The organism is Nonomuraea sp. NPDC001684 (genome assembly GCF_053596515.1).
The window spans coordinates 1-44,782 of sequence record NZ_JBSFGJ010000030.1 but is presented as its reverse complement, the minus strand read 5'-3'; the positions used below and the strand labels follow the sequence as shown (position 1 = coordinate 44,782).

Here is a 44,782-nt window from a genome sequence, read left to right as displayed (position 1 = left end):
GGCGCATCCAGTCGGACGTGGCGTTCGCGGCGGCCGGCGTCCACCGCGAGGTCGCCTTCGAGGTCACCTCCGCCGAGTTCATGGTCGACCTGGTCCGGCACGGCCTCGGCGTGGGCCTGCTCCCCGCCGCCTACGCCCCCCGCTTCCCGAACCTCGGCCTCGTCCGCCTCCGCGACGCCCCGGCCCGGGTGGAGCACCTGATCTGGGGCGCCCACCCGTCCGCGGCGGCCACGGCGTTCCTCGGCCTGATCGGCCCGCCGTCCGGCGGCGGCGGGAGCGGGGTCAGCCGCGCAGCAGCGGCTGGCCCGGGAGCTTGACCTTGGTCTTCATCAGGCTGGGCGCGCCGTTGCCGCCGATGTTGACGAAGTAGAGCGCCTTGCCGTCGAAGGCCAGGCTGGCGGGGCTGTCCAGCTTGTCGGCCAGCACCTCCACGCCGCCGCCGGTGCGGACGACGCTGAGGGTGTTGCCCGTGTAGCTCGGCACGTAGAGCTGCCCGCGCACGTCGAAGGCCACGCCGTCGGCCCCGGCCAGCTTGGCGTCCTTGACGTACACGGTCGGCACGCCCGCCTTGCCGCCCTTGCCGTACGGGACGCGGACGATCTGTCCTTCGTCGGACACGGCCACGTAGAACGCGCCCGAACGCCAGGCGATGCCGTTCGCCCCGGTGCCGTCCGAGCCGACGAACAGGGACGACTTCGCCCAGACCGCCGCCTTGCCGTCGGTCACGCGGTAGACGACGCTGTTCGTGGTGTCGGTGACGTAGAGCGCGTGGTCGGGGCCGAAGGCCAGGCCGTTGGCGAAGCCGATCGGCAGCGCGGCGTAGAGCTTGGCCTCGCCGTAGGAGGTGATCCGCCAGATGCCGTTGGTGGCGGCCTCACCGGAGTTGAGCGCGGCGTAGACGTTGCCCTGGCGGTCGGTGGCCAGGCCGTTCAGCTTGCCCTCGCCGATGGGCAGGGCGGCCAGCAGGCTGTCGGTGCCGGTGCTGTCGACCTTCCTGATCTCGCCCTTGGTCAGCAGGCCGACGTAGATCGTGCCGTCCGGGGCGACGGTGACGCCCTCGGTGAGGTCGCTGTACGGCTGCACGACGATCGGGCGCAGTGCGGCGGCCTGGGCCGGCGTGGCGACCAGCGTCAGCAGCGCGGCGGTGGAGAGGAAGAGGGGGATGCGCTTCATGGCTGTGATCCTGACGCCGCAAGATCGCCATGACGTCACCGCCACTTCCGCGAATCATCATGTGATCGGCACACCATGCGCGCCGGAGCTCTCCTCGCTCCCCTGATGGTCGGTGAGGTCGCGCAGGCGCCGGATCGGCGAGGCCAGCAGGACCAGCGGCACGCAGACGGCCGCGACGACGAAGATCAACAGGGTCGCCCGCGCGCCGAGCAGCCCGGCGATCACCCCCGCGACCAGCCCGCCGACCGGGATCGCGCCCCAGGAGACGAAGCGGACCGTGGCCATCACCCGGGACAGCAGCTCGGGCGGGCTGGCGAGCTGCCGGTACGTCCGGGTCACCACGCTGAGCACCACGACCCCGGCGGCGAACACCACGTTGCCGACGGCGAACGCGGCGAAGCCCGGCCAGCCGTCGCCGAGCGGGATGACGAGCGCCCCGGCCACCACGACGAAGCCCGCGCCGACCAGCGTACGGGCGGTGCCGAACCGGGCCGTGAGCCGGCTGGTCGCCGCCGCGCCGATCAGCGTGCCGACGCCCTCCACCGCCAGCAGCAGGCCGACGAGGCCGGGCTCGGCGTGCAGCTCGCGTACCAGGTAGAGCGCGTAGAGCGCGTGCTGCGCCCCGCAGACCGTGTTCACCGCGGTGGCGGCCCACATGCACGGCCCCATGACCGGGTGACGCGCGACGAACCGCCGGCCTTCGCGGATCATCTCGCGCATCGGCGGGTGGCGATCGGGGGTCTCGGGACGGCGTTCGGGCAGGGTCCGCAGCAGCAGGGCCGAGACGAGGTAGCTGACGGCGTCCACGAGCAGGGTGGGCACCGCCCCGAGCACCTGGACGACGAGCCCCCCGACCGACGGCCCGCCGAGCTGGGTGGTGGCGTGGGTGCCGGAGATCAGGCTGTTGCGGGACTGCAACTGCTCCTTGCTCACGATCGACGGCAGGAAGGTCGCGTTGGCGACGTCGAAGAGCACGTTCGCGAAGCTGGTCACCAGGGCCACGATGACCAGCTGGGCGATGGTCAGCTCGTCCAGCCACCAGGCCACCGGGATGGACACGATGGCCGCCGCGCGCGCCAGGTCGGCGGCGACCTGCACCGTCCGCATCGGGAGCCGCTGCACGATCACCCCGGCGGGCAGGCCGATCACGATCCAGGCGACGTAGGCGGCGGCGGCGATCACGCCCATCTCGAACGCGGAGGCGTCGAGCACGGTCAGGGCCGTCAGCGGTAACGCCACCGCGCCGACCGCCGAGCCGACCGCGCTGGTCGTGCCGGCCGTCCACCACCGCCAGAAGACGGCCGCGCCACCTCCGCCGTCGATCCCCATCCCGCACCTCCGCCAAGTAAGTTCCAGAATGGAACGCACTATACTGGAGCCCGTGAAGCGCGCCGATCTCCCCGACTCCGACTGCGGCATCGCGCAGGCCCTCGGCGTGATCGGCGACTGGTGGACGTTCCTGGTCGTACGTGACATCGCTGGCGGCACCACCCGCTTCGACGGCCTGCAGCGCGAGCTCGGCGTCAGCCGCCGGGCCCTGGCCGAACGCCTGGCCAAGCTGGTCGAACACGGCGTGCTCGAACGGCGGCCCTACTCGACCCGCCCGCCGCGCCACGACTACGTGCTGACGGCGAAGGGCGAAGGTCTGCTGCCGGCGCTCATCGCCCTCCAGGACTGGGGCGTGCGGCACGTGATGGGCGACGGCGCCCTGACCGCCACCAGCGAGAACGGCTCCGCCGAGAGCCGTCGCGTGCACGAGCTGGTCGACCGGAAGATCCCCGGCGTCCTGCTGGAACGCCACGACGGCGAGCTGACCGCGCCCAATGAGCCCGGCGTCTGGACGGTGCTCTACTTCTTCCCCGGCGCGTTCGCCCCGGACGCCCAGGACTACCCGCCCGGCTGGGCCGACATCCCCGGGACGAAGGGCTGCACCCTGGAGGCTCTCACCTACGCGTCACGGTTCGCCGACTTCGAGGCGGCGGGCGCCACGATCCGCGGCGTGAGCACCCAGCGCCCCGACCAGCTGGCCGCGTTCGTCACGCACGCGAAACTGCCCTTTCCCCTGCTGTCCGACCAGAACGACAGGCTCGCCGCCGGGTTGCTGCTGCCGACCTTCCGGACGGCCGGCGTCGACCGCTTCAAGCGCCTCACCCTGCTGGTCGACCCCGACGCGGTCGTCCGGGCCGTGCAGTTCCCGATCACCGATCCGGCCGGTTCGGTGGACGAGATGCTCGCCCTCGTCCGCGACCGCTGACCGCCGGCCTACGGCAGGATGGCGCCATGCTGGAGATCGACTTCCTGACCGAACCCGACCGCGCCCGCTGGGAAGTGCTGGCCCGCGGACAGGACGCCTACTTCGACACCGAACGCGACGACGACGCCTACGAACGGACCTGGCGACGCCTGATCGACGACGAGCAGACCCGCGGGATCACCGCCCGCCTGGACGGCGAAATGGTGGGCATCGCGCACTACCTGTTCCACGCCAGCGTCTGGTACGCCGGGAGGTGCTACATGGCGGACCTGTTCGTGGACGCCGCGTTCCGGCGGCGGGGCATCGCGACGGCGGTGATCGAGTGGGTGGCCCGCGACGCCAAGGACCACGGCTACCCCAGCCTCTACTGGAACACCCTCGAAGACGCCCAGGCCCGCGCCCTTTACGACAAGATCGGCAGGTTCCACGAGGGCCTCATCCTCTACACCTACCGCCGCGACACCGCCCGGTAGGGGCCGTCAGCCGCCGCCGTACAGCGTTGTGAGCTGCGCGGCCAGCTTCGTCAGCTCCCGCTGGACGGACTCCGGGCCCTCCACGACGACGAGGTCGCCCCAGCCCGCGAGCTGGCGGGCGATGTCCAGCGCGGTCGGCGCGGTGAGCGTGACGCGCACCCGCTCCCCGTGGGAGATCACCTCGCAGTGGCGGCCGAAGCGGTCGCGCAGGACGCGCAGGTAGCGGGGCTCGATGGTCGCGGTGGCCGTGGTCGTCGCGCGGCGGGCCTCCATCGCGGTGACGACCTCGTCCCAGGCCGTCGCGAGGTCGAAGTCCGCCGGGCGTTCGGCCGGGTCGTCGGTGACCTCGGCGTCGGTGACCCGGTCGACGCGGAAGGTCCGCTGCCCGTCGGGAGTGCCGGCGATCAGGTACCAGGTGTCGTCCTTGTCGACGAGGCCGTACGGCGCGACGACGCGCTCCCGTCCAGAGTAGGTGAGGCGGACCTTCCGGCGCCGGACCACCGCGTCCTCCAGCAGGTTGACGAGCGCGGGCCGGGCGCGGCGGTGCTCGCCCCAGCGGGCCGGATCGACCACGACGGCGTCCGCCGCCGCCTCGGCCTCCTGCCGGAACGTCGAGGGCAGGGCGCGTACGAGCTTGCGCAGCGCCGCCTTGGCCTCGGGCGCGATGGCCGCGGCCGGGCCGAGCAGCAGGAACAGCGCCCTGGCCTCGGAGGCCTTGAGCCCGGACAGGTCGGTGCGGGCGCCGCCGAGCAGGGCCCACCCGCCGCCGCGCCCGGCCTGCGGGTAGACGGGGATGCCCGCCGCCGACAGGGCCTCCAGGTCACGGCGCGCCGTGGCCACCGAGACCTCCATCTCGGCGGCGATGTCCGCCGCCGTCACCCGTCCGCGCGACTGCATCAGCAGCAGGACGGCCACCAGTCGATCCGCTCTCACGTCTTCGACGATGCCAGAAAAAGTGCTCATTCGATGAGCACTTTGCCTGGCAGCATCGATCTCACAAGCCACCGCAACGAAAGGCGCGAGGACATGCTCCGCGGACTCACCACCATCAGCTTCTACGCCCACGACGTCGCCGCCGCCCGCGACTGGTACGCCGACCTCCTCGGCATCCCCGCCTACTTCCAGCGCCCCGAACAGGGCGACCCCGTCTACGTGGAGTTCCGCGTCGGCGACTACCAGCACGAACTCGGCATCATCGACGCCCGCTTCGCCCCGCAGAGCTGGAGCGCCCAAGACGGCGGCGCCATCGTCTACTGGGCCGTCGACGACCTGGAAGCCACCTGGCAGCGACTCCTCGACATGGGCGCCACCCCCTACGACAAGCCCACCGAACGCGGCCCCGGCTTCACCACCGCCTCGGTCCGCGACCCCTTCGGCAACATCCTCGGCATCATGATCAACCACCACTACCTCAACGTCCTCGCGAGCCGGAAGGGCTGACCACGATGACCGACGACGCCCTGCGCCTGGACGACGCCGCCGCCTGGAGGTCCTGGCTCACCGAGCACCACGGGACGGCCGCCGACGTCTGGCTGCTGATCGCCAAGAAGAACAGCGCCGCGACCACCGTCACCCTCGACGAGGCCCTGGACGAAGCGCTGTGCCACGGCTGGATCGACAGCCACCGCAGGGCCTTCGACGGCGACTTCTACCTCCAGCGCTACTCGCCGCGCGCCCGCCGGAGCCCCTGGTCCGCCATCAACGTCGCCAAGGCCGAGGCGCTGACGGCCGCCGGCCGGATGCGCCCGGCGGGCCACGCCGCGATCGAGGCCGCCAAGGCCACCGGCCGCTGGCCCGCCTGACGCCTTCCCGCTCGGCAGGGGCGCTCCGGCCCCTCGTGACGTGCGCCTTTCACGCGGCTCGAAGCCGTGTCAGAACGATGTCAGGGCCGTGTCGGGTCGCCCGGCCACGATTGCCGGCATGGACACAGCAACGCGGCCCCCGGCCGGCTCCCACCCGACAGGCTTCGTCGCGAAGCTCCTCGCGGACCGTCACTCCGTCCCGCTCTCCATCGCACTGCACCTGGTGCCCGGCGCGGCCATCGTGGCCGTGTACGCGTTCGTCGCCGCCCCGCTGGTGCGGGCGATGGGCGCGCCGATCTTCGCGGCCTGGGCCATGGCCCTCGCGATCGTGCTCTTCCCGCTCCAGCTGTTCCTGCTGTGGCTGGGCAGGAAGCAGACCGGCCGCTTCACGATGAAGGGCGTCGTCCGCTACCGCGACAAGCCGCTCACGCGCCGCACGGTCATGTGGCTCGGGGGCGCGTGCCTGGTGTGGATGACCGTCGTCTCGCTCGCGCTGACCCCGCTGGACAACCTCGTCTACGACTGGTTCTTCACCTGGGTCGACTACCAGGGCGCCGGCCCCGACGGCACCACCTACCTCCAGGGCTACCCGCAGGCGGTCGTGCTCACCACGCTGCTCGTCTGCGGGCCGTTCACCGGCTTCACCCTGCCGCTGATCGAGGAGTACTACTTCCGCGGCTTCCTGCTGCCCCGCCTGCCGCAGCTCGGCAAGTGGGCCCCGATCTTCAACACCCTCCTGTTCTCCGTGTACCACTTCTGGGCCCCCTGGACCGTCCTGTCGAAGCTCGTCTTCCTCTACCCCGGCGTCTGGCTGGCCTGGAAGAAGCAGGACATCCGCATCTCGATCACCATGCACCCCGGCACGACGCTCCTGATGACCGTCGTCGGCATCGTCGCCCTCGCCTCCGGCGCCGCCTCGATGTGAGCCACCCCCTCCCCCGGAACGACGAAGGCCACGACCCCGCACAACGCCGCGGGGCCGTGGCCGGACGATTTTCCCTACCGGATGAGCACGCTGGTGCCGAATATCTCCTGGCCTTCGTTCGGCTGTACCGCCCCGGTCACCGGCCCCTGGCAGCCCGGCCGGAGGAACACGATGGCCACCTCGTCGGTCCGGTTGTAGACGAAGGGGTTCGCGCTGTCGGAGGTGTAGCAGCCGCTGGGGTCGTCGTACTGCGCCCGGTTGATGTAGAGGGTGCCGGTCGCGGCCGAGGCGGGGGTCGCCAGGCTCAGGACGAGTGCGGCGGCGGTGGCGAGGCCGGTCAGGCTGGTCGTGGTACGGAGCATGAGCGCGTTCCTGTCCCTTGAGGTACGGCGCCGTGGCGCCGGCGTCCTCGCCATCATTCACTTATCGCAGTCGCACAACTACTGTCCGTGACGACAGGGATCGGTTTTACGCCGGACGGGCGGCTACTCGGGGCGCAGCAGCTGCTCGCGCCTGGTCAGCAGCCGCGACTGCTCGGCCAGCAGCTGGCCGCGCCGCCCCTTCAGCTGCGCCCTGGTCTCGCGCACCCACTGCGCCAGCCGCTGCACCTCGGCCCTGGTCTTCTCGATGCGCTGATGCTTGAGCACGTCGCTGACGATGTTGTCGAAGAAGGCGTCCACGAACCATCGCGTGTCCACCTTGGGCATCACCGGCCGGGACGCGATCCCGGTGTCGGCCAGCTCGCGGGAGAAGACGTCCAGGGCCCGCTGGGCGTGCCAGGCGGCCTTGTCGGCGCTGGTCAGCCTGTCGTGCTCGAAGGCGTCGGCGATCAGGCCGCCGCCGAACACGTCGAAGGTGGAGGCCGTCCTGGCGGAGTCGAGCAGGCGCAGCACGACGGCCAGCGCCTCGTGCGCGCCCTGCCCCGCCTGGTGGGCCTCGTCGCACTCGCGCACCTCGGCGCTCAGCCGGTCGAGCGCGGCGCCGAGGTCGGCCAGCTCCCGCGCCCGCGGATCGCCGCTCCGGACGATCTGCTGCTCCTTCTCGACCAGCAGCCGCGCGTACTCGCGGGAGGCGGGGTCGAGCACGGCCAGCTCGGCGTCGGCCGCCGCCACGTCGGCTTCGAGCTGCGCGAGCCGGGCGCGGTGACCGTCCACGCGTTCCCTGGCCACCACCACCTCGGCGCGCTCGCGTGCCAGCCGCTCCTCCCGGTTGCCCAGCAGGCGGGACAGGACGGCGGACAGGCCGCCCTCCAGCCGGGCGACGTCGCGCTCCTCGCCGGCCAGCTCGGACTCCAGGCCCTTCAGGATGTCGCGGACGTCCGCGATCTGCCGCGCGGCGTTCCCGCGCAGACGCCGGACGTGTTCGGCGCGGTGCATCCTGGCGAACGCCTCGCGCAGCCGTTCGTCAAGTTCCGGGGAGAGGGTCACACAATAACGACGAACGACCCGAACCAGACGTTCCTGGTTGCTGCAAGGCTGCCGCGACCATGAAGGTAAAGGTCGAACAGCGGCTCCAGCCGGTTGGCGACCCGATGTGGCTCGTCGGCGGGCCGTCCGCTCATCCCGCGCCTGATCCCCCACTCGTCACATTTGCCGAAAAAGGCGATCCAAAGCGCAGCGAAAGCGGATCCATATCGGCTGTCGTTAGGTTCGTTCCAGTGATCGCCCCAAGCTGATCAGCGCACAGGATGATCGCACTCTTGTCCCACTGGTTCACGGAGATCGAGACGGAATTGCGTCGCGTCTCCCACGACAACGAGAGGAGCATCAATGGAAACGCCGTCGCGTAACGACTCGCCCATGGCCGTGGTCGACATCTCGGACATCATCGTGTTCGAGGACTCGACTTCCACCGCTCAGGGCCGTCAGCTGTGGATGCGGCCCGAGCAGGATGTCGGCCACTGACGGTGAGCCGCGACCGGGATCGGCCCGATCCGGGCCGTTCCCGGCATCTCCTGAACGGAGACGACGTCCCCCAGGACGTCATCCGAATGTAGCGACGGGCGCCTTCCAGGCGTCCTGAGCCGACGGCGCAAGACCTCCTTCCGTCCGTCGCGAGGGAACGGGGTCTTGCGCCCACCGGCCGCAGAAATCTTCCGGAGGTCTGAAACGTGCTGGACGAGGGGAAGTGGCGGGAGCTCTGCGAGCGCAACGCGCCCGGATTCACCGAGCGCGTGCACGTCCCCGGCCTGATCACCAGGCCGGAGGCCCTCACCGACCTGCTGCTGAACGCCGTCGCGGCGGCCACCACCCGGGTGGACGAGGACGACGCGGACCTGCCCACGATGCGGGCCTTCCGCGGGGCCGCCCTCGACTACGACGCCTCGGAGCGGCTGATGTCGGGCGCCTTCTCCCGTGCGCACGACATCCACTCCTGGCTTTTCGAGCAGGGCGGCAAGACCGACATCTGCCTCGCCGCCAACGGCATGGAATCGTGGGACGCGGAATTCGGCGAACTGCTCTACTCGCATTTCGTCGTCCCGCTCGCGGAGGCGGGCGTCCCGCTGACGCGAGGAATCGACTGGTACTGCTTCGTCGCCAGCGCCGGTCCCACTCCTTTCGGGGTGCACACCGACCCCGAGCCCTCCTTCATCTTCAATCTCGGCCCGGCGAGCAAAACGGCCTGGACGTGGTCGCGGTCGAGCCTTTCCGCGCTCGGCAACGGGCGGCCGAGAACGCTCGACGCGGAGCCGCTTCTTCCGGCGGCGGAAAGCGTCCGTCTCGCGCCGGGCGATTTCCTCTTGATTCCCGCGGGGATGTTTCACATCTTCCGCAATGACGGCCCATCGACATTGCTGGGGCTCACGGTCTATCCGGAGGACCCCGCGCAGACCGCGACGGAGGCGCTGCTCCACCAGATGCGCCGCCGCCACGAGCCCGATCCGCTGGACGCCTTCCGCGCCGCCCTCGCGGGCGACGGCGTCGAACGGGCCGCGGAACGCCTGGCGCGACTGCTCCGCTCCAGCGGGTACGGCACGCCGCCGCGTTTCCCCCGCAGAGCCGTCGATCTGGGCCCGCCGTACAAAGTCACCCGCTTACCGATCATCACCACAGGCAGGAGCGTCTTCGCCATGGGACGGGAACTCACCGTCGACCTGGGCGATCTGGCCGGCCTCCTACAGCCGGGAGCCCTCGTCGGCGAGGACGAGCTCGGCGACGCGGCCGCCACGCCCGAGCTGAGAGCCGCCGTGCGGGCGTTGATCCAGGTAGGCGTCCTTCGGAGCGTTGGGACACCACAATGACACTGTCCTGGGACATCATCGTCGAGGCGCTGGGCGGGGAGACCGTCTGGCGCAAGTCGTTCGGTCACGAACTGCTGAAGGGCCGGGTCTCGCGGGAGCACTCCTGGGAGTCCTCGCTCGGCTGGAGCGTCGTCGACCACCTCATGAAGACGACCACGATCGAGCCGCTGATGATCCGGTTGTCCGCGGACCCGATCGCCTATCCGGGCAGCTACATCAGCACCCGCATCGACGGCGGCGACATCGTGCACCGCAACTGGCGCTACGGCCCGATGATCGAGTACCTGCGGTCGGGCGCGACGCTCATCGCGAACCGGGCCGATCGTCTGCACGTGGGGCCCGCCCGCCTGCGCGAGCAGTTCGAGTACTTCGCCGACGACCCCGCCTGGGTGAACGGCTACGCCTGCTGGACCGAGAAGTCGGCGTTCGGCCGCCACTGCGACGGTCACTCCACGGTGATCTTCCAGGCCGAGGGCAGCAAACGCTGGCGGATCTGGGAGGGCACCGGGCCCGACGCGAAGCTGATCGAGGAGGCGGACATGCACCCCGGCGACGTCTGGCACATCCCGCGCCGCTGGGATCATGAGGCCACCGGCATCGGGCCGAGCCTGCACTGGACGTTCGGCGTGCACCTGTCCACTCCCGAGGACCTGACCAGGACCGCGATGGACGCGTGGACCAACCGCCATGGCGAGCGCAGACCTGACGACGCCGTGGCGCTCGACTCCCTGATGACCTCGCTGTCCACGGACGTGCACCAGGCGCGCGAACTGCGTTCCGCGCAGTCACTCGAACGGCGTGAGGGGCTGTCGCTGCCCTGGTCGGTGCAGAGCGCCTCCTTCGCGGGCACCGGCCTGCGGTGGGCGGCCCGCTTCCCGCCGCTGGTCACGTACAAGGAGGAGACGATCACCATCGAGAGCCTCGGCGTCCGGCTCAACGTCGACGCCAGGCTCGCCCCTTGGGTGAAGGCGTGGTCGGCGGGGCGGGTCGTCAGGCGCGAGGACGTCATGGGCATCCCGCTTGGCGACGACGACCTCGACGCCGGGCTCGACGCGCTGGTCAAGGCCGGGCTGCTCCTGGTCGAACAGGTGGGGTGAAGCGCGCCATGACGAGCGACACACCGGCCGCGACGCCCTGGGCGCTCAACCCGGCGTTCCGGATCGAGGGCGCTGAGCTGGTCAACGACACCGAGGGCGTCCGGCTCGCCCTGACCGAGCCGTTGCGCGAGCTGTGGAACGGCCGTGCCACGCTCCCGGCGGTACGGCTGACGCCGCAGGCCGAGCAGGCGCTGCGCAGGGTCAGGCTGATCGTGCCGATGGGCGCGGCGGCGGCGGCCGGCGGCGGGCTGGCCCGCGTGGCCGTGACCCCGCTCGCCTTGCCCGCCGGCAAGCGCGCGAACGCGGCGGCGTGGGGGGTGATCGGGGCACCGGTGGACCTGGGAGGTCCGCCGGGGCCCCGGCCCAGGGACGGCGTCCCCGTGATCCGCGCGGCCCTCGCCCGGCGGCTGCGCCTGCTCGGCCAGGACGGGGCGTGGTCGTGGTCGTTGCGCGCCAGGCCCGCCGACGGGCTGCCCGGCGTCGCCGATCACGGCGACCTCCTCGTCGATCCGGCGACGGACACGGGCGTGACGGCGCACGAGCGGCTGCGGGCGCTGGTCGGCGCCGTGGTCGCCCAGGGGCATCGCCCGCTGGTGGTGGGCGGGGACCACTCGGTCAGCTACCCCGCCATCGGCGCCGTCGCCGACGCCCACCCCGGCCTCCGCGTCGTACACGTGGACGCGCATGCCGACCGCAGGCCGCGCGGGGAGCGGGCCACGGCCGACTGCGGGAACTTCGTCAGCTGGGCGCTGGCCGAGCATTCCCGCCTGCGCTGGCTCACCGTGGGCGTCCGCGGGGTGGACCCACAGGTCGACCTGGCCGCCGACGCGCACGAGGAGCGGGTCGCCTACCTCACCGCCGATGAGGCCGCCGAGCCCGGCACGGCCGAGCGGATCGCGCGCTTCTGCGACGGGCGGCCGGTCTACCTCACGGTCGACGTCGACGCCCTCGACCCGGTGCACGCGCCCGACGTGGTCTACCCCTGCTCAGGCGGCTTCGCCCCGGCGACGCTGACGGCGGTGGCCCGTGCGGTGGCGGGTGCCGGGCGGCTGGTCGGGGCCGATTTGGTGGAAGCGTGCCCGTCCCCGACCGGCCGGCACCTGGCGGCCAGGCATCTGGCGGACCTGATGGTGACCGTCCTGCTGGAAGAGGCCCGGCGGGCCCTGTCCGCCCCCCATGACCAGCCGGAACCGTTGACGGACGACCTCCCTGGAGCAGTTGGATGACCGAGGCCAGACCCGTGTCCACCTCGCCTCTGACCTCGCTCCCTTTCCGGGTCCACCTGGCGGGGCAGGCGGTCTCGCGGCTCGGGGACGGTGTCGTCGCGGTCACCTTCGCCTTCGCCGCTCTGGCCGTCGCACCCGACGGGCGGGGCATCCCGATGGTGCTGCTGGCCCTGTGGGTCTCGCGGTTCGTCTTCGTCGCGTACGGGGGTGCCCTGCCCGACCGCATCGGGCGGCTGCCCGTCATGTTCGGCGCGGACCTGGTCCGCCTCGGCGCCCAGCTGTTCCCCGCGCTCACCTTCGCCTTCGGGCAGCCGCAGCTCTGGCATCTCGTGGCCTCGGCCGCGGTGTACGGCGCGGCGACGGCCTTCTTCATGCCCGGCGCCGTCGGGCTCCTGCCTGAGCTGGTCCGGCCGACGCAGTTGCAGAAGGCGAACTCCTGGCTCGGTGTCGCCGGCGACACCGGCAGGCTGGCCGGGCCCTCGCTGGCGGCGCTGCTCGTGGCGTTCGGGGGTGTCCCGCTGGCGCTCTTCTTCGACGCCGCGACCTTCGTCTTCTCCCTGCTCTCGCTGGCCTGGTTGTGGCGGCTGGCGCCGCGCCGCCAGGAGCCGGAGGCCGCGGAGGGCGAGAAGCACGGTCCTCGGGAACGGGTGCGCTTCCTCGACGCGATGCGCATCATGCCGCGCGTTCCGTACGTTCTGGGGGCGATCCTCATCTGGGTGCCGGCCCAGATCGGTCTGGCGTCGGTGAGCGTGCTCGGGCCGATCGCCGTGCGGGACACCTTCGGGAGCATCGAGGAGTGGGGCGTCCTCGTGACCTTCCTCGCGGCGGGTGGGCTGCTGGGAGCGCTGGTGAGCGGCATGGTGCGGGTCGCGTGGCGCGGTGTGCTCGTCGTCGTCCTGCTGGCGGTGTCGATGCCGGTCCAGCTGATCGCGCTGGCGTACGGGCAGGACCTGGTGGTGATCGCGGCGGCCTTGTTCCTGACGAGCCTCACCGCCGGGGTCGCGGGCATCGTCTTCGACACGCTGGTACAGCTCTCCGTCCCGGCCTCGATGCTCTCGCGGGTGGGCTCGTTCGAGACCACGATGACCACGGCGATGGTGCCGCTGGGCTTCGCGATCGCGTTGCCGCTGGCGAACCTCGTGGGGCGGACGGCGTACCTGGCCGGGCTGGCGGCCGTCATCGTGGTCACGTCCGGGGCGGTGCTCCTCTGGGCGGTCGCGCGATCGGGCGTGCGCGACCGGTTCGTCGAGGAGTCCGCGGGCGACCTGGCGGGCCGCGATGCCTGACGGGACACGCGGGCTGGCCATGCTCGGCTGGCCGGACGGGGCCGTGTGGCCGCGCGACGAGCACGTGCCCGCGCGGATCGCCGCCGTGCACGGGAGCCTCGCCGAGGCGTGCGCCGTCGCCCCCGGCGAGGCGGCCGGCTGGGTCCGTCACACAGGCGTCAAGCTCGCAGGCACGCTCGATGTCACCCCCGTCGCCGGCGACTGGATCACGATGCGGGGCGTCGAGGTCATGGAGGTGCTGCCGCGCCGCACCGCGCTGTCGCGCCCCGGCCCGGGCGGGCGGGGCCGGCAGGTCCTCGCCGCGAACCTCGACACCGTCGTGGTGACGGTGCCGGTCGATCGCGGGCTGAATCAGAAGATGGCCGAGCGGCTGACCGTCATGGCCTGGGACAGCGGGGCCGTTCCGGTCCTGGCCCTCACCAAGTGCGACGCCTGCCGGGACGTGCCGGGGACCGTCGAGCAGACGGCCTCCCTGGTGCCGGGGGTCGAGGTCGTGGCCACCAGCGCGGTCACCGGCGAGGGCGTCGCACGGCTGCGCGAACTCATGGGCCCGGGGACGACCTCGACGCTGCTCGGCGCGAGCGGCGTGGGCAAGACGTCGCTGCTGAACGTCCTCGGCGGCCACCGCGAACGGGTCGCCGCCGTCGGGCGCGACGGAGAAGGCCGCCACACCACGACGACGCGTCGGCTGCACTTCGTGACGGGCGGCGGCGTCCTGATCGACCTGCCCGGCATCCGGGCGCTGACCCTGTCGGCGCGTCAGGAGGCGATCACCGACGTCTTCACCGAGATCGCCGAGCTGGCCGGAAAGTGCCGGTTCGCCGACTGCGGTCACGAGCACGAGCCCGGCTGCGCCGTACGGCAGGCGGTCGAGACCGGGCAGTTGCCGCGACGCCGCCTGGACGCGTGGGACGCCATCCAGCGGCAGCTCGCGCACGAAGAGCGCAAGCACGATCCGATCGCGCGGGCGGCCGAGAAGGCGAAGTGGAAGGCAGTGTCCAAGGGAATCAGGAGGCGTCAGCGTGGCTGAGACACTCACCCGTCCCCTCACGGAGCGCGCGGTGGCCGGAGGGCGGGAACCGCTGATCATCAGGCGGGCGGCGCTGGACTGGCCGCTGGCGCGGACGGTCCGCGACGGCGGCCTTCTCGCCCGCTTCGGTGACCAGGAGGTGGGCGCCACGCGCACCGGCGAGCGACGGACGATGACTCTCGCCGAGGCGCTCGCGCTGAACAGCGGCGAGTTCGACCCGTGGTATCTGTGCTGGAACGTCCACGACCGCCGCGACGAGCTGGTCGGCGAGCTGCCCGAGGCGTTCGCCTCGTGGTTCGACTGGCTGCCGGAACCGGTGCGCCCCGCCTGGACGTGGATCTTCGTCGGCCCCTCGGGGACCGGCACACCGCTGCATCTGGACACGATGGGCAGCTCGGCCTGGAACGCGCTGCTGAGCGGCGCGAAGGAGTGGCGCGTCATGTCGCCGCGCCGTTCCGTGCGAGCCGGCCTGCTGAGCCAGGCCGTGGCGGAGACGCTGCCCGACGTCGGCGACGTCGAGTACACCTGCACCCAGCATCCCGGTGACCTGCTGTTCGTCCCCGGAGGGTGGGCGCACGAGGTCATGAACACCGGAGACACCGTCTCCATCACAGGAAACTTCGTCAACGCCTCGAACATCGGCACGGTCGAGGCCGCGCTGACCCGTTCCGGCGACGACACCTGGCGCGAGATCACCAGACGGGTACGGCAGGCCGCCACGCGGCTGCGGGAGGAGCAGGGATGAGTGACGTGACGACCGCGGTCGGGCGGCGCTACGCCGTGATCGACGACGCGTTGCCCCTGGACGCCTTCGACGCCTGGGCGAAGGCGGAGCGGGCGGTCACCTACCGGCCCACGTTCAGCTCGATCGACCCGGTCTTCGACGGGGTGGCGTTCCACGCCGACGCCTCGTTCGCGTCGGTGCCGGTCGGCGACGAGCACGGCGCGGCGATGCGGTCGGCCGTCAGGAAGGGGCTCGAAGCCTTGGGCCTCGATCTCGCCGACGGCGAGCATTTCAGATTCTGGCGCTACGGCCGTGGCAGCGGCCTGGGCTGGCACGACGACGGGCGTGGACGCGGAGCGGCGTTCACGTTGTACCTCTCGGGCGAGTGGCGGGCGACGTGGGGCGGCGAGCTGGAGCTGTTCGACTGCCCGGTGGACGATGTGCCGTGCGTGCATTTCGACGTGGCCAGGGACCTGATGGACGCGCCGCTTCCCGCCACGGCGATCGCGCCGCGACCGAACCGGCTCGTGGTGATGGCGGCCGGGACGTTCCACCGGGTCAGGCCGGTGGAGGCGGGCGCGGGCGACCACCTCAGGCGCTCGATCACCGGCTTTCTGGCTCCCAAAGATCAGTACAGACCCTCGAAGCCCCTTCCGAGCAGCCAGAGAGCCGGAACCCCACCGGCTTGACCTTGACGCGACGTCAAACTGTTCAATGAGGGCATGCGGATCGGCGAGCTGGCCGCGCTGGTCGGGGTTTCCACCCGTACCGTGCGCTACTACCACCACCTGGGAATCCTGCCCGAGCCCGAACGGCTTCCCAACGGCTACCGGGAGTACCGGCTGCGCGACGCCGTACGGCTGGCGCGGGTGCGGCATCTGGCCGGGCTCGGGTTGTCGCTGGAGGAGTTGCGGGACGCGCTGGCCGACGACCGGGGCGTGGACTTCCGGGAGGCGTTGCAGGAGCTGGACGCCGACCTGGCCAGGCAGCAGGAGGCCATCGCGGCGCGGCGGGCCCGGCTGGCGGCGTTGCTCGCGCAGCCCGGCCTGAGCCCGGAGTCGATGATGTCCCCCGACGCGGCGGCCGTGCTGCGTGACCTGGGCGGCGGCGGGTCGGCCTTCGGGGCGTTCGACCACGAGCTGCTGACCCTGGCCACCATGTTGTCCGACGAGGAGGGCCAGGCGGGCCTGGCCGAGCTGATGCGCCCGATGACCGAGCCGGGCGCGCTCGCCGCCGGGCACGAGCTGTACCGGCGGCTCGACGAGCTGGCGGACGCGCAGGCCGGGGACGAGCGGATCGGGCCGCTCGCCGCGGACATGGCCGCCCACATACCGGACGGGCTGGCCGGGATGGTGCCCTCCGGCCCGGGGGCCGACCTGTCCTGGATGGAGACGATGATCGGCGAGTTGTCGCCCGCGCAGGCGGAGGTGCTCCGGCTGCTGTTCACGGAACTCACGGAGACCGGGTCCAAGGAGGGGGCGGGATGATGGGCGTGCTGCGCGCGGTCCTCAGGTTCGAGCTGGCGGGGCTGACCAGCGTCGCCCTGTGGGCGGCCCGGCGGCGGCACGGCGTCCCGGCGGGGGCGACCGCCGTGTCGTACGCCAAGGAGCAGGCGTTCACCCTGGGCCTGTTCATGTTCGCGATGGTCGTCGAGACGGCGGTCGTGGACCTGCTGCTGGTGGTGAACGACGTGCCGGCGGCGATCCGCGTGCCGGTGCTGGTCGGCGACCTGTACAGCCTGCTGTTCGTGGTCTTCATGGCCGCCGCCTCCGTCACCAGGCCGCACGTGGTCACCGAGGACGAGCTGCGCGTCCGGTACGCCGCCTACTTCGACCTGCGCGTGCCGCGCGACCTCATCGCCTCCGTCCGGACCGTCCAGAACTACAACGAGGCGCGGCTGATCGGCGTGGACGGCGGCCGGCTGGGCGTCGCGGTCGCGTCCAGGACGAACGTGACGGTGGAGCTGACCGGGCCGGTCGTCGCGGTGCGGCCGCTCGGCGGGCGGGCCGAGGTCACCTCGATCCGCTTCTTCGCCGACGACCCCGCCGCCGCGGTCGCCGCCCTGCGCTCCCCGAGCCGTGCACGCTGAGGGATCCCGGGCGGGCGGCGACCCGCCCGGGATCGTCTGCTCAGCGTGCCGACTGCGAAGTGAGCGCGGTCTTCGCGGCGGCCGCGGTCCGCGGCGGGATGCCGTTCAGGTTGAAGGCGAACCTGGCCGTGGAGTCGGCCACCGCGTCGGCGTCCACGTCCAGCGCGGTCGCGTTGATGTTGGCGATCGTGTCGCACGCCTGGTGGTAGCAGGAGTCGTAGGGCTGGCCCGCGACGCCGCCGAACAGCGCGGCCTCCTCCGCCGTCTTGATGCCCTCGGCGCCGGTGAAGATGCCGCCCGCGGGGATGCCGACCGCGATGAACGGCCCGTAGTCGGAGCGTCCGTCGAAGTCGGTGCCCACGGTGGGCAGGTGGCGGGAGGCGTAGAAGTCGGCGAGCTGCCGCTCGATCTGCGCCGATCCGGGCGGACCGGCCGGCGAGCCCTGGCCGTCGGAGTCGTCGCCGTCGTACAGTTTGTACGCGTAGTTGGGCGAGGCGACCATGTCGAAGTTCAGGTAGACCCGGATCCGGTCGCGCTGGGCCTGGGACAGCTTCTCGACGTACTGGTCGGAGCCGAGCAGGCCGATCTCCTCGGCGGCCCAGAACGCGAAGCGCACCTTGTTCTTGACCGGGAAGAGCGCCATCTCCTCGGCCACTTCGAGGATGGTCGCGCTGCCCGAGCCGTTGTCGTTGATGCCGGGGCCGACGGTCACGCTGTCGAGGTGCCCGCCGACCATGACGACGTTGCGCGGGTCGCCGAACCGGGACTCGGCGATCACGTTGTCGTTGGTGCCCAGGACGAGGTTGGCGTCGACCTTGAGCCGCACGGTCGGCGAGCCGGCGGCCAGCTCGTTGCCGACGGCGAAGTCGGCGAAGACCATGGGCACGTTGGCCCGCCACTCGCCGATGTCCAGCGGGAACGCGTCGGTCCGGCCCGGCTGGCCCTCGTTGAACACGATGATCCCGGACGCGCCGGCCCGGCCCGCGTTGCGGATCTTCTGGGCGAACGCGCAGGTGCCGCGCTGGATGAGCGCGATGCGCCCGGCGACGAACCCGGCGAAGTCCGACTCCTCGCAGCCGCTGGTCGAGGTGGGCGTCGGGGTCGGGGGCAGGGTCAGGTCCACGCCCTGGACCTGCGCGGTCACGTCCCCGGCGGGTGACGGCTGGAAGGAGTAGAAGTCCTCGTTCGGCACGTACGACTTGGCGTCCGGCGCGGTCCGGTTGAGCGTGGGCGGACTGTTCTCGGTCCAGCTCTCGACGAAGTTGATCGGCTGGAACGTGACCTTGTAACCGGCCTTGCGCAGCTTGCCCGCCACGTAGTCGCGGGAGGCGTTGTAGCCGGGCGTGCCGGCGGCGCGGGTGCCGCCGTTGGCGTTGGCGATGGATTGGAGTGCTTCCAGGTGCTTCTTCACGTTCTCGCCCTTGACCTGCTTCACCAGCAGCTTGGCGAAGACGTCGTCGAGCGGGCCCGCGCTCGCCGGGACCGCCATGGCGACGGGTAAGGCGAGAGCGGCGACCAAAGCGATGATGATTCTGCGCATGCAGGCTCCCCTAGGAGTGAGATGCGGAGAAATCCCCCGAGCCGCAATGATTCGCAAGGTAGCCCGTCGAAGCAGCCCTGAGAAGGTCTACCGGCCTACGCCAATGCGTCAATATCCGGACACTACGATGACTCGGCACGCCGGGCGCGGGCGCGACGCTTGCCCTCGTGCATCGCCTGGACGCGGGCCACCGGGATGGTGTGCCCCTCCGCGACCAGGTCGGCGGGCAGCTCGCGCGGCTCCGGCATGAGCTCGGCCCATGGGTCGCGCCCGCCGAGCAGCCCGGCCGCGTTGTGGATGGTGAAGTCGGCGGGCACGACCTGGTCGAGCTCGTCCCAGGGGACGGGGAACGAGACCGGCACGCCCGGCCGCACCCGCGGGCTGTAGGCCGACACGACCGTCGCGCCGCCGGCCCTGGTGGAGTCGATGAACACCTTGCCCGCGCGGTCCTCCCTGATGAAGGCCGTCGTGGCCAGCGCCGGGTCGAGCCGCTCGGCGCGGGCGGCCAGGGCCCGGGTGGCCGCGGCCAGGTCGTCCATGGCGGTGCCCGGCGGGACGGGGACGAACACGTGCACGCCCTTGGCCCCGCTGGTCTTGACCGCGCCCGCCAGCCCGGCGTCGCCGAGCGCCTGGCGGACGAGGTAGGCGGCCCGTACGGCGAGCGGGAAGGAGTCGTCGCCCTCGGGCGGGTCGAGGTCGAGGATCATGTGCGTGGGCCGGCCGTCCAGGAACAGCGCCGGGTGGTACTCGACGGCCCGCTGGTTGGCGAACCAGAGCAGGGTGCGCCGGTCGTCGCACAGCGCGTACGACACCTGCCTGCGGGACGCCTCGGCCCACACGCTGACCGTCCTGATCCAGGAAGGGGCGTATTTGGGCAGGTTCTTCTGCATGAAGGGTTCCTGGCCCGGCCGTACCCGCAGCACCGACAGCGCGCGCCCGCGCAGCGCCGGGACGATGCGGTCGGCGACCGCGTCGAGGTAGTCGACCAGGTCGCGCTTGGTGGCGCCGGACCCGTCGAACAGCGGCTGGTCGAGGTTGGTCAGGGCGACGTCATCGGCGGTCACCCGCCCCACGATGCCCACTGGCCCGCGCCCGGGTCAACCACGGCTCAACCACGGCCGGACCGGGCGAGCTCCCGCGAGGAGCCGATCTCCTCCCGCAGCCGGGCGACCACGCGGCCGGTGCCGGAGTCCGGGTCGGCCGTGTACATGACGATCGCCAGGTCGGGCTGGCCCGGCACGGCCAGGGTCTCGTACCCGAACTCCAGCTCGCCCAGCTCGGGGTGGCGCAGGCGCTTGGTCCCGTACGTCTTCTCGGCGACCCCGTGCTCGGCCCACAGGCGGACGAAGTCGGGGTCGGCCGACAGCTCGGCGACCAGCTCGGCCAGCAGCGGGTCCTCCGGGTGGCGCCCGGCGTACAGCCGCAGGTACGCGACCGTGTCGGCGGCCACCTCGGCCCAGTCGGGGTAGAGGGTGCGCGTGTGCGGCGCCAGGAACACCTGGAGGAGCTGGTTGCGCCGGCCGTCCGGGACGCCGGCGAAGCCGCTGACGCGGTCGGCCAGCGCGTTCCAGGCCAGCACGTCCATCCGGGGCCCGAGGACGAACGCGGGCATGCCGTCGGCCAGGTCGAGCAGCCTGCTCAGTCCGGGCCGCAGGACGGGCCGGCTCACGTGCCTGGCCGGCCGGAGCAGGTCGCGCAGGTGGGCGCGTTCGGTGTCGTCCATGCGCAGGACCCGGGCGACGGCGTCGAGCACGGCGTCGGAGACGTTCTGGACGCGTTCCTGCTCCAGGCGGATGTAGTAGTCGACGCTCACGCCGGCGAGCAGCGCGACCTCCTCGCGCCGCAGGCCGCTGACCCGCCGCCGCCCCGACGTGGGCAGCCCGGCGTCCGCCGGATGGATCCGGGCCCGACGAGAACGGAGAAACTGCCCCAAATCACCTTCCACCGCTTCAGGGTAGTACCGCCGTTACCAGGAAAAGCCGTGCGCTGGGTAAGTCCGTGCGGCTCGGCCAGGGTGAGAGGCATGACGAACTACGAGAACCTCTCGGGCCGCATCGCCGTCGTGACCGGAGCCGCCAGCGGCATGGGCGAGGCCACGGCCCGCCTGCTGGCCGCCAACGGCGCCAAGGTGGCCCTGCTCGCCCGCCGCGCCGACCGGCTGGCCGAGCTGGCCGCCAAGATCGACGCCGACGGCGGCACCGCGCTGCCCGTCACCGTGGACGTCACCGACGACGCGAGCGTGGCCGCCGCCGTGGAGGTCGTCCACACCGGGCTGGGCCGGGCCGACCTGGTCGTCAACGCGGCCGGCGTGATGCTGCCCAACCCCGTCCAGGACGGCCGCCTCGACGAGTGGACGCGCATGCTGGACACCAACGTCGCCGGCGTGCTCCGCGTCACCGGCGCCTTCGCCGCCGACCTGCTGGCCGCCGCCGACGCCGGACGGACGGCCGACCTGGTGAACATCTCCTCGATCGGCGCGCACGTCACGTTCCCCAACTACGCGGTCTACGGCGCGACCAAGGCCGCGCTGACCCACCTGTCGGCCTCGCTGCGCCCGGAGTTCGGCCCGCGGGGCGTGCGCGTGACCAACCTCGAACCCGGCCTGACCGCGACCGAGCTCGGCGACCACATCGACAACGCCGAGCTGGGCGCGCAGCTCGCCGGGATGTTCGAGGCGTTCACCCCGCTGACCGCCGACGAGATCGCCGACCTCATCGGCTACACGGTCAGCCGGGCCCGGCACGTCAACCTGCGCCAGGTGGTCGTGCTGCCGACCGCCCAGGCGTAGGCGGGAAGCCCGCGCGCGTCCGGCGTGTTGACGCCTGCATGGACGATCGTTTCGCGGATGAGCGCGTGATCAGGCAGCTGCTGCACGAGGCCGGGACGTGGGTGTTCGTGGGGCTCGGCGACGACCCGCAGCGCACGGCCTACGACCAGGCCCAGCGCATCCAGGCGCGGGGCAAGAAGATCATCCCGGTCCATCCGGCGGGCCGGCCGGTCCTGGGCGAGCCGGGGTACACGTCGCTGGCCGAGGTGCCGGTCAAGCCCGACGTGGTGGCGGTCTACCGGCGTTCGGAGTTCGCCGGCCAGGTCGTGGACGAGGCCATCGCGGCCGGCGCGAAAGCGGTGTGGCTGCCCATCGGCGTGATCGACGAGGCGGCCGCCCAGCGCGCCCTCGACGCCGGGCTCGACGTCGTCATGGACCGCTGCCCCGCGGTGGAATGGGCGTTGCGCCGCAATCCCTGATCGCGAGGTACGGTGCGGTGAGGGAGGGCGGATCCATGGAAGACGACCACATCACCACGATCGGCACGTGCTTCGCGTGCAAGCGCACGTTCCCCTACACCACCGCGAACGTCACCATGATCACCATCGACCCGGAGACCGGCCTGCCTCCGGACCGGACGGTGCTCGGCACCCAGCGTGAGCCGGCCCCGGAGGCCCTGGCCCGGTCGGTGCCCGAGCCCGTCTGCCCCGACTGCCTGACCAGGGCGCGCGAGTTCAAGGAGCGCATGAGCTCCCCCGCGCCGTTCGAGACCTGGCGCCGGCCCGAGCCGAACTGACCTCAGCCGGCCGGCGGCCGGGCGCTCCCGGCGCAGAGCTCCTGGTAGGCCAGCGCCAGCAGGGTCACCACCGCCGTGCCCGCGGCGGGCCCCACGACGAGCGCCGCCGACAGCTCGCCCGCGTGCCAGCCCGCCGCCGTGATCGCCGCCGACGTCAGCACCGTGACGCCGAACGTCGCCGCCCACAGCGGCAGCAGCCGCAGGTAGGCGAACACCAGCGGGAACGCCGCCCACACGAACGGCGCCGCCGCCACCGCGAGCACGGCCCAGCACGCGGTCACCAGCCCCAGCCACACCCGCCCGAGCATCGGCCGCGGCGGGCCGCCCTGGATCGCCTGACCCAGGCCGTAGAGCAGCCCGAGCAGCACGCCCCCGGCGGCCTCGGCGGACCGCTGCTCGCCCAGCACGGCCAGCACGGCGATCACCAGCGACGCCCAGAAGGCGCCGTGGACGGACCACCTGAGCAACCGCAATACGGAAGACATCCACGGAAAGTCCATAACTGTTCACCAACAGTAACGGAAGCTCCCCGGTGCTGAGAAGGTCAGCGGCGGCGCAGGGTGAGCACGAAGTACAACACCCCGGCCAGCAGCAGCGCGATGACCACGCCGATGTTGGCCGCCCCGAACGTGCTGTTCCGCAGCTCGTCGCTCATCAGGAACCCCACGACCGCCGCGATGTGCTCGTCCGCGGACGTGATCAGGCCGATGCCCACGACCGAGGCCACCACCAGGGAGACCAGCCCGGCCGGGTTGAGGGCGGGCGCGCCGGGACGCAGCAGGCGCTCGTCGTAGGCGCGGCCGCCGTCCCGCAGCCGCCACATGTCCACCAGGAAGATCGCCACCCAGGCGGCCATCACCACGCCGATGATCGCCAGGAACGCCTGGAAGGTGCCGAAGAAGTTGTCGGAGACGAACAGCAGGTAGTAGCCGCCGAGCACCATGAGGAACCCGTCGATCAGCACCGCCAGGTGCCGTCTGACCGGCACGCCGAGGGCCAGCATCGACAACCCCGACGAGTAGATGTCCATGATCGCCCCGGCCAGGAAGCCGCCGATCGCGGTCAGCAGGTACGGCAGCAGGAACCAGGTCGGCAACGCCGCCGCCAGCGCGCCCACCGGGTCGCCGCCCGCCGCCTCGGCCAGCTTCGGGTCGCCGCCGGCCAGCAGCACGCCGAACACCAGCAGCACCATCGGCGGCAGCGCGCCGCCCAGCGTCGTCCACAGGGCCACCGACCTGGGCCGGGAGCCGGCGGGCAGGTAACGGGAGTAGTCGGCGCCGCAGTTGACCCAGCCCAGGCCGAGCAGGGTCATGGAGAGGATGACGCCGCCCACCCAGCCGCCGGGGCCCGCCGTCGTCTCCAGCGAGCCGCCCAGCCTGGGCAGCATGAGGATCAGGTAGACGACGGTCAGCACGACGAACGCGTACGTCAGGTAACGCTGGACGACCATGATCATGGCGTGGCCGTACACGCCGACGGCGATCACGACCAGCGCCGCGACGGCGAAGCAGCCGGCGGTGGCGGTCGTCTCGGGGATCCCGGGCGCCACGCGGCGCAGGATGGCGGCCCCGCTCTGCGCGGAGAGCGTGACGAGCACGATCTCCCAGCCCACGTTCGACACGTACGACAACGCCGCGGGCAGCTTGTTGCCCTGGTACCCGAAGGGCGCCCGGCCCAGCGTCATCGTCGGCACGCCGGACCGGCTGCCCGCGACGGCGACCAGGCCGACCAGCAGGAACGACAACGCGTACCCGACCGCGCCGGTCACGACGGCGGGGACGACGCCGAGGCCGAGCCCGACGACGTACACGCCGAACGCCACCCCGAACAGGGACAGGTTCGCCCCCGCCCAGGGCCAGAACAGGTCGGACGGTCTTCCCCGCCGCTCGCTGTCGGGGACGGCGTTGATGCCGTTCCGCTCCACGGCCATCGTGTCCATGATCACTTGCTCCTTCGCGGGGGGCCGGCAAAGAAATCATTGTCCGCCTAGGACGATATTTCCCACCCTGGGGGGAATCATGATCGCTGCCGCTGTTCCGCAGAGAGGTCGCGATGCAGGCACCCGGTTCCGACACGCGCAGGCGGGCGCTGGGCGTGTGCCTGGTCGCGGCGTTCATGTCGGGCCTGGACGTGAGCATCGTCAACGTCGCCCTGCCCTCCATCCGCGCGGGCCTGCACGCCTCGGACGACGGCCTGCAGTGGACGCTGTCCGGCTACGCGCTCACGTTCGGCCTGCTGCTGGTCCCGGCCGGGCGGATGGGCGACGCCAGGAGCCGCAGGACGCTGTTCATGTGGGGCGTGGTGCTGTTCACGGCGGCCAGCGCGGCCTGCGGCTTCGCCTGGAGCATGCCGGTGCTGATCGCGGCCCGGCTCGTGCAGGGCATGGCGGCCGGGATGCTGAACCCGCAGGTGTCCGGCCTGATCCAGCAGATGTTCCTGGGCCACGAACGCGGCCGGGCCTTCGGCGCGCTCGGCGCGACCATCGGCGTGTCCACCGCCGCCGGGCCGCTGATCGGCGGCGCGCTGGTCACCGGGTTCGGGGCCGCGCAGGGCTGGCGATGGGTGTTCCTGGTGAACCTGCCCATCGGGATCGCGCTGCTGCCGCTGGCCTGGAAGTGGCTGCCCGAGCCCGCCCCCGGGCCGGTGCGCACCGGGCGGCGGGAGAGCATGGACCCGGTCGGCGTGCTGCTGCTCGGCGTGGGCGTGGCGACGCTGCTGCTGCCGTTCATCCAGCAGCACCAGTGGAAGGGCGAGGCCAAGTGGCTGCTCGTGCCGGCCGCGCTGCTCGTGCTGGCCGGGTTCGTGCTCTGGGAACGGCTGTACCCCAGGGAGCCGCTGGTGGACCTGTCGCTGTTCGCCAGGCGGTCCTACAGCCTCGGGTCGGCCATCGCCCTGTTCTACTTCGCCGGGTTCACCGGGATCTTCTTCGCCTTCACCCTGTACCTGCAGAGCGGCGAGGGCTACAGCGCGCTGCTGGCCGGGTTGTCGATCACGCCGTTCGCGCTGGGGTCGGCCGGGTCGTCGGTGGTGGGCGGCAGGCTCGTGGGCCGGGCGGGCAGGAAGCTGGTCGCGGTGGGGCTCGGGACGGTGATCGCGGGCCTGCTGGCGACCATGGTGGCGACGCTGCTGGTGCCGGGGGCCGGCGTGGGCGCGGCGACCGCGCTGCCGCTGCTGGTCGCGGGCATCGGCAGCGGCCTGGTGATCTCGCCCAACCAGGCGATCACGTTGTCGGAGGTGCCGCCCGCCGGTGGCGGCAGCGCCGCCGGGGTGCTGCAGACCGGGCAGCGGCTCGGGTCGGCGATCGGCATCGCGGCGGCGGGCTCGGCGTTCTTCGGCTCGCTGCCGCAGGGCTGGCCGACGGCCTTCCGGCACGGCCTGTGGGTGGTGCTGGGGTTCGTGGTCATGGCGCTGGCCGCCGCCCTCTACGACCTCTTCCGCTCCCGCGCCGCCCACTGACCGGGCTGCTGCCGGGCGGTTACAGGTCGGCGGGGTCCGGATCGTCCTCGTCGCCGTACTCGGCGGGGGTGAGCGGGCCGCGCGTCCTCGCCGGCTCGCGGTCGGGGACGCGGACTCGCCGGACGGGCTCGGGCTCCCCCGGCACCCGGACGGTCAGCCCGGGGGCGAGCAGCTCGACGCCGGCGTGCTCGGGAGTGCGCCGGACCCGCCAGGACGCCGCCAGGGCCAGGGCGAGCAGCAGCTCCGCGGCGCCCCCGCCGTAGAACATGATCTCCGCCGCGCCCCTGAGCTGGTCGGAGGGCACCGGCAGGTCCAGCCATCCGGCGTACATCACCTGGGACAGGCCCGCGTGCACGGCGACCGCCACCCCGACCACGGCCAGCCGCACCGGCACCGGCGGGCGGCGCGGCGCGGGGTCGGGCCCGGCGACGACCCAGGCGAACAGGTATCCGGTCAGCAGGAGGTACGCGTGCACCGGCGGCGCGGGGACGAGCCCGTACAGGGGCGTGCAGGACAGGGCCGCCATGCCGCCGGCGCCGAGCGCCAGCGCGGTCCACGGGTTGGCCGGCAGGCGGACGGCAGGCCCGCGGAGCGACAGGGTCAGGCGGCGGGCCTGCGCGACCGGCAGCGAGCGCAGCAGCAGCGTCACCGGCGCGCCGAGGGCCAGGAACAGGGGCGCCGGAATGCCGATCAGCAGGTGCTGCAGCACGTGGCCGCGGAAGTCGGTCGCGGCCAGCGCGGCGACGGGGTCGGTGAGCGCCACGGTCACCAGCGCGCAGCCACCGGCGAAGCTCGCGGTACGCCACCGGCTCCACGCCGTCCGCCCGGCCAGCACCACGTACGTCACCAGCACGACGAGCGCCGGCGCGGCCCAGAACCCGCTCAGGTGGTGAGCATGCGGCACAGATCGATCACCTCGCCCATGTGTCGCGGCAGCCGCCCGGCGAGGACCGGCGGCCTGCCCGTGGCGCCTCCCACGTGATCCACTATTCGAGCGGGACGCCGGGCCGGCCCGGCGGGACACCCCTCTTTGCGGGCCGCTTGCCGAATCTCGATCCGGGGTTTTCCCCGCTCGAGTCTCCATGGGTAGGTCTCAGGGGATGGCGAAAAGGCTCTTTCCCCGCTCGATCCGCGGGCGCCTGACCACGCTCGCGACATTGGTGGCGGCAGTGGTCCTGGCTGTCACGGGCACGCTCGCCCTCACCCTCGGGCCGGACAACCTGCACGGGCTGGTGGAGACCCGGGTGGAGCTGGCCGTCCGCAGGGTGGCCAGCGAGGCCCGCGCCGGGCAGCTGCCCGCGACGCTGGAGGCCCCGGCCCGGGTGCAGCTCCTGCAGGTGATCGACGCCGACGGACGCGTGCTGGCCACCAGCCCCGGCCTGCACCACGGCCAGCGGCTGTCCGGCATGCGGGTGGACAAGCCGGAGACCCTCTACAGCGCCGAGAGCACGCTCACCGGCCTCCGGGACGAGAAGGAGGCCCAGTACCTGATCATGGCGATGAAGGTGCGCACCCCCGACGGCCGGCTCGTCACGGTGTACGGCGCCTCCTCCCTCAGCGACGTCAACCGGGCGCTGTCCTGGCTGAACGCGGTGGTGTTCCTCGGCACGCCCATCGCCCTGGTGATCGTCGCCGGCATCACCTGGGTCGTGGTCGCCTCCGCGCTGCGCCCGGTCGAGCGCATCCGCGCCGAGCTGGCCGAGATCACCGGCCGCGACCTGAGCCGGCGCGTGCCCGTCCCCGAGACCGGTGACGAGATCACCGACCTGGCCGCCACCACCAACCACACCCTCGACCGTCTCGAACGCTCGGCCGAGACCCAGCGCCGCTTCGTCGCCGACGCCTCCCACGAGCTGCGCAGCCCCATCTCCGCCCTGCGCACCCAGCTGGAGGTCGCCAACGCCTACCCCGACGAGACCGACTGGCCCGCCACCGGCGCCCGCGCCCTGGCCGCCGCCGAACGCCTCACCGGCATCATCGACGAGCTGCTCCTGCTGGCCCGCCTGGACGCCGGCGCCATCCCCGACCGCCGCGTCGTCGACATGTGCCGCCTGGCCGAGGAGCAGGTACGCCGCCGCGCGGGCGGCAAGATCCCCATCGTCGTGGACATGTGCGCCCACGCGCCCGTCCTCGGCTCGCCCGTCCAGCTCGACCGGCTGCTGACGAACCTGCTGGACAACGCCACCCGGCACGCCGCGCACCGGATCGACCTCAAGGTGTGGGTGGAGGGCGACCACGTCTATGTCTCGGTCACCGACGACGGCGACGGCATCCCGCCCGCCGACCGCGAGCGCGTCTTCGAACGCTTCACCCGGCTGGAGGACGCCCGCCGGAAGGAGAAGGGCGGCAGCGGGCTCGGCCTGGCGCTGTCCCGCGAGATCTGCGCCTCGCACGGCGGCACGCTCAAGGTCGTCGACCACGAGCCGGGCGCCCGCCTGGTGGCCTGTCTGCCGCTGTACCGCGAACAGGAACGCCCCGCCGACTCACCGCACCGGTCCTGACGTCCGGCTCACCGCACCGGGTCCTGGCGTCCGGACGCACGCCGTCGCGCTCTGTCCGGACGAGCCGGAGGGCCCGCACGGCGGGACCTCCGGCCCGGAGATCACTTGATCATCGTGATGCGGTCGGCCGCCGACGGGCTGATCGGCGAGTGCGCGGTCAGGTACGCCGTGAACGCGTCGAGGTCGACCGGTCCGCTCCACGTGTCCGTGCTCTGCGTGAACACCGAGAAGCCGTCACCGCCGCCCATCAGGAAGTTGTTCGCGGCGATCTTGATCGACTGCGTGTCCGTGACGGGGGCGCCGTTGAGCTTGACGTCCGACACGCGCGACCCCACCGGCTTGGTGGTGTCGAAGGTGTAGGTCAGCGACGACGACACCTGGAGCAGCCGGTGGTTGATCGCGCCCGTCGCCGGGTTGGGCGTCCAGACCTGCTGCTCCAGCAGCGCCTTGAGCTGCGCGCCCGTGTACGTGCGCACCTGCACGATGTTGCTGAACGGCTGGACGGCGAACGCCTCGCCGTAGGTGACGACGCCGTCGCCCTCGGCCCCCGACTGCGCGTACGTCAGCGAGGTGCGGATGCCGCCCGGGTTCATCAGCGCGATCTCGGCGCCCGCCGGCTTGGCCGCCTCCAGCTGGGAGTCGGCGATGAGGTCGCCGAGCGGCGTCTCCGGCCTGGTGGTCGCGGCCGAGGTGTTGGTGACGACGTTGGTGATGTCGCCGGTGATCGAGCCGATCTTGCGGTTGGCCACTTCGGCGCTGCGCGTCCGCCACGTCTGGACCTGCGCCTCGACCTGCGGGTCCGGGGTGACCGTACGGGCGACGACCTTGTTGTCCGCGGTGACCGAGGAGCGGACCACGTCCTGGGTGCGCTTGTCGACCCGCAGGTCGATCTGGGTCAGCACGCGGCCGAACGACGAGCCCTGCGTGTAGTAGCGGTCCTGGCCCGCCGGGTCCTTGGTCTTGCAGATGTAGGCCTGGTGCGAGTGGCCGCTGATGACCAGGTCGATCTGCGGGTTCAGCTCCCTGGCGATGCGCGAGCCGGCGTTGGCGGTGTTCGCCGAGCACGCGTCCGGGCTCTGGTTCGGGGTGGTCGAGTCGCCCTCGTGCATCAGGACGACCTGCGCCTTGACGCCCCTGCGCGCCAGGTAGGCCGAGGCCCGGTTCGCCGCGGCGACCTCCTCGGTGAACTGCAGGCCCTTGATGCCCTCGGCGGTGACGATGGTCGGCGTGGTCGCCGTCACCAGGCCGATGAAGCCCACCTGCACGCCGTTGATCTTCTTGACGTAGAACGGCGGCAGGGCGTACTGGCCGGAGCCCTCCTTGAGGACGTTGGCGGCGAGGAAGTCGAAGTCCGTGCCCTTCCACTGGCCGGCGGGCGAGCAGCCGTCCACCGGGTGGCAGCCGCCGTTCATGAGGCGCTGCAGCTCGCCGTACCCCTCGTCGAACTCGTGGTTGCCGGCCGCGGTGGCGTTGAGTCCGAGTGAGCCGAGCACCTCCAGGGTGGGCTCGTCGTGGTAGGCGGCCGAGATGAGCGGGGACGCGCCGATCAGGTCGCCCGCCGCCACGAGCAGCGTGTTCTCGGTACGCGCCTGCTTGACGTACGTCGCCAGGTACGACGCGCCGCCGGCGATCGAGTACTTGCCGCCGGGCAGCCCGGTCAGCGAGCCGTCGGCGTCGACGAGGGGGCCGTCCGGGTCGAGGATGCGGCTGGAGGAGCCCGACGGCGGTTCGAGGTTGCCGTGCAGGTCGTTGATGCTCAGCAGGCGGACCGGGACGGTCGGCCCGCCGTTGCCGGTTCCGCGATCGGCCGAGCCGCTGGTCGCGGCGACCGCGGGCGCCATGGCCAAGGCGATCCCGGCCGCGGTGGCGGCGCCGGCCGTGCACAGCCGGAGGAGGGTGCGTGACGTCATGAGAGGGACGTTACGACGTCTCCCTATGCAACGAATGTCGCAAAGGTAACGATTGACCGGGGCAGCCCATGGCATTGTTCGCCATTGGTACGCCTAGAGTTCCTTATGTGGGTGCACATGTGAAGATCTGCGAACGGCTCGACGACGACGAGGTCTCCCAGGTTCTCCGCATCGTCGAGGCGGCGACCGAGACGGACGGGGTCCGCCCGCTCAACGAGCACGTGATGCTCCATCTCCGGTACGGCGGCGACCCCCGTGCCCGCTCATTGCTGCTGCACGCCGACGACGGCGCGCCCGCGGGCTACGCGCACGTCGACCCGACCGACGAGGTCGAGGGGCCGAGCGCGGAGCTGGTCATCCATCCCGCCTACCGGCGACAGGGCCACGGGACGCGGCTGCTGCGGGCCGTGCTGGAGCTGACCGGCGGCAGGGTGCGGCTGTGGGCGCACGGCGATCACGCCGGCGCCGGGGCGCTGGCCGCGTCGTTCGGCTTCGACCGGGTGCGCTCGCTGTGGCAGATGCGCCGCTCGCTGTTCGCCCCGCTGCCGCCCTACACGCTTCCGGAAGGTGTGGAGCTGCGCACGTTCGTCCCGGGCCAGGACGAGGAGGCGTGGCTCAAGGTGAACGCCGCCGCCTTCGCCCACCACCCCGAGCAGGGCGCCTGGACGCTCGACGACCTGCACCGGCGCGAGCGCGAGCCCTGGTTCGACCCCGAGGGCTTCTTCCTGGCCGTCCGCGGCGACCGGCTCGCCGGCTTCCACTGGACCAAGATCCATGGCTCGTCCGAGCACGGCCACGAGCCGCTCGGCGAGGTCTACGTCGTGGGCGTCGACCCCTCCCAGCAGGGCACCGGCCTGGGCCGGGCGCTCACCCTGGCCGGACTGACCCACCTGCGCTCGCGCGGCCTCGCCCACGCGATGCTCTACGTGGACGAGGCCAACACGGCCGCGATCAGGCTGTACGAGTCCCTGGGCTTCGCCCGCTGGGACGTGGACGTGATGTACGCCGGCGGATAGCCCCCGGCGCCCCACTCCACGTCACGCCCTGCTCCACCGTCGGGCCCTACTCCACCATCAGGTGGAGGACGCCGTAGGCCAGCGCCGCCACGAGGGCCGCCGCCGGGATGGTGAGCACCCAGGCGGTCACGATGTTGCCGGCCACGCCCCACCGCACGGCGCTCAGCCGCTTGGTCGCGCCGACGCCCATGATCGCCGTGGTGATGGTGTGGGTGGTGGAGATCGGCGCGCCGAACCCGATCGCGGCTCCGTACAGGACGGTGGCCGCGGCCGACTCGGCGGCGAACCCCTGGGGCGGGTCGAGCGCGATGATCCGCCGGCCGAGCGTGCGCATGATGCGCCACCCGCCGGCGTACGTGCCGAGCGAGATCGCACCGGCGGCGCTCAGGATGACCCACTGCGGGATCCCCTCGCCGGGGCTGGCGTACCCGCCGACCGTGAGCGCCAGGAAGATGACGCCCATCGTCTTCTGCGCGTCCTGCAGGCCGTGCCCGAGCGCCATGGCGGCGGCCGAGACGGTCTGCGCGTAGCGGAAGCCGCGGTTGGTCCTGCCCGGCTGGCTGTTGCGGAAGATCCAGTAAATTGCGATCATGATCAGCGCGGCGAGGCTGAACCCGATCAGCGGCGACAGGATCATCGGGATGACGACCTTCTCGACGACGCCGTCCCAGTGCACCACGCTGGCCGAGGCCAGCGCGGAGCCCACCAGGCCGCCGATGAGCGCGTGACTGGAGGAGGAGGGCAGCCCGAAGTACCAGGTGATCAGGTTCCAGACGATCGCGCCGATGAGCGCCGCGGCCACGACGACCAGGCCGTGCGGACCGTTGGGAGCGTCGATGATCCCTTTTCCGACGGTCTGCGCCACCTGAGTGCCCAGGTGGGCGCCGATGAAGTTCATCGCCGCGGCCATGAACAGCGCGGCCCTGGGGGTGAGCGCCCGGGTCGAGACGGAGGTCGCGATGGCGTTCGCCGCGTCGTGGAACCCGTTGGTGTAGTCGAAGGCCAGGGAGATGACGACCACGCCGATGACGAGGGCGAGCGTGAGGTCCACTGGGCCTAGCTTTCCTTGACCGCGATCGACTCGACGGTGTTGGCCACGTGCTCGAAGGCGTCGGCGGCCTCCTCCAGGGCGTCGACGACCTCCTTCATCTTCATGACGGTGAGCGCGTCGTACTCACCGCTGAACAGCTTGGCCAGCAGCCTGCGGTAGACCTGGTCACCCTGGTTCTCCAGGCGGTTGACCTCGATCCAGTACTCGTTGAGGTTCTTCATGGAACGCAGCCGGGGCATCGCCTCGGCGGTCAGCTCGGCGGCGCGTTCCAGGACCTCGACCTGCCGGACCACGTCTTTGGGGAGATGGTCGATCTGGTAGAGGACGATGAGGTCGGAGGCGGCCTCCATCGCGTCCATCACGTCGTCGAGGTTGGAGGCGAGGCGGTAGATGTCCTCACGGTCGAACGGAGTGATGAAGCTCTCGTTGAGCCGGTTCATGATCGCATGGGTGCGTTCGTCACCGGCGTGCTCGCAGGCGCGCATCTTCTCGGCCAGGGCTTCCCTGTCCGATCCGTCACTGATGATCTCGACCAGCAGACGGGATGCCGTGACCAGGTTGTTCGCGGAGTCGGCGAACAGGTCGTAGTAGCTGTCCTCACGTGGCGTGAGACGCAGGCGCACGTCGTTCTCCAGATGTGCGGGGATGGTCCGTGGAAGAGGGTACGGGTTACCAGGCGAAATGCGAACTTCATGTCTCCTTCGCCTTCTGGCTACCCTGCGTATGTTGTGCGACACCGGCGTCCGGAGTAGTTTGGCCGCTTTTTGCAGGGAAATCCGGCCGGTGACGTGGCCTGTTGTGGGGTGTGCGGAGGGCTCATCCTTCCGCGACGTTCCCTAAATGTTCACCTGTTGTTCACTCAAATCTTCGTCCGGTGGAAGTTCCTGAACGACCGGGACGGAGTCGGGCCCCGCTGCCCCTGATACCGGGACTCGTACTTGGCCGATCCGTACGGGTGCTCGGCGGGCGAGCTGAGCCGGAACACGCACAACTGCCCGATCTTCATCCCCGGCCACAGCTTGATGGGCAAGGTCGCCACGTTGGACAGCTCAAGCGTGACGTGCCCGCTGAACCCGGGATCGATGAACCCGGCGGTGGAGTGCGTCAGCAGGCCCAGCCGTCCGAGCGAGCTCTTCCCCTCCAGCCGCGAGGCCAGGTCGTCGGGAAGCGTGATCACCTCATAGGTGGAGGCCAGCACGAACTCCCCCGGATGCAGGATGAACGGCTCGTCACCGGCCGGCTCGACCATCCGCGTGAGATCCGGCTGCTCCACGGAGGGGTCGATATGGGGGTACTTGTGGTTCTCGAAGACACGGAAGTAGCGGTCGAGCCGTACGTCGATGCTGGACGGCTGGATCATGTCCTGGTGGAAGGGGTCTAGGGCGAGCCGGCCGGAGTCGATCTCAGCAAGGATGTCACGGTCAGATAGCAACACGGTGAGCCAACTTACCGTCCCGGCCGGAAAAGGTGGGGCGTTGGGTTTGCTGTTGGGGGGCAAGTTTCCGCTACAGTGGGGACGCGTACTTCGGTTCGTGCGGGTGTAGTTCAATGGCAGAACATCAGCTTCCCAAGCTGACAGCGCGGGTTCGATTCCCGTCACCCGCTCCAACTCCTCAGCACTCCGCCTCTTTGAGGGCTCCCTGAGCAGACGCCACCCACCCGTTGCATGGTTACCCGGTGGGCCTGCCGATGCCCGCCCCTGACCGGCCTCGCTTCGCTCGGCCTGCCTTCCTGAGGCTTCGCCAGATGGCGAGGGGCTACCGCCCCTCGAACTCCCCGCCGCGCGGCCTGCGTCTTCGCCTCCTCCACGAGCTTGCTCAGAGGTCGACGATGTGCCCGGCATGCTCCGTCGCAATGCCTGGTCGATCAATGCTTTTAGTCCGCGATGGTGGCCTGACTGCGCAGTGACCAGTCAGGCGCGCCAAGCAGAGGGTCGCCGAGCCGGGACTCCGACGCACCCGATCAGGACCCACGGAAGCTACACCCTGATCGGAAAAACGCGCACGAATGCTTGCATCCTGCAACCCGGATGCCGCCCACGGCCATCTCACCTGTGCATGGCCGTCGCGTACATCTGAGGAGGGCCTTCGCCCGAGTACCGGTTCAGCTCTCCTCCTGGATGACCGGTTCCACCCAGCGGATGGAAGCCGCCGCAGGGGTGGCAGCCGGATCCGTCATGGCCACCAGCTCCCGCCGGCTGGGAGTACTGGGGTTCCTGAGGAGATGCCCGCAGGGCCTCCAGACACACCGCAGCTGGCCGAACGAAGGAACGGCGGCCTGTTCGGCAGCAAGAAACGACTCGAAGAGGAGAACGCCCAAGTACGGCAATGGGTGGAGCGCCTGGGCAACGCGACATCTACAGGCCCCCAAGTAGCTTGGCGTCCGTGGAGGAAGAACATCCGGGCCAACAGCCCGTGCAGTGGCCAGAGCGACGCAAGGACGTGCTCGAATCACTACGAGCCCTGAGTGACCGCGACTACCAGGACCAACACGGGCGATCCGGGAAAGGACGGCCGGACCTCACCGCTGCCGTGCACTGGCTCATCGACGACACCTCCATCGACCAACACGGCGCACGAGCCCTGATCCCCCATCTCTTCTTCGATCAACGAGAAGCCGACCTCGTGCAGACGGTGGTCGACGCCCTCTTGCACGTACTCGATGATCTCGGCCCAACCGCTCCGGACAACGCGTATCTCGACCATCCTGAATGGACCAACGTCCTGAACTCGGCTGGCGCCGCCTACCTCGCCTTGTCCTCCGACAAGCACGGCTCAAGACGAAACTCCGCGCAACGCCCTTGCACATAGGAGCGTCAGGCGGGGAAGGTGCGCGCGGGCCGCAACAAATCTATAGTGGCGGAGCTTCACACCCTACGTACTGAGGTCTTCACGTGGACCACCTGATCGGAATGCTGTATCAGACAATCCCCCTAACGCTGGGTGGAGTCATCTTCGTCGCCTTGTTCTTGGCGTTTCGACGCACGCAGCGGCACGCCCACTATCTCCTGTGGCCGGCAGCCGCCTGGTTCCTGGCTGCGTTGGACGAGTGGTACATGAGTACCTACCAGCCGGAGATGAACATTCGAATCGACGCTCTACCCTGCTTAGCGCTGATGGCCATCAGCACATTGACCTGCGTTCCAATGGCCTTCATTCGTCGGCGGGCGTAGTCAAATCGCACCACAGGCCCGGCAGGGCAGGATCGGCAAGCAGGAAGACAGACACACAGGCGGTGAAGCGGGTTGGTGATCGGGAGCTACCGGGAACTGTTCTCCGCGCTCCGTAAGCGGCCACTCATGTTTCTGCCTCGGGCGGATTTCACCAGCGTCGTTGCGTTTGTCGCAGGCTGTGATCAGGGAAACGCGGGCACCCTGCTCACCGGCTTCCGGGAATGGCTGGTGACCCGTGTCGGGTGTGGGGACAATCTGGTCTGGTGGAGCCTCGTTCTGCGTCTGACCGAGCCGGAAGGCACGAAGAGCGCGCGCGACATGGATGCCGACACTGACGCCCGCGCCGTCGAGACGCTGCTGCAATGCCTGGATGACTTTCTGGCATTAAGTGAGGAGCACGACGGACTGCGTAGGATCTACGCCGCTCACCAGGCATGGCTCGACGCTCGCGAGCTCCACCACTGCCTCGCATCAGGAGCAGCGGCGTGCCCGGCCGTGGATTGGCCGAGGCCACCGACCGAATGATGGGCCCTGGTTTCGGGGACAAGGAAAGATCACGACTTTGATCGCGTGCCAGATCCGTGCCAGAACAGACAGGGAGCCGCGGTCACTCACGGAAACTCACGGCTGCTCGACCCACTCTGGCCTGCACCCCCGTTTTCTCAGCACAGCAAGATCAGTAGATGGTTCCCAAGCTGACAGCGCGGGTTCGGTCCCCGTCACCCGCTCCACATGCCCCAGGTCACGGAGTGAATCCCGACCCGGACCTTGATCATTTCTAGAGCTGTCAGCCGAACTTGCTCAGTCCTGCGGCTTGCGCCAGATGATGCTGTAGCGCAACAGAAGGCGACGGCGATACTGGGAGCCAGGCAGCATCTCGGCGGACAACGCTCGGCACGGTCCGTCTCAGTGCGCGGGCGAGCATGCCCTCGCCGCAATCTACGTCGAGGGCGCGCTGAGGACCATCAGGGATCGCGCGCAGGATGCGGGGGGTAATGGATGTTGTGGTTCCAACGTCTGCGGTTCTCCACGGTCATGTGTCGATCCTGCCGGACAGCCGTTGGCGGATCCCTCTCAGACCCCCTAGCCAAGTGAAGCGCGTGATCGGCCAGGAGACGGGCCCCACTGTGCCTACGGCCTGCGATCCACCTCATGCCGTCACGTACTGAAGTGGGAATCCGACGACCAAGTACGCCAGTGGCGCGAGGGCCAGGGCCGTCAGCAGGGTCGGCATCCGCTCTCTTTGCCGGCGTGCCATCACCAGCGGTACAAGGACCAGGACGGCCAGACAGGCCCATGCCTGCGGAGCGTAATGCAGGACGAAGGCATAGAGGATGCTTTCCATCCCGAAGACACCTCCCAGCGCGGCGAGCCCTATGACACGGTTACGGGTGGTGCGTCCGTTCCACCACCACAGCCCAGCCACACCGAACAACGGGCCGCTGATGACCGCCATCACAAGCCACACCAGCGGATAGGTGAGGCTGCCCATGCCGTCCCGGCCGAACTCCGCGTACCCGTAATACCCAACGACCAGGCCGATCGAGGCACACAGGCCGGCGACGGCGGCTGACCGCGCTGACGCCCAACCGGCAAGCAGGGCGCCGACGACGAACGCTGGGACACACCAGACAGCACCGGAGTTGGCGACCTGGTTCCAGGCGCCTGGAAGCCAGCCCTGAGCAAGATTGGTGACAACACCGAATCCCAGGCCTGCCAGCAGTGCGGATGCGCACCAGACGCTGAGCTTTGCGATCGGCCCGAAGCGGCTGCTCATCAGGAAGATCCCCCTGTCTTCCCTCGCTGGACACCGGCGGGTCGCAACCCTATATGCAAGCCATACATGCTGTGCCTAGTTGATGATCACGTCGTCACCGCAAGATCCCTCACTGACAAACCAGCACGATGTACTCACAGGCAACCACCCCTTAGCGGCGCTGTTGATCGCGCCATTGGGGAAGTGGTCGCGATCACTGCATGCCAGATGCATGCCAGAACGGACGGTGATCAACGGCGAGTCGCAGGGACTCACGGCCACTCGACCAGCCTTGACCTGCCTCCCCATTTCCCCAGCTCAGGACGGCAAGATCAGTAGCCCATTCCCAAGCTGACAGCTCGGGTTCGGTTCCGAGGGTGTTCCCGGTGTGACGAAGGTCTTGGAAGTGAAAGCCGCTGAGCTTGGCCCCCTCGGGGCCGACGAAGACGTGCCCGTCGTCGGACTGCTCGGCGTAGGTCTCCATGCGTGCGCGAGGGTCTGCACCGCAGGTCAGAGATTGTTGGACAGCAGGACGAGTGACGCCCTGCAAATCGTCGGCACTCCGATTTTGGGAGCCAACGGGCCGTACGGCTCCGGACCGAGTTGGATTGATCTGAACAGGCGACTCGGTCACGACCTGCGGGGCGAACTGGCCTGAACGGCTCTGGACATCCTTTGGGAACCTTCCGATCAGATGTCGCGGGTCGCGTCGCGATCTGATCGCTGCGTGACGCAGATCACATCCCCTGACACGAACTCGTGCCGCCCCCTCGGGCGAAAGCTGCTGAACCACCGCTCAGGGATTGGAGCACCATGTGACCGATGACGAATCCGACAGGGCTGTCGACGCCGAGCTGATACGGCGGTCGGAGCACGACCCGGAGTCCTTCGCCGACCTGTTCGACAGGCACGCGCCCGCACTACGGCGTTACGTTGCCCGGCGGCTGGGCCCCTCTCTTGCCGACGACATCGTCTCCGACGCCTTTCTGACCGCTTTTCGGCGCCGTGGCCGCTATGACATGAGCCATCCTGACGCACGGCCTTGGCTGTACGGCATCACCGCTCGGCTCATCAGCCGACACAGACGTGTGGAGGTTCGGTTCTACCGGGCGCTGGTCCGCAGCGGCATCGACGAGATCGTCGAGCCCTACGCCGAGCGTGTCGATGACCGGGTCGCCGCACAGCAGGCCGGTCTGGCGGCTGCGCTGGCAAAGCTGTCACCCGGTGATCGGGAGGTGCTGTTACTCGTGGCCTGGGCCGACATGTCATATCAGGACGTGGCCCGTGCACTGGATATCCCGATCGGCACTGTCAGATCCCGCCTGAACCGAGCCAGGACGAGGACACGCCAGGCACTCGGCGGATCCGACCCCGCGATGGCCCGAGAGGAGTCTTTCGATGGATGACCTGCGATCGTTGCACGAGTGGCGTGCCGAGGTCCCCGAGCCCGGCCATGAGTGGATCACCTCGGAGCGCCGGCGGCTGCTGAAGCGGATACGGGGGCGCAGGCGATCAGTGGGGCGCCGGCTGCTTGCGATCGGGGCGCTGGTGGCCGCCGCCTCGGTCGCCGTGGCCACCCTATGGCCGCAACCGCCCGCTCAGGGGCCGGCGGCTACACCCTCAGTCGTTCGGCTCGACTCCAGCGTGGTGCTGGTCCGCGCCGCCGATGTGGCGAGCAGGCGTAGGAGCGCCCAGGTGCCGCTGCCGACGCAGTGGCACTACACCAAGACTCTGGACAAGCAGCCGAACTCAGAGACGACCAAGACCCAGGAACAATGGCTGCGCTATGACGGCAGGCAGGCCGCCTCCCTCGGCGAGGACGGCCGGCTCACCGTCGGCAAGGAACACAACCCGCTGGATCCCGGCGATGACGACCTGTCGCCGCAGCAGTACGACGCCAAGCTGCGCAAGCTGCCCACTGACCCGAGGAAGCTGCTGGTCAAGATCACAGGTGATCGTCACTGGATCGAGGGAGCCCGCGAGGAGGGGGTGCCCAAGAGCGTCGAACCCGCCGACGCCCGCGCTTATCGCGTGATCATGCTCTACCTGAGCAGGTACGGCACGATGCCACCACGGCTGGAGGCGGCCATGTTCCGCGCTCTGGCGCTCATTCCCGGCGTCCGGATCGAGCAGGGCGTGAGCGACGCCGCCAATCGCAGTGGGCTGGGCGTCTGGCTGGAGCGCCCCGGCGATGCGCGGCCCTTCCGCCAGTACGAGATCCTGGATCCGGCCACCTATCGCTACCTGGGAACTCGGACGGTCTGGCTGCGCGATGCGTTCATGCCTGGCAGCAGCGAGCCCACCACCCGCAAGGGAGCGGTGTGGAGCACGGCCTTGCTGACGTCGGTGATCGTGGAACGTCCCGGTCAGCGGGGCTGAGCGCTCACCCGTGGGTGGGAAGCACGCAAGCATGAGGGCGGGCTTGGGGCCTGTTCGTCGTGCGCGGCCGCATGAGCCAGGACGGTGGACGGCATGCACAGAGGCGCCGGGCTTGGCGTAATGGCGTCGTGACCAGCGTCGTCGCGGGCTCCCAGGCTGATGATCAAAGCTACTGGCGTACAGGATTTGAGAGCATGAAGCGGCTCGGTCCGATCGCATGTGTGTTCCACCGCAGGCCACGAAGCATCGCACAGCCAGAGTTCCGCTCCACCTTCATCCGCTTGTTGCGGGAGCCACGTAGAGAGCCACCGGGGCGGACGACCATGAACCGAGCCGAACGAACCTGAACAGCGGGGCGAACGATCCCGAATGGCCTTGGATATCGTTCGGGGACCTACGGATCAGAAGGTGCGTGCCCGTTGCGTGCCCGTACGGTCGGCGATCACCGGGGAGTCACGGGGGTTGGACCGGCATCCGCCCAGGTCAGCGTTCTTCCCATGCTGACAGCGCGCGTTCGATTCCCGTCACCCGCCCCATGAGGAAGCCCAGGTAGGCCGATCGAGTCGGCGCCTGGGCTTTGATCTTCCTTGGGGTTCTGGTCCACGACATCGCGATGCGGCAGGGCAGTTGCTCCCCGGCGGGGATCGTTCTCTGGACAGGGAATGACGAGGCCGGCATTCGAGCGTCTTCAGCGCCTATTCAGGCACCTGCCCAGCATGTGCGCCCGGCCCTACGGCGTCGTGTCCGGCTGGGGTGACTTCCCCGGTGAAGCTGCGCAACTCTCGGCTGAGCGCGGCTATGGCGGCGGTCATGCCGATTAGACCGCCCAGGATGACGAGCGCCGCCGCGCCGCCCAGTGCCGCGGCCAGTGCTCCGCCGAGGACCGGGCCGAAGGGTTTGAGCGCCATGCTGCCCATGCTCAGGATCGCGCCCATCCGGCCGAGCATCTCTTCGGGCACCATCCGTGCGATCACGACGTTCAACACCACGTTCAGCGAGGGTGTGGACAGGGTGATGAACACCAAGGGAACCATTGGCCACCACGCTCCCCATGGCAGCGCCGTGGCCGCCAGCGCCGCGCCGAAGACCGTCAGGACGACCAACAGCAGTTTGCCGGGCGGGAGGAGCTTTCCGATGCGTCCCGACAGCAGCGCCCCGGCCAGTCCGCCGATGCCAAGGCCGGCCAGGACTGTGCCGGTGGTGAGCGCACTGCCACCGCGCTCGCCGACAAGCACGATCAGCGGGATCAGGAACGCCCCGCCCAGCAGGTTGAGGACCATCACCGCCGCAGTGACCTCCCTCAGGCCCCGCCGGCGCCACAGCCAAGTGATGGCCTCAACCGCCTCCCGGCGCATGCCACCCCGGATCGGGGGCTGCTCCTCGCCGTCCTCTCGTGTGGAGGTCCGCGACTCGTTCGCCGGGCGGCGCGGCACCTTCGCCAGAGCGTAGAAGATCGTGGCGGCAAGGAAGGTGATGGTGTCGACGACGAAGGGCACCGCACGCCCCAGGCCGTAGAGCAGGCCACCAAGCGGAGGACCGGCCAGCCCGGCGGCATGGGTGCGGGACTCCTCTTGAGCGTAGGCGCTGTGAAGTTGGCTCGTGGGGACGATCCCGCGAACGGCCGTGCCCAGGACCGGCTCGATGAACGCGGCGCACAGCGCGTCGAGTACCGCCAGCGTGACGAAATGCCATACCTGCACCTGGTCGGTGAGGACCAGTGCTGCCAATACCGCTGAGACGACAGCCTGAAGACCCTGGGCGGATATCAGCGTACGGCGACGGTCCCACCGATCCACCCAGACGCCGGCGGGTATCTGAACCAGAAGGAAGGCTACGGTGCGGACTCCGGCAACGACGCCCGCCAATCCCGGGGAACCGGTGAGCGCGAGCACCAGCAGCGGCATGGCCAGTCTGGTGAGCTCTGACCCCAATTCAGACACCGCGCTGCCGATCCACAGCAATTGGAAACGCACGTTCCTGCGCAGCGGGACGATGTCGGTCACGGGTCATCTTCCTTGGGTCGGGGGTGTGACTCCGGGCCTGCGGCGCCGTCTCCGGGTGAGGCAGGGCTGCCGCTGCGGTTCAGCCTTCGAACAGGCGCGACCCGAGGCGAGACCCGGAGAAGATACTCATCAGGCATGACGCTGTCTACCGAATATCGCGGGCGGGCCATGCGCTCTTGCGCGCCCGAAGCGGAGCTCGTGAAAAGAGTTCGGCGGTCAGTCAGATCAGCGACGTGCCACGTTGCCTTGCAGAACTTCATGGGAGCCACCAGGGCGATCGACCTGGCCCGCTTCCCCCTCGGGCGGGTCGACGGCAGACGGGTTACCCAGGTGGGCGGGGTGCGACTTAGGCCGCAACATGGTCAAATGAACATGCTTGACTTGAGTGCCTACAGAAGGTCGCAAATGCATCCCCGATGGCCAGTCGGCAACGCGGCTTGGGCGGCAGCTGCCCTTACATGCCACTTGAGGGATCTGTACTTCGAGGACTGGCCGGCGTCGCATGTTACAAGTCAGTTGACGCGCCACGTGGTGTCGTGGGGCTTATCACGAGGCTGGGACGCCGAGTTGGAAGTGCCCGCCGCCGCCACGCACCCCGACAATCCCGAGCGGCAAGGTTTCCTTGACGTAGTTCTTCGGCGCCCGTTGGGCGGGGACATCGTGATCGAGATCGACCGGGCGAACAAGCAGTGGTCCCTCGTCAAGCTTCGGGCGGAGGTCGAGCATGGAGCCATTGCCGTTTGGCTGCGCTGGCACCGGCCCGAGACGGCTGTGGTGTCAGATGGGATCGGATTAGTCCCAGTCAAGACTGAGACACGTCGTAGAGACGGGGTCAGGCTCTTCAGCAGAGGCTACGTGTCATCCAGCACCGTACGGATACCTGGTCACGAGGTGATGGCGGCGCTCCGAGGGACGTGCCCAGTCCCGACGGCCAAGGGACGCCCCTGCCGCGGAGCCCCCGACATCAGGGGGTTCTGTCCGACGCACGATGGAACGGTGGCTTGCGGCGAGCCAACTGAGGACGGCCAACTGTGCCTCACGGCAACCAATGACGGAGGGCCTTGCAGCCGTCACCGCCGAGTTCGGGCGGAGCAGTAGCCGTGCCCGATGCGTGCCCGTTGGCAGAGCGGTCGTCACTGGTCAGGTCCCGTCTCCTCCGACAGGCCCCATAGGCAGCCACAGCGACACCGAACTCACTCGGCTCACCATCCCGCACGAGCACTGATCCCCCATCTCTTCATTGACCAACGAGAAGCCGACCTCGTGCAGACGGTGGTCGGCGCCCTCTTGCAGGTGCTCGATCACCTCGGCCCTACCGCTCCGGACAGCGCCTACCTCGACCATCCTGGGTGGGTCAACGTCCTGAACTCGGCCGGCGCCGCCTGCCTGGCCTTGTCCTCCGACAAGCACGGCTCGTGACGAGACTTCGCGCAACGCGCTCTTGCACGTAGGAGCGTCAGGCAGGGGGGTCCGTACGGGTTCGCAGCCCGAAAACCGTCGCCACCGCCTGCTACTTTCTCGCTCCATGAATCATGAGACCTGGACGATCGACGATCACCTTGACGGCAAGCCCGACACATCGGTGGCCCTGTACCGCGAATTCGTCAGGTTGGTCGAGGCGTGCGGCCCCTTCACGTACGCGGTGTCCAAGAGCATGATCACCGTCAAGGGAACACGTCGTGGTTTCGCCGGAGCAAAGCCGGACGCGCGAGGGCTCCGAGGCTATTTCGACATCCAGCGCACGATCAGCGACGACGCTCGCATCACCAGCGTGGCTCCGTACACGAAGCGGCTGTACGTTCATTCCTTCCGAGTCTCTGATCTCGCTGAGCTTGATGAGGAATTCGCCGGCTGGCTCCGCGAGGCGTACGGAGTGGGTCAGGGCGAACACCTGGGCGCTTCACGATAAGGCCAGCCCCGACACGAGCTGTGAGGTCCCTGGTCGTCAGCTCACCGTCGTGCGCTCGGATCAGAGCCGGCTCATCACGTCGGAGGTTTCCTGCCGTGGCAAGGTACGAGTAGGTCGCATTGAAGCCGATCGGGTGGTAGCAGCCGACTGCGCACCTCAGCGCGCAAAGCGTCTCCTGTGAGGAAGGTCGCGGACGCGTCTGGCGTATGTCCCGAAACCCACAGCACCTCCTCGTCCCGGCAGTCATCAATGCGGTTGCCAAGCTGCCGGTGCGGGTTGGATTCCCGTCACCCGCTCCACGATTCCGTCTCTGTGGCGTTTCAGTCGTCGCCGAAAAAAGCGCCTGGTTTATTCGTCGTCCTCGTCACCCGTGTAGGCCTCGTACAGTTTGCGGCGGAGGAGGTCGGTTCGGACGGTGAGGGCGCCGAGGAGTTCCTCGTCGCTCAGCCCGTCCGTGGTTCGGAAGGCCCATGAGGAATGGCCTTCCTCGTCGAGGCACTTCACGAGGACTATCGCGCCCAGAGCGGTCCATCCTTCGGGAAGCGGGTAGACGTCGAGGCCGTTCAGGGCCTGGCCGACGGGGACTTCCCTTTCCTCTGTCACTGAGCCTCCTGATGGCTGATGGCGGCACGAACCGGGATGTGCTGCTCAAGCGCGTCGCAGCAAGCAGCGAAGCCGCCGTGCCGGGGGCACTCGACCTCGCCGACTCGCGGGCAGTAGTAGATGTCCGGACAGCCGCAGTCGAAGAACACGGGCAGGGGGTCAGGCAGGGCGGCCACGTTCCAGATGATGTGCCGCCGGTTCACCGCTGCGCAACCGCTTTAGTCTCCAGGCCAGAGCCCTCTCGCTGTTGCATCCCGGTTTCGGGAAGGGCGCCTCAGTCGGCCAGCCGCCGCTCAGCCGACTCCCATGGCCGCATTTCGCCGTCTTCGTCGGCGTCTTCTTCGTACCAGCCCGTTTCCGAGAGCCAGGTCTCCAGCCAATCGGTCAGGCTCTCCGAGTCGACATACCAGGCGTGGTGCCAGTCGTCGCCGATCCCGTTCGGTTCGAAGAGCAGTACGGCGGCCTCGGGGCTGCGGCAGTCCACGGCGGCGTACATGCCGCACCCCCAGTCCAGGATGGGCAGCACGTCCGCCGGCCAGTGCGCGTCCGTGCCGGGCCCTGAGGTCTCCCGGACCTCGCGGTATTCGCGCACGACGGTACGTC

48 protein-coding genes, 1 tRNA gene and 1 pseudogene are annotated in these 44,782 nt (G+C 70.1%); 29 read left to right on the top strand and 21 right to left on the bottom strand.

Annotated elements, in window-relative coordinates; all coding sequences use genetic code 11:
• Window positions 1-317 (top strand): LysR substrate-binding domain-containing protein (locus ACWCSD_RS09275; protein ID WP_449913843.1); only part of this gene is annotated, 317 nt, incomplete at its 5' end.
• On the opposite strand, the gene ACWCSD_RS09270 is transcribed toward ACWCSD_RS09275, so the two are convergent.
• Window positions 283-1,173, bottom strand: coding sequence for an SMP-30/gluconolactonase/LRE family protein (locus ACWCSD_RS09270; protein WP_397154135.1), 891 nt, complete (start codon window positions 1,171-1,173; stop codon window positions 283-285). The genes ACWCSD_RS09275 and ACWCSD_RS09270 overlap by 35 nt on opposite strands.
• 57 nt (window positions 1,174-1,230) lie before the next feature.
• The gene (locus ACWCSD_RS09265; protein ID WP_449913841.1) at window positions 1,231-2,502 is read right to left on the bottom strand and encodes an MFS transporter; all 1,272 of its coding nucleotides are present in this window, start codon (window positions 2,500-2,502) and stop codon (window positions 1,231-1,233) included.
• Window positions 2,503-2,554: 52 nt separating this feature from the next.
• Between ACWCSD_RS09265 and ACWCSD_RS09260 the strand changes: the two genes are divergently transcribed.
• Both ACWCSD_RS09260 and ACWCSD_RS09255 read left to right on the top strand, forming a co-directional pair.
• Complete coding sequence (locus ACWCSD_RS09260) at window positions 2,555-3,427, top strand: winged helix-turn-helix transcriptional regulator (RefSeq protein WP_449913839.1); 873 nt, start codon at window positions 2,555-2,557, stop codon at window positions 3,425-3,427.
• 26 nt (window positions 3,428-3,453) lie between these two features.
• Entirely contained in the window at window positions 3,454-3,900 is a 447-nt protein-coding gene (locus tag ACWCSD_RS09255; protein WP_397154141.1) for a GNAT family N-acetyltransferase, read from the top strand.
• A gap of 6 nt (window positions 3,901-3,906) precedes the next feature.
• On the opposite strand, the gene ACWCSD_RS09250 is transcribed toward ACWCSD_RS09255, so the two are convergent.
• Entirely contained in the window at window positions 3,907-4,833 is a 927-nt protein-coding gene (locus ACWCSD_RS09250) for a helix-turn-helix transcriptional regulator (RefSeq protein WP_449913837.1), read from the bottom strand.
• A 93-nt stretch (window positions 4,834-4,926) separates the two neighbouring features.
• Here ACWCSD_RS09250 and ACWCSD_RS09245 point away from each other — a divergent pair, with 93 nt between their 5' ends.
• The 3 genes from ACWCSD_RS09245 to ACWCSD_RS09235 all read left to right on the top strand — a co-directional run bounded on the left by ACWCSD_RS09245 (window position 4,927) and on the right by ACWCSD_RS09235 (window position 6,627).
• Window positions 4,927-5,340 carry a VOC family protein gene (locus ACWCSD_RS09245; RefSeq protein WP_449913835.1) on the top strand — a complete coding sequence of 138 codons (414 nt, stop codon included), beginning with the start codon at window positions 4,927-4,929 and terminating at the stop codon, window positions 5,338-5,340.
• Between the two features lie 5 nt (window positions 5,341-5,345).
• Window positions 5,346-5,702 (top strand): YdeI/OmpD-associated family protein, encoded by a 357-nt coding sequence (locus ACWCSD_RS09240; RefSeq protein WP_449913833.1) that lies wholly within the window; start codon window positions 5,346-5,348, stop codon window positions 5,700-5,702.
• 118 nt (window positions 5,703-5,820) lie between these two features.
• Complete coding sequence (locus ACWCSD_RS09235; protein WP_397154149.1) at window positions 5,821-6,627, top strand: CPBP family glutamic-type intramembrane protease; 807 nt, start codon at window positions 5,821-5,823, stop codon at window positions 6,625-6,627.
• 74 nt (window positions 6,628-6,701) lie between these two features.
• On the opposite strand, the gene ACWCSD_RS09230 is transcribed toward ACWCSD_RS09235, so the two are convergent.
• Together ACWCSD_RS09230 and ACWCSD_RS09225 are read right to left on the bottom strand one after the other, a co-directional pair.
• The gene (locus ACWCSD_RS09230) at window positions 6,702-6,989 is read right to left on the bottom strand and encodes a hypothetical protein (RefSeq protein ID WP_397154151.1); all 288 of its coding nucleotides are present in this window, start codon (window positions 6,987-6,989) and stop codon (window positions 6,702-6,704) included.
• Window positions 6,990-7,112: 123 nt separating this feature from the next.
• A complete protein-coding gene (locus ACWCSD_RS09225) occupies window positions 7,113-8,054 on the bottom strand; it encodes a hypothetical protein (RefSeq protein ID WP_449913830.1) in 942 nt (313 codons plus the stop codon).
• A 683-nt stretch (window positions 8,055-8,737) separates the two neighbouring features.
• On the opposite strand from ACWCSD_RS09225, the gene ACWCSD_RS09220 reads away from it, so the two are divergent.
• From ACWCSD_RS09220 to ACWCSD_RS09180, 9 genes are read left to right on the top strand one after another with little or no spacing between them, the layout of a single operon-like run.
• Window positions 8,738-9,868 (top strand): hypothetical protein, encoded by a 1,131-nt coding sequence (locus ACWCSD_RS09220; protein WP_449913828.1) that lies wholly within the window; start codon window positions 8,738-8,740, stop codon window positions 9,866-9,868.
• Window positions 9,865-10,965 (top strand): JmjC domain-containing protein, encoded by a 1,101-nt coding sequence (locus tag ACWCSD_RS09215; RefSeq protein WP_397154157.1) that lies wholly within the window; start codon window positions 9,865-9,867, stop codon window positions 10,963-10,965. The genes ACWCSD_RS09220 and ACWCSD_RS09215 overlap by 4 nt, the downstream gene beginning before the upstream one ends.
• Before the next feature lie 8 nt (window positions 10,966-10,973).
• Window positions 10,974-12,191 (top strand): arginase family protein, encoded by a 1,218-nt coding sequence (locus ACWCSD_RS09210; protein ID WP_449913827.1) that lies wholly within the window; start codon window positions 10,974-10,976, stop codon window positions 12,189-12,191.
• Window positions 12,188-13,477: an MFS transporter gene (locus ACWCSD_RS09205; RefSeq protein WP_449913825.1), complete on the top strand. Its 1,290-nt coding sequence runs from the start codon at window positions 12,188-12,190 to the stop codon at window positions 13,475-13,477. Before ACWCSD_RS09210 ends, ACWCSD_RS09205 begins: the two co-directional genes overlap by 4 nt.
• Window positions 13,470-14,507, top strand: coding sequence for a ribosome small subunit-dependent GTPase A (gene rsgA / locus ACWCSD_RS09200; protein ID WP_449913824.1), 1,038 nt, complete (start codon window positions 13,470-13,472; stop codon window positions 14,505-14,507). The genes ACWCSD_RS09205 and rsgA overlap by 8 nt, the downstream gene beginning before the upstream one ends.
• On the top strand, window positions 14,500-15,252 hold the full coding sequence (locus ACWCSD_RS09195; protein WP_397154166.1) for a JmjC domain-containing protein: 753 nt from the start codon (window positions 14,500-14,502) through the stop codon (window positions 15,250-15,252). The genes rsgA and ACWCSD_RS09195 overlap by 8 nt, the downstream gene beginning before the upstream one ends.
• Window positions 15,249-15,920: a 2OG-Fe(II) oxygenase gene (locus ACWCSD_RS09190; RefSeq protein ID WP_449913823.1), complete on the top strand. Its 672-nt coding sequence runs from the start codon at window positions 15,249-15,251 to the stop codon at window positions 15,918-15,920. Before ACWCSD_RS09195 ends, ACWCSD_RS09190 begins: the two co-directional genes overlap by 4 nt.
• A 33-nt stretch (window positions 15,921-15,953) precedes the next feature.
• Window positions 15,954-16,718 carry a MerR family transcriptional regulator gene (locus ACWCSD_RS09185; RefSeq protein ID WP_449913821.1) on the top strand — a complete coding sequence of 255 codons (765 nt, stop codon included), beginning with the start codon at window positions 15,954-15,956 and terminating at the stop codon, window positions 16,716-16,718.
• Window positions 16,715-17,320 carry a hypothetical protein gene (locus ACWCSD_RS09180; RefSeq protein ID WP_449913819.1) on the top strand — a complete coding sequence of 202 codons (606 nt, stop codon included), beginning with the start codon at window positions 16,715-16,717 and terminating at the stop codon, window positions 17,318-17,320. The genes ACWCSD_RS09185 and ACWCSD_RS09180 overlap by 4 nt, the downstream gene beginning before the upstream one ends.
• Window positions 17,321-17,360: 40 nt before the next feature.
• On the opposite strand, the gene ACWCSD_RS09175 is transcribed toward ACWCSD_RS09180, so the two are convergent.
• The 3 genes from ACWCSD_RS09175 to ACWCSD_RS09165 form a co-directional block, all read right to left on the bottom strand.
• Window positions 17,361-18,860: a M28 family metallopeptidase gene (locus tag ACWCSD_RS09175; protein ID WP_397154174.1), complete on the bottom strand. Its 1,500-nt coding sequence runs from the start codon at window positions 18,858-18,860 to the stop codon at window positions 17,361-17,363.
• A 122-nt stretch (window positions 18,861-18,982) separates the two neighbouring features.
• Complete coding sequence (locus tag ACWCSD_RS09170) at window positions 18,983-19,924, bottom strand: DNA polymerase domain-containing protein (protein ID WP_449913817.1); 942 nt, start codon at window positions 19,922-19,924, stop codon at window positions 18,983-18,985.
• Between the two features lie 44 nt (window positions 19,925-19,968).
• Window positions 19,969-20,805, bottom strand: a complete 837-nt coding sequence (locus ACWCSD_RS09165; RefSeq protein WP_387679509.1) for a helix-turn-helix transcriptional regulator — start codon at window positions 20,803-20,805, stop codon at window positions 19,969-19,971.
• 78 nt (window positions 20,806-20,883) lie between these two features.
• Here ACWCSD_RS09165 and ACWCSD_RS09160 point away from each other — a divergent pair, with 78 nt between their 5' ends.
• From ACWCSD_RS09160 to ACWCSD_RS09150, 3 genes are all read left to right on the top strand, one after another.
• Window positions 20,884-21,648: an SDR family oxidoreductase gene (locus ACWCSD_RS09160; RefSeq protein WP_397154179.1), complete on the top strand. Its 765-nt coding sequence runs from the start codon at window positions 20,884-20,886 to the stop codon at window positions 21,646-21,648.
• A gap of 65 nt (window positions 21,649-21,713) precedes the next feature.
• On the top strand, window positions 21,714-22,106 hold the full coding sequence (locus ACWCSD_RS09155; RefSeq protein ID WP_352319836.1) for a CoA-binding protein: 393 nt from the start codon (window positions 21,714-21,716) through the stop codon (window positions 22,104-22,106).
• A 35-nt stretch (window positions 22,107-22,141) separates the two neighbouring features.
• The gene (locus ACWCSD_RS09150; protein ID WP_387679515.1) at window positions 22,142-22,423 is read left to right on the top strand and encodes a hypothetical protein; all 282 of its coding nucleotides are present in this window, start codon (window positions 22,142-22,144) and stop codon (window positions 22,421-22,423) included.
• 2 nt (window positions 22,424-22,425) lie between these two features.
• On the opposite strand, the gene ACWCSD_RS09145 is transcribed toward ACWCSD_RS09150, so the two are convergent.
• Both ACWCSD_RS09145 and ACWCSD_RS09140 read right to left on the bottom strand, forming a co-directional pair.
• Entirely contained in the window at window positions 22,426-22,890 is a 465-nt protein-coding gene (locus ACWCSD_RS09145) for a hypothetical protein (protein WP_449913815.1), read from the bottom strand.
• 77 nt (window positions 22,891-22,967) lie between these two features.
• On the bottom strand, window positions 22,968-24,362 hold the full coding sequence (locus ACWCSD_RS09140; protein ID WP_449913814.1) for a purine-cytosine permease family protein: 1,395 nt from the start codon (window positions 24,360-24,362) through the stop codon (window positions 22,968-22,970).
• A 113-nt stretch (window positions 24,363-24,475) separates the two neighbouring features.
• Here ACWCSD_RS09140 and ACWCSD_RS09135 point away from each other — a divergent pair, with 113 nt between their 5' ends.
• A complete protein-coding gene (locus ACWCSD_RS09135; RefSeq protein ID WP_397154185.1) occupies window positions 24,476-25,879 on the top strand; it encodes an MFS transporter in 1,404 nt (467 codons plus the stop codon).
• 19 nt (window positions 25,880-25,898) lie between these two features.
• Here ACWCSD_RS09135 and ACWCSD_RS09130 read toward each other — a convergent pair whose 3' ends face one another.
• Window positions 25,899-26,783 (bottom strand): cytochrome c oxidase assembly protein, encoded by an 885-nt coding sequence (locus tag ACWCSD_RS09130; protein WP_449913812.1) that lies wholly within the window; start codon window positions 26,781-26,783, stop codon window positions 25,899-25,901.
• A gap of 256 nt (window positions 26,784-27,039) precedes the next feature.
• Between ACWCSD_RS09130 and ACWCSD_RS09125 the strand changes: the two genes are divergently transcribed.
• The gene (locus ACWCSD_RS09125; protein ID WP_397154189.1) at window positions 27,040-28,380 is read left to right on the top strand and encodes a sensor histidine kinase; all 1,341 of its coding nucleotides are present in this window, start codon (window positions 27,040-27,042) and stop codon (window positions 28,378-28,380) included.
• A 101-nt stretch (window positions 28,381-28,481) separates the two neighbouring features.
• Here ACWCSD_RS09125 and ACWCSD_RS09120 read toward each other — a convergent pair whose 3' ends face one another.
• Window positions 28,482-30,290 (bottom strand): bifunctional metallophosphatase/5'-nucleotidase, encoded by a 1,809-nt coding sequence (locus ACWCSD_RS09120; protein WP_449913811.1) that lies wholly within the window; start codon window positions 30,288-30,290, stop codon window positions 28,482-28,484.
• 107 nt (window positions 30,291-30,397) lie between these two features.
• Here ACWCSD_RS09120 and mshD point away from each other — a divergent pair, with 107 nt between their 5' ends.
• The gene (mshD, locus tag ACWCSD_RS09115; RefSeq protein ID WP_449913810.1) at window positions 30,398-31,306 is read left to right on the top strand and encodes a mycothiol synthase; all 909 of its coding nucleotides are present in this window, start codon (window positions 30,398-30,400) and stop codon (window positions 31,304-31,306) included.
• Between the two features lie 46 nt (window positions 31,307-31,352).
• Here the strand turns inward: mshD and ACWCSD_RS09110 are convergent, their stop codons facing one another.
• From ACWCSD_RS09110 to dcd, 3 genes are all read right to left on the bottom strand, one after another.
• The gene (locus tag ACWCSD_RS09110) at window positions 31,353-32,357 is read right to left on the bottom strand and encodes an inorganic phosphate transporter (protein ID WP_358289487.1); all 1,005 of its coding nucleotides are present in this window, start codon (window positions 32,355-32,357) and stop codon (window positions 31,353-31,355) included.
• 5 nt (window positions 32,358-32,362) lie between these two features.
• On the bottom strand, window positions 32,363-32,980 hold the full coding sequence (locus tag ACWCSD_RS09105) for a DUF47 domain-containing protein (protein WP_106243913.1): 618 nt from the start codon (window positions 32,978-32,980) through the stop codon (window positions 32,363-32,365).
• Window positions 32,981-33,216: 236 nt separating this feature from the next.
• On the bottom strand, window positions 33,217-33,792 hold the full coding sequence (gene dcd / locus ACWCSD_RS09100; RefSeq protein WP_358289490.1) for a dCTP deaminase: 576 nt from the start codon (window positions 33,790-33,792) through the stop codon (window positions 33,217-33,219).
• A 99-nt stretch (window positions 33,793-33,891) separates the two neighbouring features.
• On the opposite strand from dcd, the gene ACWCSD_RS09095 reads away from it, so the two are divergent.
• The 4 genes from ACWCSD_RS09095 to ACWCSD_RS09080 all read left to right on the top strand — a co-directional run bounded on the left by ACWCSD_RS09095 (window position 33,892) and on the right by ACWCSD_RS09080 (window position 36,054).
• Window positions 33,892-33,965, top strand: a tRNA-Gly gene (locus tag ACWCSD_RS09095).
• 776 nt (window positions 33,966-34,741) lie between these two features.
• Window positions 34,742-35,167: an SCO4402 family protein gene (locus ACWCSD_RS09090; RefSeq protein ID WP_397154195.1), complete on the top strand. Its 426-nt coding sequence runs from the start codon at window positions 34,742-34,744 to the stop codon at window positions 35,165-35,167.
• Window positions 35,168-35,250: 83 nt separating this feature from the next.
• Window positions 35,251-35,529, top strand: coding sequence for a hypothetical protein (locus ACWCSD_RS09085; RefSeq protein ID WP_449913808.1), 279 nt, complete (start codon window positions 35,251-35,253; stop codon window positions 35,527-35,529).
• Between the two features lie 75 nt (window positions 35,530-35,604).
• Complete coding sequence (locus tag ACWCSD_RS09080) at window positions 35,605-36,054, top strand: hypothetical protein (protein WP_397154199.1); 450 nt, start codon at window positions 35,605-35,607, stop codon at window positions 36,052-36,054.
• A 625-nt stretch (window positions 36,055-36,679) separates the two neighbouring features.
• Here ACWCSD_RS09080 and ACWCSD_RS09075 read toward each other — a convergent pair.
• Window positions 36,680-37,306, bottom strand: a complete 627-nt coding sequence (locus ACWCSD_RS09075; protein ID WP_449913806.1) for a DUF6518 family protein — start codon at window positions 37,304-37,306, stop codon at window positions 36,680-36,682.
• A gap of 794 nt (window positions 37,307-38,100) precedes the next feature.
• On the opposite strand from ACWCSD_RS09075, the gene ACWCSD_RS09070 reads away from it, so the two are divergent.
• Entirely contained in the window at window positions 38,101-38,691 is a 591-nt protein-coding gene (locus tag ACWCSD_RS09070; RefSeq protein WP_449913805.1) for an RNA polymerase sigma factor, read from the top strand.
• A complete protein-coding gene (locus tag ACWCSD_RS09065) occupies window positions 38,684-39,664 on the top strand; it encodes a CU044_5270 family protein (RefSeq protein ID WP_449913803.1) in 981 nt (326 codons plus the stop codon). Before ACWCSD_RS09070 ends, ACWCSD_RS09065 begins: the two co-directional genes overlap by 8 nt.
• Before the next feature lie 695 nt (window positions 39,665-40,359).
• Here ACWCSD_RS09065 and ACWCSD_RS09060 read toward each other — a convergent pair.
• On the bottom strand, window positions 40,360-41,667 hold the full coding sequence (locus tag ACWCSD_RS09060) for an MFS transporter (RefSeq protein ID WP_449913801.1): 1,308 nt from the start codon (window positions 41,665-41,667) through the stop codon (window positions 40,360-40,362).
• Between the two features lie 546 nt (window positions 41,668-42,213).
• Entirely contained in the window at window positions 42,214-42,393 is a 180-nt protein-coding gene (locus tag ACWCSD_RS09055; protein ID WP_397154207.1) for a hypothetical protein, read from the bottom strand.
• A 381-nt stretch (window positions 42,394-42,774) separates the two neighbouring features.
• Here ACWCSD_RS09055 and ACWCSD_RS09050 point away from each other — a divergent pair, with 381 nt between their 5' ends.
• Both ACWCSD_RS09050 and ACWCSD_RS09045 read left to right on the top strand, forming a co-directional pair.
• Complete coding sequence (locus tag ACWCSD_RS09050; protein ID WP_449913799.1) at window positions 42,775-43,086, top strand: SCO4402 family protein; 312 nt, start codon at window positions 42,775-42,777, stop codon at window positions 43,084-43,086.
• Window positions 43,087-43,192: 106 nt separating this feature from the next.
• A complete protein-coding gene (locus ACWCSD_RS09045) occupies window positions 43,193-43,576 on the top strand; it encodes a DUF5655 domain-containing protein (protein ID WP_397154211.1) in 384 nt (127 codons plus the stop codon).
• 348 nt (window positions 43,577-43,924) lie between these two features.
• Here ACWCSD_RS09045 and ACWCSD_RS09040 read toward each other — a convergent pair whose 3' ends face one another.
• The 3 genes and pseudogenes from ACWCSD_RS09040 to ACWCSD_RS09030 form a co-directional block, all read right to left on the bottom strand.
• Entirely contained in the window at window positions 43,925-44,179 is a 255-nt protein-coding gene (locus ACWCSD_RS09040) for a hypothetical protein (protein WP_352323926.1), read from the bottom strand.
• Window positions 44,176-44,382: a hypothetical protein gene (locus tag ACWCSD_RS09035; protein ID WP_397154213.1), complete on the bottom strand. Its 207-nt coding sequence runs from the start codon at window positions 44,380-44,382 to the stop codon at window positions 44,176-44,178. Before ACWCSD_RS09035 ends, ACWCSD_RS09040 begins: the two co-directional genes overlap by 4 nt.
• Before the next feature lie 71 nt (window positions 44,383-44,453).
• Window positions 44,454-44,782, bottom strand: a pseudogene (locus tag ACWCSD_RS09030) (SMI1/KNR4 family protein); the annotation flags it as partial.

Bases quoted from the DNA above. Each gene is read 5' to 3' on its own strand.
- ACWCSD_RS09065 (WP_449913803.1), top strand. From the start codon at position 38,684: ATGGATGACCTGCGATCGTTGCACGAGTGGCGTGCCGAGGTCCCCGAG.
- ACWCSD_RS09150 (WP_387679515.1), top strand. From the start codon at position 22,142: ATGGAAGACGACCACATCACCACGATCGGCACGTGCTTCGCGTGCAAG.
- ACWCSD_RS09160 (WP_397154179.1), top strand. From the start codon at position 20,884: ATGACGAACTACGAGAACCTCTCGGGCCGCATCGCCGTCGTGACCGGA.
- ACWCSD_RS09235 (WP_397154149.1), top strand. From the start codon at position 5,821: ATGGACACAGCAACGCGGCCCCCGGCCGGCTCCCACCCGACAGGCTTC.
- ACWCSD_RS09180 (WP_449913819.1), top strand. From the start codon at position 16,715: ATGATGGGCGTGCTGCGCGCGGTCCTCAGGTTCGAGCTGGCGGGGCTG.
- ACWCSD_RS09185 (WP_449913821.1), top strand. From the start codon at position 15,954: ATGCGGATCGGCGAGCTGGCCGCGCTGGTCGGGGTTTCCACCCGTACC.
- ACWCSD_RS09245 (WP_449913835.1), top strand. From the start codon at position 4,927: ATGCTCCGCGGACTCACCACCATCAGCTTCTACGCCCACGACGTCGCC.
- ACWCSD_RS09270 (WP_397154135.1), bottom strand. From the start codon at position 1,173: ATGAAGCGCATCCCCCTCTTCCTCTCCACCGCCGCGCTGCTGACGCTG.
- ACWCSD_RS09050 (WP_449913799.1), top strand. From the start codon at position 42,775: ATGCGTGCCCGTTGGCAGAGCGGTCGTCACTGGTCAGGTCCCGTCTCC.
- ACWCSD_RS09075 (WP_449913806.1), bottom strand. From the start codon at position 37,306: ATGAGCAGCCGCTTCGGGCCGATCGCAAAGCTCAGCGTCTGGTGCGCA.
- ACWCSD_RS09190 (WP_449913823.1), top strand. From the start codon at position 15,249: ATGAGTGACGTGACGACCGCGGTCGGGCGGCGCTACGCCGTGATCGAC.
- rsgA (WP_449913824.1), top strand. From the start codon at position 13,470: ATGCCTGACGGGACACGCGGGCTGGCCATGCTCGGCTGGCCGGACGGG.
- ACWCSD_RS09205 (WP_449913825.1), top strand. From the start codon at position 12,188: ATGACCGAGGCCAGACCCGTGTCCACCTCGCCTCTGACCTCGCTCCCT.
- ACWCSD_RS09240 (WP_449913833.1), top strand. From the start codon at position 5,346: ATGACCGACGACGCCCTGCGCCTGGACGACGCCGCCGCCTGGAGGTCC.
- ACWCSD_RS09255 (WP_397154141.1), top strand. From the start codon at position 3,454: ATGCTGGAGATCGACTTCCTGACCGAACCCGACCGCGCCCGCTGGGAA.
- ACWCSD_RS09140 (WP_449913814.1), bottom strand. From the start codon at position 24,362: ATGGACACGATGGCCGTGGAGCGGAACGGCATCAACGCCGTCCCCGAC.
- ACWCSD_RS09055 (WP_397154207.1), bottom strand. From the start codon at position 42,393: ATGCTCGACCTCCGCCCGAAGCTTGACGAGGGACCACTGCTTGTTCGC.
- ACWCSD_RS09135 (WP_397154185.1), top strand. From the start codon at position 24,476: ATGCAGGCACCCGGTTCCGACACGCGCAGGCGGGCGCTGGGCGTGTGC.
- ACWCSD_RS09215 (WP_397154157.1), top strand. From the start codon at position 9,865: ATGACACTGTCCTGGGACATCATCGTCGAGGCGCTGGGCGGGGAGACC.
- ACWCSD_RS09120 (WP_449913811.1), bottom strand. From the start codon at position 30,290: ATGACGTCACGCACCCTCCTCCGGCTGTGCACGGCCGGCGCCGCCACC.
- ACWCSD_RS09230 (WP_397154151.1), bottom strand. From the start codon at position 6,989: ATGCTCCGTACCACGACCAGCCTGACCGGCCTCGCCACCGCCGCCGCA.
- ACWCSD_RS09045 (WP_397154211.1), top strand. From the start codon at position 43,193: ATGAATCATGAGACCTGGACGATCGACGATCACCTTGACGGCAAGCCC.
- ACWCSD_RS09210 (WP_449913827.1), top strand. From the start codon at position 10,974: ATGACGAGCGACACACCGGCCGCGACGCCCTGGGCGCTCAACCCGGCG.
- ACWCSD_RS09265 (WP_449913841.1), bottom strand. From the start codon at position 2,502: ATGGGGATCGACGGCGGAGGTGGCGCGGCCGTCTTCTGGCGGTGGTGG.
- ACWCSD_RS09175 (WP_397154174.1), bottom strand. From the start codon at position 18,860: ATGCGCAGAATCATCATCGCTTTGGTCGCCGCTCTCGCCTTACCCGTC.